At 67.3% G+C, this 43,878-nt stretch carries 41 protein-coding genes and 1 pseudogene; 12 read left to right on the top strand and 30 right to left on the bottom strand.

Annotated elements, in window-relative coordinates; translation table 11 throughout:
• The 3 genes from AB0395_RS37020 to AB0395_RS37010 all read right to left on the bottom strand — a co-directional run.
• Positions 1 to 203, bottom strand: a 203-nt coding sequence (locus AB0395_RS37020; RefSeq protein WP_366289238.1) for a hypothetical protein, incomplete at its 3' end; no start/stop codon positions are given.
• Positions 200 to 553: a hypothetical protein gene (locus tag AB0395_RS37015; protein ID WP_366289235.1), complete on the bottom strand. Its 354-nt coding sequence runs from the start codon at positions 551 to 553 to the stop codon at positions 200 to 202. The genes AB0395_RS37020 and AB0395_RS37015, both read right to left, overlap by 4 nt.
• Entirely contained in the window at positions 550 to 1,467 is a 918-nt protein-coding gene (locus tag AB0395_RS37010) for a hypothetical protein (protein WP_366289232.1), read from the bottom strand. The genes AB0395_RS37015 and AB0395_RS37010 overlap by 4 nt, the downstream gene beginning before the upstream one ends.
• A 780-nt stretch (positions 1,468 to 2,247) precedes the next feature.
• On the opposite strand from AB0395_RS37010, the gene AB0395_RS37005 reads away from it, so the two are divergent.
• Entirely contained in the window at positions 2,248 to 3,135 is an 888-nt protein-coding gene (locus AB0395_RS37005) for a transcriptional regulator (RefSeq protein WP_366289229.1), read from the top strand.
• Here the strand turns inward: AB0395_RS37005 and AB0395_RS37000 are convergent.
• The 5 genes from AB0395_RS37000 to AB0395_RS36980 all read right to left on the bottom strand — a co-directional run bounded on the left by AB0395_RS37000 (position 3,116) and on the right by AB0395_RS36980 (position 7,351).
• On the bottom strand, positions 3,116 to 3,778 hold the full coding sequence (locus AB0395_RS37000; RefSeq protein ID WP_366289226.1) for an HAD family hydrolase: 663 nt from the start codon (positions 3,776 to 3,778) through the stop codon (positions 3,116 to 3,118). The genes AB0395_RS37005 and AB0395_RS37000 overlap by 20 nt on opposite strands.
• A gap of 222 nt (positions 3,779 to 4,000) precedes the next feature.
• The gene (locus AB0395_RS36995) at positions 4,001 to 4,582 is read right to left on the bottom strand and encodes a hypothetical protein (protein ID WP_366289223.1); all 582 of its coding nucleotides are present in this window, start codon (positions 4,580 to 4,582) and stop codon (positions 4,001 to 4,003) included.
• A gap of 332 nt (positions 4,583 to 4,914) precedes the next feature.
• Complete coding sequence (locus AB0395_RS36990; RefSeq protein ID WP_366289220.1) at positions 4,915 to 5,421, bottom strand: cupin domain-containing protein; 507 nt, start codon at positions 5,419 to 5,421, stop codon at positions 4,915 to 4,917.
• Positions 5,422 to 5,858: 437 nt separating this feature from the next.
• The gene (locus tag AB0395_RS36985) at positions 5,859 to 6,761 is read right to left on the bottom strand and encodes a CU044_5270 family protein (protein WP_366289217.1); all 903 of its coding nucleotides are present in this window, start codon (positions 6,759 to 6,761) and stop codon (positions 5,859 to 5,861) included.
• Positions 6,762 to 6,793: 32 nt separating this feature from the next.
• Positions 6,794 to 7,351, bottom strand: a complete 558-nt coding sequence (locus AB0395_RS36980) for an RNA polymerase sigma factor (RefSeq protein ID WP_366289214.1) — start codon at positions 7,349 to 7,351, stop codon at positions 6,794 to 6,796.
• A 254-nt stretch (positions 7,352 to 7,605) separates the two neighbouring features.
• Here AB0395_RS36980 and AB0395_RS36975 point away from each other — a divergent pair, with 254 nt between their 5' ends.
• Positions 7,606 to 7,965: a GNAT family N-acetyltransferase gene (locus AB0395_RS36975; RefSeq protein ID WP_366289211.1), complete on the top strand. Its 360-nt coding sequence runs from the start codon at positions 7,606 to 7,608 to the stop codon at positions 7,963 to 7,965.
• 41 nt (positions 7,966 to 8,006) lie between these two features.
• Here AB0395_RS36975 and AB0395_RS36970 read toward each other — a convergent pair whose 3' ends face one another.
• Positions 8,007 to 9,008 (bottom strand): hypothetical protein, encoded by a 1,002-nt coding sequence (locus tag AB0395_RS36970; RefSeq protein WP_366289208.1) that lies wholly within the window; start codon positions 9,006 to 9,008, stop codon positions 8,007 to 8,009.
• 473 nt (positions 9,009 to 9,481) lie between these two features.
• Between AB0395_RS36970 and AB0395_RS36965 the strand changes: the two genes are divergently transcribed.
• Positions 9,482 to 10,162, top strand: a complete 681-nt coding sequence (locus tag AB0395_RS36965) for a hypothetical protein (protein ID WP_366289206.1) — start codon at positions 9,482 to 9,484, stop codon at positions 10,160 to 10,162.
• Between the two features lie 149 nt (positions 10,163 to 10,311).
• Positions 10,312 to 10,473 carry a hypothetical protein gene (locus tag AB0395_RS36960; RefSeq protein ID WP_366289203.1) on the top strand — a complete coding sequence of 54 codons (162 nt, stop codon included), beginning with the start codon at positions 10,312 to 10,314 and terminating at the stop codon, positions 10,471 to 10,473.
• Positions 10,474 to 10,570: 97 nt separating this feature from the next.
• On the opposite strand, the gene AB0395_RS36955 is transcribed toward AB0395_RS36960, so the two are convergent.
• From AB0395_RS36955 to AB0395_RS36930, 6 genes are all read right to left on the bottom strand, one after another.
• Complete coding sequence (locus AB0395_RS36955) at positions 10,571 to 12,715, bottom strand: serine protease (protein ID WP_366289200.1); 2,145 nt, start codon at positions 12,713 to 12,715, stop codon at positions 10,571 to 10,573.
• Positions 12,716 to 12,798: 83 nt separating this feature from the next.
• Complete coding sequence (locus tag AB0395_RS36950) at positions 12,799 to 13,107, bottom strand: hypothetical protein (protein ID WP_366289197.1); 309 nt, start codon at positions 13,105 to 13,107, stop codon at positions 12,799 to 12,801.
• Positions 13,108 to 13,141: 34 nt separating this feature from the next.
• Positions 13,142 to 14,254 (bottom strand): zinc metalloprotease, encoded by a 1,113-nt coding sequence (locus AB0395_RS36945; protein ID WP_366289194.1) that lies wholly within the window; start codon positions 14,252 to 14,254, stop codon positions 13,142 to 13,144.
• Between the two features lie 264 nt (positions 14,255 to 14,518).
• Positions 14,519 to 16,801 (bottom strand): NACHT domain-containing protein, encoded by a 2,283-nt coding sequence (locus AB0395_RS36940; protein ID WP_366289192.1) that lies wholly within the window; start codon positions 16,799 to 16,801, stop codon positions 14,519 to 14,521.
• 83 nt (positions 16,802 to 16,884) lie between these two features.
• Positions 16,885 to 18,153, bottom strand: a complete 1,269-nt coding sequence (locus AB0395_RS36935) for a YcaO-like family protein (RefSeq protein ID WP_366289189.1) — start codon at positions 18,151 to 18,153, stop codon at positions 16,885 to 16,887.
• A 117-nt stretch (positions 18,154 to 18,270) separates the two neighbouring features.
• Positions 18,271 to 18,405 (bottom strand): hypothetical protein, encoded by a 135-nt coding sequence (locus tag AB0395_RS36930; protein WP_366289186.1) that lies wholly within the window; start codon positions 18,403 to 18,405, stop codon positions 18,271 to 18,273.
• Positions 18,406 to 18,582: 177 nt separating this feature from the next.
• Between AB0395_RS36930 and AB0395_RS36925 the strand changes: the two genes are divergently transcribed.
• The 3 genes from AB0395_RS36925 (at position 18,583) to AB0395_RS36915 (ending at position 21,065) form a co-directional block, all read left to right on the top strand.
• Positions 18,583 to 19,458: a GNAT family N-acetyltransferase gene (locus AB0395_RS36925; RefSeq protein ID WP_366289183.1), complete on the top strand. Its 876-nt coding sequence runs from the start codon at positions 18,583 to 18,585 to the stop codon at positions 19,456 to 19,458.
• Between the two features lie 365 nt (positions 19,459 to 19,823).
• Positions 19,824 to 20,579 carry an SDR family oxidoreductase gene (locus tag AB0395_RS36920; protein WP_366289180.1) on the top strand — a complete coding sequence of 252 codons (756 nt, stop codon included), beginning with the start codon at positions 19,824 to 19,826 and terminating at the stop codon, positions 20,577 to 20,579.
• A 48-nt stretch (positions 20,580 to 20,627) separates the two neighbouring features.
• Positions 20,628 to 21,065 carry a cupin domain-containing protein gene (locus AB0395_RS36915; protein WP_366289178.1) on the top strand — a complete coding sequence of 146 codons (438 nt, stop codon included), beginning with the start codon at positions 20,628 to 20,630 and terminating at the stop codon, positions 21,063 to 21,065.
• A 145-nt stretch (positions 21,066 to 21,210) separates the two neighbouring features.
• Here the strand turns inward: AB0395_RS36915 and AB0395_RS36910 are convergent, their stop codons facing one another.
• The 5 genes from AB0395_RS36910 to AB0395_RS36890 form a co-directional block, all read right to left on the bottom strand.
• Positions 21,211 to 22,782, bottom strand: a complete 1,572-nt coding sequence (locus AB0395_RS36910; RefSeq protein WP_366289176.1) for an MDR family MFS transporter — start codon at positions 22,780 to 22,782, stop codon at positions 21,211 to 21,213.
• Positions 22,783 to 22,988: 206 nt separating this feature from the next.
• Positions 22,989 to 23,735, bottom strand: coding sequence for a DUF6461 domain-containing protein (locus AB0395_RS36905; protein WP_366289173.1), 747 nt, complete (start codon positions 23,733 to 23,735; stop codon positions 22,989 to 22,991).
• A gap of 385 nt (positions 23,736 to 24,120) precedes the next feature.
• Positions 24,121 to 24,771, bottom strand: coding sequence for a hypothetical protein (locus tag AB0395_RS36900; protein ID WP_366289172.1), 651 nt, complete (start codon positions 24,769 to 24,771; stop codon positions 24,121 to 24,123).
• Between the two features lie 221 nt (positions 24,772 to 24,992).
• Positions 24,993 to 25,448 carry a DUF6069 family protein gene (locus AB0395_RS36895; protein ID WP_366289171.1) on the bottom strand — a complete coding sequence of 152 codons (456 nt, stop codon included), beginning with the start codon at positions 25,446 to 25,448 and terminating at the stop codon, positions 24,993 to 24,995.
• A 112-nt stretch (positions 25,449 to 25,560) separates the two neighbouring features.
• Positions 25,561 to 26,574, bottom strand: coding sequence for an RNA polymerase subunit sigma-70 (locus AB0395_RS36890; protein ID WP_366289170.1), 1,014 nt, complete (start codon positions 26,572 to 26,574; stop codon positions 25,561 to 25,563).
• Between the two features lie 366 nt (positions 26,575 to 26,940).
• Between AB0395_RS36890 and AB0395_RS36885 the strand changes: the two genes are divergently transcribed.
• Positions 26,941 to 27,768, top strand: a complete 828-nt coding sequence (locus tag AB0395_RS36885; protein WP_366289169.1) for a hypothetical protein — start codon at positions 26,941 to 26,943, stop codon at positions 27,766 to 27,768.
• Positions 27,769 to 28,016: 248 nt separating this feature from the next.
• Here the strand turns inward: AB0395_RS36885 and AB0395_RS36880 are convergent, their stop codons facing one another.
• A complete protein-coding gene (locus tag AB0395_RS36880) occupies positions 28,017 to 29,057 on the bottom strand; it encodes a CHAP domain-containing protein (RefSeq protein WP_366289168.1) in 1,041 nt (346 codons plus the stop codon).
• Positions 29,058 to 29,319: 262 nt separating this feature from the next.
• Between AB0395_RS36880 and AB0395_RS36875 the strand changes: the two genes are divergently transcribed.
• On the top strand, positions 29,320 to 32,016 hold the full coding sequence (locus AB0395_RS36875; RefSeq protein ID WP_366289166.1) for a tetratricopeptide repeat protein: 2,697 nt from the start codon (positions 29,320 to 29,322) through the stop codon (positions 32,014 to 32,016).
• 223 nt (positions 32,017 to 32,239) lie between these two features.
• On the opposite strand, the gene AB0395_RS36870 is transcribed toward AB0395_RS36875, so the two are convergent.
• The 8 genes and pseudogenes from AB0395_RS36870 to AB0395_RS36835 all read right to left on the bottom strand — a co-directional run bounded on the left by AB0395_RS36870 (position 32,240) and on the right by AB0395_RS36835 (position 39,953).
• Entirely contained in the window at positions 32,240 to 33,880 is a 1,641-nt protein-coding gene (locus AB0395_RS36870; protein ID WP_366289163.1) for an alpha/beta hydrolase, read from the bottom strand.
• A 336-nt stretch (positions 33,881 to 34,216) separates the two neighbouring features.
• On the bottom strand, positions 34,217 to 34,546 hold the full coding sequence (locus AB0395_RS36865; protein WP_366289160.1) for a transcriptional regulator: 330 nt from the start codon (positions 34,544 to 34,546) through the stop codon (positions 34,217 to 34,219).
• The gene (locus tag AB0395_RS36860) at positions 34,546 to 35,019 is read right to left on the bottom strand and encodes a hypothetical protein (RefSeq protein WP_366289157.1); all 474 of its coding nucleotides are present in this window, start codon (positions 35,017 to 35,019) and stop codon (positions 34,546 to 34,548) included. The genes AB0395_RS36865 and AB0395_RS36860 overlap by 1 nt, the downstream gene beginning before the upstream one ends.
• A 403-nt stretch (positions 35,020 to 35,422) precedes the next feature.
• Positions 35,423 to 35,551 (bottom strand): hypothetical protein, encoded by a 129-nt coding sequence (locus tag AB0395_RS36855; RefSeq protein ID WP_366289155.1) that lies wholly within the window; start codon positions 35,549 to 35,551, stop codon positions 35,423 to 35,425.
• Between the two features lie 153 nt (positions 35,552 to 35,704).
• The gene (locus AB0395_RS36850) at positions 35,705 to 37,453 is read right to left on the bottom strand and encodes an RNA-binding domain-containing protein (RefSeq protein ID WP_366289152.1); all 1,749 of its coding nucleotides are present in this window, start codon (positions 37,451 to 37,453) and stop codon (positions 35,705 to 35,707) included.
• Between the two features lie 106 nt (positions 37,454 to 37,559).
• Positions 37,560 to 38,456: pseudogene (locus AB0395_RS36845) on the bottom strand (IS5 family transposase).
• A gap of 348 nt (positions 38,457 to 38,804) precedes the next feature.
• Positions 38,805 to 39,089, bottom strand: a complete 285-nt coding sequence (locus AB0395_RS36840; RefSeq protein ID WP_366289149.1) for an AQJ64_40280 family protein — start codon at positions 39,087 to 39,089, stop codon at positions 38,805 to 38,807.
• A gap of 69 nt (positions 39,090 to 39,158) precedes the next feature.
• Positions 39,159 to 39,953 carry a hypothetical protein gene (locus AB0395_RS36835; protein WP_366289147.1) on the bottom strand — a complete coding sequence of 265 codons (795 nt, stop codon included), beginning with the start codon at positions 39,951 to 39,953 and terminating at the stop codon, positions 39,159 to 39,161.
• Between the two features lie 411 nt (positions 39,954 to 40,364).
• Here AB0395_RS36835 and AB0395_RS36830 point away from each other — a divergent pair, with 411 nt between their 5' ends.
• Positions 40,365 to 40,919, top strand: coding sequence for a GNAT family N-acetyltransferase (locus AB0395_RS36830; protein WP_366289144.1), 555 nt, complete (start codon positions 40,365 to 40,367; stop codon positions 40,917 to 40,919).
• On the opposite strand, the gene AB0395_RS36825 is transcribed toward AB0395_RS36830, so the two are convergent.
• The gene (locus AB0395_RS36825; RefSeq protein ID WP_366289141.1) at positions 40,871 to 41,911 is read right to left on the bottom strand and encodes a hypothetical protein; all 1,041 of its coding nucleotides are present in this window, start codon (positions 41,909 to 41,911) and stop codon (positions 40,871 to 40,873) included. The genes AB0395_RS36830 and AB0395_RS36825 overlap by 49 nt on opposite strands.
• 1,130 nt (positions 41,912 to 43,041) lie before the next feature.
• On the opposite strand from AB0395_RS36825, the gene AB0395_RS36820 reads away from it, so the two are divergent.
• Both AB0395_RS36820 and AB0395_RS36815 read left to right on the top strand, forming a co-directional pair.
• Positions 43,042 to 43,272, top strand: a complete 231-nt coding sequence (locus AB0395_RS36820) for a hypothetical protein (protein WP_366289138.1) — start codon at positions 43,042 to 43,044, stop codon at positions 43,270 to 43,272.
• A gap of 137 nt (positions 43,273 to 43,409) precedes the next feature.
• Complete coding sequence (locus AB0395_RS36815) at positions 43,410 to 43,673, top strand: hypothetical protein (RefSeq protein ID WP_366289135.1); 264 nt, start codon at positions 43,410 to 43,412, stop codon at positions 43,671 to 43,673.
• Positions 43,674 to 43,878 lie beyond the last annotated feature (205 nt).

Raw genomic sequence — 43,878 nt, 5'->3', positions numbered from 1 at the left:
CGGGTCAGCTCTTCGTCCAGGCGCTGGGCGGAGGGTGCTTTGATCAGGAAGTCGATGCCCGCCTCTCTTTCCCGCCGGTGGGGGATCTTCCGGCGGAAGGCGCTCCAGACGTGGACGCCGGTGCCGTTGTCGTGGGAGATGTTCCAGCCGGGGTGGGCCTGCCGCAGCCCGGCGAGTTGTTCCTTGTGCTCCGGTGTCGTCATGCGGCTCTCCGGCGGGAGCGGCGGGAGGGGTAGGGGTGCTGCAGCGCGACGGCAGACGCCGGGGCGGGAACGGGCTGGGCGTTCCTGGTCATTTCCGCCTCGTACATCCGGGCCTCCAGGCCCGTGGCCGTCTCGTCCTCGACCATCACGGGCCGGGGGTTCGGCCAGGCGGCCACGGCGTAGAAGCGGCGGTTGCCCAGGCTGTAGAGCACGGTCCAGTCCGGCCACTTCCGGTCCAGCCGTTCGGCCTCGGCACGGGCCGGGCCGTCCCACACCCGCCGATGAACGGCGGTGGGCGGCTGCCCGTCACGGTGCCGACCCGGCTCGCGGGACGCGATCAGCCCGATCATGACGTCACCTGCCCGCCCTGCTCGGCCGCTCTTTCCTGGTGTTCGACCTCGCGCTGGAGCGCCTCGAAGGTGTCGGCGTCCACGGTGCGAAACGGCGGTGTGTACAGCGAGCCTTTGGTCACCGCGTCGGGGAAGGGCTCGTTGCGGGTGGCCCACAGGCGCCCGGCGTCACTGCGCATCACCCGCCAGCCGGGGATCGTCTCGGCAAGGGTGGGGGACTTACCATTCTCCATGGATCGGACCTTCTTCCGATCAAGGACCCGTTCCGACGCCGCGAACGTCGGACGGGTCCGACTTATGTGGTGGGGGAGAAGTCTCTGGGGCGCGCCGTACAGGACGGGCGGCCGGGGCACCGGCGGGGTGGCTGCCACCTCACCGGGGCCGTGGCGGCCCGAACGAACACCGGACGTGGGACGTCGGCCATCGTCACGCCGGGTCGGCCTGGTTGCGGCGGGGCGTGTGCCGGGCCAGGCAGGGCGGCGGATCCGCCGGGGCAGCGGTGGCCGGACAGGCCGTACGGCGGGCGCTGCCGGGATGGCGGGCGGAGCCTGCTCGGGGACAACGGTCGGCTCTTCGGCAGGAGTCGGCGGCTGGCCCTGCGGGGTGGGCGGCTCGGGGCGGCGCTGCGCGGGAACCAGGGGGATGACCTCGCTGGGCGCCACGCCAACCGGCGGCTCAACGGCGGGCAGACACTGCGAGCCGAGACGACGCCGGACCTCCAGGCGCGCCTTCATCAGCGCGCCATCCGGCTGCACGTACTCGTGATCGGCGGACTGGCCGGGGCAGCCGTGCGCATAGGGCGCGTGCCCGCATAAGGCACAGCCCATGGGCATGGGGACGGTGTCGGCGAAGCAGCCGCAGCCGTCGCGGATCGCCGTGTTCCGGTCGAGGACCGGAACACTAGGGTTGGTCATGGGTCAGGACCTACTTCCTGATCAAGGGCCTGCCTCGACGGCTGCAACGTCGGGCAGGTCCGCTTTACGAGGTTGGGGAGACCAGAAGCGCACTCCGCCAGCTAGGCGAGGGCCCAGGGCGTTGAGATGCGTCAGGCATCCATGCCGCTCTGCCTGATCTTCTGTGCCGAGTGCACAGAACACGTGCGGGGTCACTCATGGGCAGATCCGTCCGCGAATGGATGCCTGGATTCGTTGTTGTAATGCTGTGGTGATCAGGCGGACTTTGGAAGGCCATCTATAGGACTTCGATAGGACTTAAAGAGGACGTTTCTTGGCTTACAAGAGGTGTTCTGTCCTTTGGTCGGCCTTTTCTGTACCCTGAAGTCCTTCGATGGTTCAAGCTTGGAGGCCGCCGTGCCGCGAGAGTCTGGCAACGTCCATCTCAAGGCAGCCCGTCAGCACGCTGGATACGCTTCACAGCAGGCTCTGGTTGATGCCCTCGCTCGCAGCGGAACCGAACTCGGCGTGGGCGACACTGAGGTGAGCCTTCGGCAGGTGCGGCGGTGGGAGAGTGCCAATCCGCCGTGGCCGCACGCCATCCACCAGCGTCTACTTGAGCACACGCTCGGGCTGCCGATCGAGCAGCTCGGGTTCACCCCACCCTGGGGCGCACAGCCCGATCGTCAGGCCGCACCGGTGCGGCCTGGGGCGGCAGTCCCGCCTGTCGCGCTACCGCTGCCGCTGCCAACTCCGATGACCACGACGCAACCCGCATCGATCGCAGTGGATTACGCGTCTGTGACCAGGGCGCACAGGCGGCTGTACTGGCGTGTCCAGCCGCCCCTGATCCGTGCCGCAGCGGCGGAGCACACCCGATTTGGGACCCAGCTTCTGAGTGAGATGGGCGGCGCGCCCCGCCGTACCCTTGCGGCGGCCCTGGCCGAGTCCCTCCTGCTGGTGGGCCGCATCGAGTTCTTCGACCTGCGGCAGCCAGCTGAGGCCGACGCCAAGTTCGTTGAGGCCCTGCAAGCGGCTGGGACCGCTGACGACCAGCTGCTCGGCGCTGCCATCCTGGGACACGCCGCGTTCGTGCCCGGCTGGGCGGGAGACAGGGACAGCGCAGCCGAGCGACTCCGTGCCGCTCGTGCTTACACACGCCGCGCGGACGCCGTGCCTGCCCTGTTCACTGCGTGGCTGTACGCGGTCGAGGCCGAGTGCGAGACACGATGCGATAAGCCCCGGGAGGCGTTGCGCGTCATCGGCCGGGCAGAGGATGTTCTGGCCGAGAGTGGCGAGATGCCGCTGCCGGAGTGGTTCGACTGGTTCTCGCCAGTCCGGCTGGCCTCCTTCAAGGGCAACACTCAGCTCAAGGCCGGCCACCTACCCCAGGCCAGGCAGACGCTCCTCCAGGTGCTGGAGGAGTTGCCCGACGAGGCCAGGAAACAGCGCACCGTCGTACTCGGCGACCTGGCCGCAGTCGAAGCCGCCGAAGGAAACCCGGAAGCCGCGTGCGCTCGAGCCAGCGAGGCCCTCGATCAGCTGTCCGTCACCTGGTACGCGACGGGTATGGAACGGATCCGGGAGGTACGGCGAGCCCTGGAGAAGTGGGCCGACCTCGACTGTGTCCTTCAGCTCGACGATCACCTGTATGAGTGGCGCACGACTCTCATCGCGCTCCAGCGTTGAAGGCGCGCACCCTGTCCGGCAGCTCGGCCAGGGAATCGATGCGCAGAGAGGGCACCCGCTCGGCGTCCGGATCAGCCTGCTGGATCACTCCCCACGGGCCGCGCCGGATGAGGGCGGTGTGCATCCCTGCCGCCGAAGCTGGAAGGACGTCGTTGTCGAGGCGGTCGCCCACGTAGAGAATCTCCTCGGGCTCGAAAGGCACGGCCTCGGCGACGCGCTTGAAGAATTCGGGGTCGGGCTTGGACGCGCCCCAGTCGTCGGAAGTCCCGATCAGATCGACGTCCGCTGAGAAGAGCTCACGAAGGATGCGCCCGGCTCGGATGGTCTGGTTACCCGCGATGCCGAGCCACAGGCCGTCCGCGCGAAGGGCGGCGAGCGCTGGCCGGACGTCGTCGTACAGGTCCTCTTCGCCGAAGGTCTCCGGCTGCCCGGCGGCGGCGCGAGCCTCGCGCTGCTCGTAGAGGTCGAAGCCGGGCCGGAACACCTGGAACGTCTCCCGGTAGTCGAGCCCACGCGCGATCACCGCGCCGAAGACGGCGCTGAAGGTGTGCCGGGGAACGCCGAGCCAGTCCGCCCAGGTGCCGTACTCGCGAGTCTCGTCCACAAGGCACTCACCGACATCGAAGACAACTGCTCGAATCATGCCCGCAGCCTACGATGGCCCTGGCCGAGTCGACGTTTGCCCTTTCCGGTCGAGGGCGGACAACGAGTCCGCGGCCGGGGCCTGGACGTGTTCCGATCGCACAACTCGTTCGGCACCGGCCCCTACGGACGCAGAACAGGAACCGGCTCCGATTCCGCGTCGGAAGGGGCACTACCACCAATTGATCGTCTCGCATGTCAGAACACGAGACCGTATCTGGTTCTACATGGAGATCGGCAGTACTGAATGAGGGCTGCCTATGAGCTTCTCACCCAGGCGAACGCCGCTTTCTACCTCGATCACGGCCAGGCATGCCGCGAGGATGTCCACCTCCGCCTCTGCCTCCTCACTGTCATAGGCGCTTACGAGCAGTTCGGTGTAGGCACTCAGCGGACCTAAGTGATCTGTCCAGTGGGTGAAGGGTATGTAGCCCGGCTCGGGATGCTCAAGGTATCCTTCGGCTTCTCCATAGCGGACGTACATGGTGCTGTTGCCCTCGATGTCGAAGGCCAGGTACCAGTGCCGGAATCCGTCGCCGGCGAGCCGGTTGGTCACCTCTTGGCGGTCGGGGCTCGGGTTGGTCCAGTCCAGGGTGACGATGCCGGTGGCGGCTTGATAGAGCGAAATGCCCTCGCTGCTGTGTGGCTCGCCGGGATCTCGCACTGCGGCGGGGGTGAATCCGAGACGTAGCAATGCGTCTTCAGTCGTGAGAGTGCCTGACTCGGGAACCGTCACTGTGTACGCGAAGAAATCGGCGAGGCGATCAAGCATGTCGTCATAACGGGTGATGATCTCATCGAACAAGAGCTGATCAACCCTTCTGGACAGGATGAGTTCCCTCTTCTTCTGCGTCTATTTCCAGGACACGGCGGCTGCCGACCTCGGAGAGGTTACACCCAATGTCGTTAGCGCTCGGCGGTTCACCGCCGGTCTTTATGATCATCCAGCAGGCCGAAGTCCACGTTACCCGCCGATGGATCTCGCCAAGTCTTCAGTAATGGTCGACTACTCCATGAATGTTCATAACGTGTCCGATCGGAAGGGTACGGGCATTCCCACACCCTCTTTTCTATCGGCAGCCTAGGGGCCGGGAGGTCATGTGGTCTCCCGGCCCTTTCTTTCGATATGTCGATATGTCAATGCGTCGGCGGATCATCCATCAGCGTGTCGAGCGCATCGGGCGGTAGCTTGGCGACGAGTTCGTCGGTGAACTCCCCGTCGAGAAGAACGAACAGGATCCGGCAAGGTGCGTCCGAGCGGTTCTCCCACCGGTGGTCGGTGCCCCGCTGGATGAAGATGTCACCCGGCCGCAGCGTGCGCTCAGAGCCGGAAAGCACGAGTACGGCCTCGCCGTCGAGAACGACTCCGTAGTCGACGGTCCGGGTGCGGTGCATCGGCGAGATCGCGCCGGGCGGCGTCACGACCACCCGGACGACCGTGCCGTGCGGCCCGGGGGGAACGCTCAGCGGCCGGTCACCGGGTTCCGGTTCGTCGGGCGCGATCGGCGCCGGAGTGGCGTCGGTCGCCCAGATCTCCTGGAAGACGACGCCATCCGGCAAGGTGTGGGAGACAGGCGGCGGCCCGTCGGTCAGAAAGACCGAGTCACCGTCGAGGTTGTGGCCGGTGACGACACGGCGTGGCATGGGGGTGTCCATGGCGTCACACCGGCGGGGCGACGAAGCGCGAGGCGGGGTCGTTAAAAGCCTGTTCGGCGACGATCTCGTTCATCGGGTCGGCGGTTCCCCACTGGTCCTGGTTCATCGGATCGGTGACCTCGAATCGGGAGGGATGCGGAGGTGTGGTGCGGGGAGGCCTGCGGGCCACGGGCGACGGCGAAACCGTGATGCCAGTGATTGCTGCGCAGGAAACACATCATCTTTCCCATCCTGGGATGGAAGGCCGGGTCGGACAACCGGAATCCCGGATGCTTCTCACGGAAGGCGCGCAGCCGTTCCTGCCGGTCATCGTGAGACTGCTCCCGAGGGGATCCGGCCGGAACACGAGCCCTTGGCCGGTCCTTCCAGCCGCCGGGTACGGCGGGCGGCCCATGGCCTGACGACCGCCCGCCGCAGCCCGGAGGTCACTTCTCTCCGGGCTTGTCCACCACCTTCTTCTCCAGCTGGGCCGACAGGACGAGCACGGTGTTCGCCGGGACGTCGACCCGGCCGACGTCGTCGTACTCGAACGTCCTGTCCTTCATCGTGAACCCGTAGGTGCCCAGGTAGCGGAAGTCGGTGGGGTCGAGGATGAGGTCGTAGTGCGCCCAGTCGCCGCTGTAGCCGAAGGCGACCCCCTGCCGCCCTGCGGCGTCCCTCACATCCTGCTTGACCGTGACACCGGGGATGGACGGGAGCGCGCGAAACAGTGCCGCGCGCACCTCAGGGACCAGTGCCTGCTCCTCCATCAGCTGGAGAACGGCCCGGAAGAGCTTCTCCTCGGGAGAAGGTATCGGCCCATCGCTCAGGATGACCTTCTCCTTGACGAGAGGCGCGCGGACCTTCTCGAGCACCCCTTCCGGCGTGATCGGCTTCGCCGCCAGATCCGCACTCGAGATTCCGGGATAGGTGCCCTGGATCAGCAGTTTGCCGTTCTCCTGTCGCCAGGCCATCTTCTTGCCGTCAACGCTGGTCCACTGTTCCCGACTGGCCCGCTGGGTGAGGTCAACAGCCATGCTGGTGCCTCCCACGGGCTTGGCCTGCAGTTCCTTGATGTACAGCCACTGCCCGGCACGGGCCGGTGGTGTGGGGTCGTTCTCGGCGGCTCTGGCGGCCCGCTCACTCAACTCCTGCACGCTGGCCACCGGTGTCATGGCCGGCTCCCCCTGCCGGGTGACGATCACTCCGGTGCCGATGGTCACCACCAGCGCACCGGCGAGTGCCAGCCGCCAGACCATCCGCGGCCTCGCCCGCTTGGGCTCGGGCGTGGGCTCGCGCATCGCCGCCAGCAGCCTGGCGCGCGCCGCGTCCTCGGCCTTCTGTGTCATCGCCGGAGTGTTCCGGCGAAACTCCTTGAGCATCATTCCTCCTCCAGTACGGCACGTGCCTTCTTGCGCGCGCGATGCAGCCGGGATCGGACGGTTCCCAGCGGGATGCCCAGCGCTCGTGCGACTTCCTCGTAGCTCAGGTCCTCCCAGGCCACCAGCAGCAGCACCTCACGGTCGCCGTGGGACAGTGCCGCCAGCGCCCCCGCCAGCTCGCGCTCCCTGCCCTGCGCGGTGACCCGCCGCACGACGGTGTCCGCCATCGACTCGGGCAGCGGGTCCACTCCGGTACGGCTCAGCGCGCGCAACAGGCGTTCCTCCTGCCGTTTGTGCCTGGCCACGAGCGTGCCTGCGATGCCGTACAGCCAGGGCCTGGCCAGCGGGAACGCGTGGTCATAGGTGTTCCTGCGGCGGAAGGCCGCCAGGAACGTCTCCGCGACGATGTCGTCGGCGGCCTGGGTGCCGAGCCGTCGCGCGACGTACAGGTGGATCTGCCGGGCGTAGCGGTCGAAGAGCGCGGCGAACTGCCCGGGATCGTCAGCCGATCGCCGTATCAGCTCCGCGTCGTCGAGTTCGGCCGTCTCAACGGTCAACGGCCCTCCTTCATGGGAAATGGGTTGGTCAACAAGCTGTCTCCCGAACCCGCTTCCGGGGTTCTCGGGGAGACCTCCGAACCGCTGGCTGTTTTTTCACGAGGGGGTCCGATGCCAGACTGCGGATCATGAGTGGTGGACAGGCCCCCATCGTGATCCGGCCCTACTGAGCCGAGGACCGCGATGCCGTCGTCACGCTGGCCCCGCGTCTGACCGAGGGAGTCGCGCTCTGGCGAGATGCCGATGCCGTCGCCGTGCGCGGCTGGGTCACCGATTCCCTGGACCAGGGCGACGACGGTCACGCGGTGTTCGTGGCGGTTCGCGATGGCCGTGTCACAGGCTTTGTCACCGTGACCACCCGTCGGCACTTCACCGGCCACGTCGACGCCTGCATCGGTGAGCTCGTCGTCTCCGCCGAGGTGGAACGCATGGGTGTTGGACGCGCTCTGGTGGATGCCGCCGAGTCCTGGGCGCGCGACTGTGGTCTGCGGCGCATCACGTTGGAGACGGGCGCGGCCAATGCCCGCGCCAGGAGCTTCTACCAGGCGCTGGGGTACGTAGAGGAGGAGGTACGGCTGAGCAAGCCGGTATCGATCATGACTTCATCGCCGTGAGTGAGCCACGACAAAGGGGATCAGGAATTCGCAGTCAGCTCTCATGAAGTCGCAGACGAAAATCCTGAAATATCAAATGGATGAGGAATCTCAGGTACGTCGAAGCCGAGTGACCGCAGACTGTCCACAACCTGTGGAACAGTCATATTGGTCAGAGCCGCCCCTGTCACCACGTTCCAGATCGGCACCGCGGCCTCCTCCAACCACCAGCCACGCTTGCTCGAACGCCGGACATGCAGCGTGTCCGGGGGTGGAAGAACAGCGAGTTCGCGGCTGATGAGAATCAGATCGTTGACGTCAACGGGTCTGCCCGGCAGGGGAGGAACCGCGAACCCGAGTGTCTCCAGACGTTCGGCCGTCTCCTCCAGCGTCCGCCCCGATCGCTGGGCCGCCGTGACCAGATGTCCCAGGGGAACCGTCCGGCTCTCCAGCCAGGGCCACTCACCGGTGAGGTCACGGCTGGTGAGCACGCGGTCGCCGGGTTCCGGGGACCCCACGGCGAAGAGGGCCGGCGACACCAGGAATCCGAGCTGCGCGAGACGCCGTGCGACCTGATCGATCGAGCGGTCCAGCTTCATGGCCACGGCCACGACATGGCCAACGGGCACAGGCACCAAAAGATCATCCGCATCCCACTGAGGGAGGAAAGGTGGATTTCCTGTCAGCTCGCGGGTGACCATCAGACGGTCACCCGGCTGGGTGTCTCCCGCCTGCGAAAGCTCTTCGGAGACCCTGAACCCGAGCGTCGACAGCCGCCTGGCCACCTCCCCCACAGAACGGTTCGTCTCACCGGCGACCTTGATCACGTGATGGGAGTCCACCCGCCATTCCATGGGCAGCCAGGACGACGAACCGGCGAACTCCACGCTTACGATGGCCAGATCATCCCGTTCGGCCTCTCCTGTCGCGTCCGGCACCCGAAACCCGAGATCGCTCAGACGGCGGGCGATCTGGTCAACGCCCTGTCCCAGCCGTTCGGCGGCGCCCATCCCGGTCAACCCGGCAGGCACGAGAAATCCCAGCGCCGCCAACCGGCCGGCCACCTGCCCGATGGGACGGCCCGGTTGCGCGGCGGCCGCCACCAGGTGGCCGGCGCCGACGAGGACCGGTACGCCCCTCTCGTCACGCTCGCGAAGCCGGGGCCCGTCGCCGTTTTCCGGCGACCGCGACGGCGAGTATCAACAGGCACCGACCAAACGACGGTTTTCTCACATCACGGGCCCGCTGTCCGATCCGCCGGGAAGGGCAGACGGTGCCCCAGCCTGGCCAAGCGGTGAATTCAGGTCAAAGACCTGTGATCGTGTGAGACGGTGGTGCCGCACACCATTTCCACTGGAAATGACCCCATGGCGAGGGGACACGACACACCCCTCGAAGAACCTTCAAGACATCGGTATCGATACGGGGGAGAAGGATGAGGGAAGCCGGTGACTGAACCACCGTCGAAGATCGGTCTCACCTCCACCACCCGCTTCGATCTGGACCTGTTCCCGCCCATCGATCCGCTGGCCGATCGATGATCGACGACCCGTTCGGCATGATGGCGCACACCGGCTTCGACAGCGCGGACAGCCCCGAGATCGGCGACGGCGCCCGGGGCACCGTGATCGCCTTCGCCACCATCGTCACCTTCTTCTTCCTCGCCTTCAGCGTCTACACCTGGGTGGACTCCGGTGACCTCGCGGGCAGCCTCGCCTTCGGCGGGACCTCCCTGTTCTGCGGCGGCTTCACCATCGTCGCCGCCTTCTTCACCCTCCCCGGTCCCGCCTCCGACCGCCCCCCGCTCGCGCGGAAACCCCGCTCCTTCGCGCCGCGCGCCGACGGCCGTGCCCGGCAGCGGCGGCCCGAGAACCGGCGCGCCGCCGTCGAGGCGTCCCCTCACCTCGCCCGCGACGGCCTGGGCCACGACACCGCGCGGATGCGCCTGTACGCCCTCGGCGCGCTGCCGCTGAGGGCCGTACGCTGGGTTCTGGCCTCCAACCACCGCACCTGGTGGCCGCTCGGTTCCCTCCTGGCCCTCGCCGCGGTGAACATCCACCAGTCGCAGGGGTGGGGCTCGGCGTTCTACACCCTGCCGTCCATCGTCAGCTTCTGCGTCGGGGTGGAGTGGCTCCGCCACCGATGGGGCATCGAGGTGAAATCCAGGCGTTCCGCCCGCGACACCGGCGAGGACCAGACCGGCCCAACCGCAGAGTGAGATCACTGTCTCGGCGGCTTTGGCCTGTTCCGACCCGCGCGTCCCTCCTGGGCGGTCCGGAGATATGGCGACACCTGGGTCTGGGCTAAATCTGACATTCATGTTCTAATGCCGAGAGCAGCACATATGGTTTAGGCAGGTGACCGCAAATGTTCACCGACGAGCGACAGGCCATCAAAGTCACCCTGCGGGACGGATCTCGTCTGTTCTTCACCATCCCTCGGAAGCTGAGAGGGAAGGCCAAGGCCGAGGCGATCGAAGCAGCGGTGGAGCTGGCCGAGAAACTGGCGAGGACTCCGCATTCCGTCTGAGGACATGCGGAGCCTGCCGCGAATTACACGACCCGAATTCAAGCGAGGTCAACCCGTCCCCAGATCACCAGGGCATGGGCGGTGCAGGACGGTCGGGTCACAGGACGGAGCCCGGCCGTCCTGGCCGCCCCGGTAGATCCTGGTGCTTCCGGCCGGTGAGCACGTCACCGATCTCACTGGCGACCTCGGGGTGAGTGAGGTACTCCTCAGCGTTGTGCACCCGCTCGGCGGGATTGGTGACCGAGGTTTCGAGCAGTTCTCCGTGCCAGTCGTCACCGAGTGGGCAGCCGATGGTGACCGGGTCGGTCGGGCACCACGCGTTGAGCCAGTGGGCCACCCGCTCGGGGCGTTCTGGACCGCCGGTGAGCAATCGCCGGTAGATGCTGTCCAGGCCGAGCGGGCTTCCGACGGTGACAAGCAGTTCGACGTCCGTCTTCGGGTCGAGGCGGGTGAGCAGGTCCACCGCGACGACCGTGCCCAGGCTGTGGCTGACCAGCACCACCCGGCCGGTATGCGGCATCGTCTGCAGAACGCAGTCCAGGGTCGCCTCCCTGACCTGCCGGTCGTCGAGGTAGGCCGCGACGTCTGCGAAGATCGCGGCAATGGCCAGGCGGTCCAGATCGGTAACGGCGGCCAGCCAGCTCAGTCCCTGGTGGACGACATCTGCCAGTCCCTCCTCGGTGACCGGCCGCGCGGCGGGCATGCCCGCGCGAGTCGCGGCCTCCGTGATCATCTGCTCGTACAGCCGCCGCGTGGTGCCGGAGATCGGAGTTGCCGCCGTGGTCGGGTCAGCGACGATCTCCTTATGCGAGTGCGGAACGACTCTGGACGTCTGCATGGCTTCGGCGAGCAGGTCTCCGTAGAAGGGGAAGTAGACGTCGCCCGGTTCGATCGTGGGCAGCCCGGCACGCGTGAGCCCGCAGTTCAGCCCCGCGACCCAGTACCGGCGCAGGTGTTCGGGGGCCTTTCTCTGCTGGCCTCGGCCGTGCAGGAAGACCAGGTGCAGAGTGCCGCCAAACGCCATCGGGTTGGCGGTCAGACCGGTTCGGGCAGCGACCGCGGGGGAGAGCCCGGCTCCTGGGCGGACCGTGTTCTCATCGGATGGTCCGCGAGCCAGGCGCGTGGAGTCCCCATCGGATGAGCCGTCAACCAGACGCGTGGCGACCGGAGCCGTGACCGACTCCGCAGCGGCCGGAGCCACGACCGACTCCGCGACGGCCGGCTGCGGGCCGACGCCGTCGTGGAATCCCGACTCCGGACCCATCTCGGCCAGGAAGCCCTTGCGGGTCTCGTCGAGCGGCAGCGTGGCCAGATGCTTGAGGATGGCGCTGATACGGACGCCCTCGTTGGAGACCCAGTCGATGGCGTCGTCACCGTCACCGGACTGCCAGATCTGGCCGTCTCGCCGCAGAATCTGGCCTTGGTCGTTGGTTCTGGGTACACCGCCGTGGTGCAGTGCGGTGACCTCCCACTGGTCGTTGTACACGGGGGAGCCGGAGCTGCCCGGCTCGGTGTCGGTCTGGTACTGAAGGAAGTTGTCCAGCCGAACCTCCAGCCTGTTCTCGCGGATGGATATCTCCTTCAACCGGCCGCTGGGGTGACCGATGATGTTGACCGGTTCCCCGAGGACCAGCTTGCCGAGCTGGACACTGAGCCTGTTCCAGCCGAATGTCTCCCCCACCGGCCTGCCGGACACGTCGGCGCTCACCAGGACCAGGGCGAAGTCAAGGTCCTGGTCGGCGACGAAGAAGGCGTCCGGGTCCAGGGTGAACCGCTTGGCCAGCTCAGGCGTGTTGTCAATGGTGGTCTGGGCGTCGAACTCCACGAAGGCCTGCCGTACGGCCCCGATGCGGGGGAACACGTGGTGGTTGGTCAGCAGGAGTCTCGGCGAGACCAGGAAGCCGGTGCCGATCGGCAACTCGCGGCCGTTCTCACTCACCGAGATCCTGGCGACGGTCCGCGCCGCACGGGCTCCGCGCGGCAGGAAGCTCCATGCCTGCAGTTCCTTGGCCACCCCCAGGATGCGTTCGTGCATCGAGGGCCGATCCAGGGCCGTGGCCCGCGTGGCCTCCATCACCGCCTCGACCGGCACCCCCTGACGCTGTATGAGGCGGGCGGCGCGGGCCGCGAGCAGCTCCGGCGAGTCGGGGAAGGCCTCCCCCTGCTCCTGCCTGCGGTGCACCTCATCGCGTTCCGCGGTGCTCCGGCGATACCGTTCGGCGGCGGCCTGGGCGTTGTCCAAGACTTTTTCCTGGACTTCCTCAGATATGTTCACGTCACATCACGCTCCGAATCCCTGACACCCGCGGCAGGCCGTCCGCCCGGTCATTTCGCGATCCTGAGCACGCCGTCCGCGTAAGAGAGCTCGTACGGCGCGCGGCCTCCCTCGGGAAATGAGATGCGCACCCGGCCGTCCTCCTGACGCTGCCAGCGGCCTGTCACCTCCCGTGGGCGGTCGGCCGGGCCGGGAAGAAGTTCGACGAACGTTCCGTCCGCGCGGAACTCCAAACCTCGCCGCGGTCGCCGGGAAGGACGGAACGGGTAGTGCTGTGGGCGGTAGAACGCCGTGCTCTCGGTGTCCTCCTCGTAGGAATGGAGCCATACACCGACGATGTCCGGCGGCGTCTCGCTCACCGGCGACCTCCCTCGGATCTCCCGATGTTCCCGTTCATCCGCCCGGGTGGGCGCTGACCATGCCGAGCGCGGCGCGAATGTCGTCGAGAACCTCAGAGGTCAGCCGCTCGCTGTCGTGCAGGAGCCGCTCCACGTCGCCGTTGGAGCTGGGCTGCAGCGCTTCGGGCATCGCCGTACCGGCGGGTGCGGCCGCCGCGAGGGGCACGCGATCCGACGGCGCGACGAGGAAGGAGGCCCGCTCGCCCTCAAGGCAGGCGTTCATCCGGGTGGCCTGGCCCTGGGTGAAGAGGAACATGGCCTCGTCATCGGTGTAATCCATGTAATTCATAAACATGTCCCCGTTTGGCCCGTTATCGCATGTGGTGCGAGGGAAATTCGGGGTTCCGTGGTTCGCGTCGGCCTGGTTGGGCGTGTCGTCGACCTTGTCGTCGCTGGTGCACGCACCGTCGTCGTCGCCCCAGATGTGGTAGAGGTTCAGCCAGTGGCCGATCTCGTGGGTCGCGGTACGGCCGCCGCCGAAGGGGGGCGCCGCCGTACCGGTCGTCCCGAAGGCGGAGTGGAGGATGACGACGCCGTCGGTCTGCGGCGGCCCGCCGGGAAACTGGGCGTAGCCGAGGAGACCTCCTCGAAGCTGACAGACCCACAGGTTGAGGTACTGGTCGCTCGGCCAGGGGTCGGAACCGCCGGTGGCGCGCGCCTTCACGGCGTCGTCCCAGGTGAAGTCGCCCTCGTCGGTGGCGATCCTGATGATTCCGCTCGTCGGCCTGCCGTTCGGGTCCAGCGTGGCGAGACGGAACTCGACCTGGGCGTCCGCCACCAGCGGCTTCCACACCTCCGGCACCTTGACCACGTCGGGATTGGCCGCCCGGAAGTCCTGGTTGAGGACGACGATCTGGCTGTGAATCTGCTCCTCCCCGATGTTCTGCTCCGGGGCGGTCCGGTTGTGGACCACGTGGACGACGACCGGGATGGCGACCACCTCGGTCCGCCCGGGGGCTTGCCGTCCCCGCTCGTACTGCAGCGCCCGGTTCTCGATCACCGCACGCCGGGCGCGGTAGGTCATGCTCTCGTTGAGCAGCCTGCGGTGCACAAGCATGGTCCCGCACAGATCGCGGGTCGGAGGCCGTGGAAGGCCGAGTTCGGTCATGGCGAGTCCTTTCAGAGTCTGACCAGGCCGGCTCAACCAAGCCGCGCCCGCAAGACCCAAGGCGCTTCTGACGTCTCTACGCCTGTCGTACCATTTATGTACGCCGATAAATATCTCGTATTATGAAAATCACTCAAAGAGGAGATTTCCCGAGGGATGCCGCGAGCCGGCGATGCTCTCACCTTTTCATAAGGCAGAAATGGATTCAGCACCAAGCGGTCACATCTGCACTGAATCACATCACCGGACTCGCCCATAAGAAATCTACGCTCTCACCTCCGGTGGTTCCCTTCGGCTGTCGCAGGAGAACGATTCATCGTCGAAACCGTGCTGACCAGGGGGAGTCTTGCGCCCGTCGCCGTCGAGTTCCGCGTGACGCTGCCGGGAAAGGTGCGTCTGGAGTTCGAAGTGCCGGAACTGATAGAAAGGCCCCTCGGTTCGCAACAGGCCCAAGCGGTGCGCGTCATCCAGGAAACGCATGGCCCGCAACGGCAGTCGCCCCTTGGTGGCCAGACGGGGAATCATCAACTTGTAGGCGAGCCAGGCGTGATGCCTCCCCAGCATGAGCCCGAACACGAGTCCCAGCAGAAGCCCGCCCACGAGAGCGGTCGTCGCGCTTATTCCAGCCTTCAGGGCGATGACTCCCCCCATGAGTCCGATCACCAGACCGCTGAGTGCCCGCAGGAGGGTGAGGTTTCTGTCAGCCTGCCAGGTCGAGCGCGGCGATCGGGCCGTGGTCGTATTGGTGGGATACTCCACCCACCGGATCAGGCCGATCGTGAACACGAACGCGAGCCCGGACAACAGCCCGACCATGAGCGCGCTACTGGCCTGACCATGACTCATGAGCAAGCCCACGAGTGCGCCCAGGAGCCCGACGATCAGCCCGTCCCGCAGGGAGCGGACGAGGAACGAGAGCCTTCCACGAAACTGGAAGTCAGCGTAACCGGGCAGTTCGGTGAACCACGACCTGCTCATGATCATGACGGCGAGCGCGGTCATGAGGCCGGTCACCGCTCCGGCCACGGGCAGCCTCGTCAGGAGACCGATCGTCACCCCCACCACGAGTCCGCACGAAATGCTGACCACCAGGCGGACCGAACGTGTCGGGGTGTACCGCGCCAGACGCCACCAGGCCACATCGTGGCTGTCCCTGTCGAGCAGCTGGGACAGGTAGGTCAGCCAGTGGCGTACCTGTTCGGGATCCCAGGCATGGCGGGGCCGAAAGAGTTCGGCCGGGTCGTCGGCGGGAGGCCGCGAGCTGACGAGAGCGGGGATGAGCTGGTCGCACAGGTGATCGTTCAGGATGGCGGGATCACCCTGCCCAAGGTCCAGCAGCGGACTCGGGTCCTGCCGGGGGACGATGTAGGCGGCGCGGATCAGCCAGAGCCCGAGGGGTGTCGCCCCGACCTCGGCGAGGGCGGGAGCGGTGCCCTGCCGTAGCGCGTCCAGGACGCGAGGCCAGGTGTGGTGAGGTCGGGCGGGAAGGCACGCCTGCAGATAGTCGGCCGCCGCTCCGGTGGAAAGCGGGGAGGGCTCGATGACCGCCGCCGCGGCGAGAACGTCACCGACCGCTTCGACGGACTCCGCGAACTGGGCCGTACGGCAGGTAAGGATCAGCTGATCGCGGTCGTGCATCGATCGGTTCAGCGCCGCGAGAATGCCGGCTCTGGCCTCGCCGGGCAGCTCGTCCAGCCCGTCCAGAACGGGCAGTACCTCACCGCGGGTCGCCAGTGTTCTCGTGGCGTCCGGGCCGGTCTCCTCGGCATGCAGTGCGGGATAGTCCATGCCGAGGCATTCCGCCAGCCAGTCGTGTAATCGGGGGTGGATTTCCGTGTCCCAGCGTGCCGCGGACAGCAGCACCGGGACGGGCTCACCGGGAAGTCGCGTTCTCAGAAGTTCCATGAGCAGCTGCACGGCCAAGGTCGTCTTTCCCGTTCCAGGGCCGCCGATGATGACAAGGCGCCGAGATTGCAGTGCGCGGAAGTCGTTGGCCATGTTGGCGATGTGGTCGTTCAGGCTGGGAAAGCTCAGGACCCCCTTGGCGATCAGCCGTGGACGGTCCGTCAGTTCTTCGTGTTCGGTCGATCGCCACGGGACCGGAATGGGCTCGGGATGTCCGATCGACCACAGGACCGTTTCATCTCTCCACTGATCGGTCACCAGGCCCGCGAGGACGTCCTTGGCCTTGTCGATGTCGGCAGGGGCGGGAGCGGCCGACGGTTTGTTTGACTTTCGCCACCAGGACGACAGCTGCACCAATCCGTTCGCCACTCCTATGACGCCGGCCACCGTGGCCAGGACCTGGGCGATGTTCAGAACCTTAAGCTTTTCCTCCCATTTCGGGAGCGGCATTTCCTTCACCAGCAGGAGAAGCAAGATCGCCAAGGCCAAGAACAAGATCCCCACCGCCACCGAGGCCTTGGGGTCAGAGCTCCGTTTTCGACGGGTCCTTCCCATAGGACCATCATGCGAGCGCCCGACAGCCGAAAGGAACAAGGAAACTTTAAATAAATGCCTGATTAACCAGAAAACACGCACATTCACGTATACGCAGGTCAAACCTCCGGCATCATCAGGCAGTACGGCTCGGCGTGGCCGGACCGCCGAAGAGGGAGGCGTTGGAAAAGTCACCCCGGGAAACCGCGGTCTCCCGCGGCGGCCCATCCACGGAGGCCGGGCAGGACCAGATTGCCGTCCGTGATCAGCATGAAGCGTTCCAGGCCGGGCACGACGACGTGCACCGCGGTGATCTCCCCGGCGACCGCGGCCACCGTCCGCCGGTAAGGCGTGTAGCCGCGCGCGGCCAGGAGGGCGCACAGCTCGCGCAGTTGGCGACGGGGGTGCCCCGGCGCCCCGCGGGCCGATGGGAAGGGAACCGTGCGAGCACCTCGCAGGTGCCCGGTGAGGTCGAAGCGCCCGCATGCGTACAGCTCGGGATAGCCGGCGAGGCCGGCCGGCTCACCGCGGCGTGAGGCGTCCGACCACGGCAGGGTTTCCCCCAGGGTGCTCTGCAGGAGTTCGGTGAGCGCCCGCCAGGCGGCGTAGGCGGGGCTGAGCGAGGTGCCCACGCCACGCCGGTGCGGCCCGCGGAAGGCTGGGGCGCTGTAGGCGAGCATGGTGGGCACTCCCACGTCGCTGGCGATGTCCAGCAGATACACCCGCGAGCCGATGAGCTGCTCGGTCGCCGCGTGTACGCGCTCCAGCTCGACCGGCAGAGTCGCCGAGTCGATCACGGTGGGACAGAAGTCGGCCGTGCCCAGGAAGGCCCGCACCAGAAGCAGGGACAGCGCGTCGCGTTCGATGGTCTCGTTGAGCGCGTGCAACAGCGCCTCGTCCTCGGTGACGCCGACGGCCGAGCCGCTGTTGCAGCTGTAGCGCATCAGGTGGGCGTAGTCGCAGACGTCTCCCGCCCGCTCGCGCAGCGGGGCGGCATGGGTCTCCACATACCAGGGGGCCGACAGGAACAGCGGCACCGGTGTCCCACGTCCTCCTTCCAGGGAGCGATAACGCCGGCACGCCACACGCTCGGAGGGGGTCCGCGCCAGCGGCGTCATGCAGGCCTCGTGTCGCAGCGGCCCTGCCGCGATCTCGGCCGCCTCCACCAGCTCGACGGCTGTGGGATCGAACAGGGCCGGGCCGGTCAGATAGTGCTCAAGCGCCTCGAACAGCGCTCCCACGCGGGCCTCCTCGCGCTGTCCCTTGCCCATCCCCAGGGCCGCAGCCGGCATGTCCCCGTCGCGGGTGAGCAGACGGCACGCCCAGGCGGTCGGATCGTGGCCCCGGCCCAGGTCCGTCAGCACGGGCTCCAGGCCCAGTTCCCCCAGCGCCGCCATCACCCGCCTCGCGGCCTCCGGCAGCGGTACCACACGCTCAACCCCGGACGGCGGCCCGCTCATCCGATTTCTCTCACCTGGCGATCTCCGCATCCGGCGCCCTTTTCCTCCTCCTTGCCACTACCTGGATTGGAAAGAGATGATGGGCATGGATTGACCCCGGCCGTACGCCTTGTTGGTCTACTTCTCAGTCGCCGCCGTCCGGGCTTTTTTCGCGTCCAGAATTTCCTTCAGCCGCTCACGCTCGGCTTCGGTCAATTCCTGCTCGCTTCTGTCCAGCGATTCGGCACTTCTGTAGTCGAGACCGTGACCCATGAGGATCGCCTCCCTTCACATGTGGTCCTCGGAGTTCCCGGAAAAATATCCAATGAAAACAGCGAAAAGTACATATGCGGCAAAAGTTCAATCCCCTGCCGGATCAGACACCGGCCATCCGCGCGGGCCGGTCCGGCGAGCGAAGGATGATCGGCCGCCCTGGAAGGATGATTCGACATGACGGTTTCCATGCGGAAGTACGGCGGTGCCGACGATCTGCGGGCGATGCAGGAGCTGGCCCAGCGCGTCTGGTCCACCAGCGGCCCACATCACGTCGGGGATCTCGCCTGGGGAAGATTCATGTTCCCCGCAGCACAGGTCGACTGGCCGATCGCGCTGTGGGAGTCCGGCGGAAGGGTGGTCGCCTGGGCCTGGGCGCAGCTTCCCGACGATCTGAGGCTACAGGTCGATCCGGAGCATCCCGGACTGCTGGAGGAGGTCCTGGACTGGTTCGACGGGCTGGCCGGCAGTAGGACCCGTGAAATCAACCCGCTGGACGCGCAGGGCGATGTCCGCAAGGCGCTCCTGCGGCGCGGGTACGAGGCGTTGGACGACGAGGCGCCCTTCTTCGCCTACCACGAGCACGAGCTCGATGACCTGCAGAAGCCGGTGGTGCCGCAAGGGTTCACGGTACGGGCCGTCCGGGGATCCGAGGACCTGGATCGGCGGGTGGCGGTGCATCGGGCGGCGTGGAATCCCTCCCGGGTGACGCCGGAGTCCTACAGTTCGATCATGGCGGCGTGGCCCTACCGGACCGACCTGGACTGGGTTGTCGAAGCTCCCGATGGGCGCTTCGCCGCCAACTGCCTTGTCTGGTACGACGACGTCAATCGGGTCGGGCTCATCGAGCCGGTCGGAACCGACCCGGAATTCCGGCGGCTCGGGCTGGCGCGGGCCGTGTGCCTCGCCGCCCTGCACGCGCTGGCCGAGGCGGGCGGGGAGCGCGCGGTCGTCTGTCCGCGAGGCGACGCCGCCTATCCGATTCCGCAGGTGCTGTACCGGAGCATCGGATTTCGTCCGTACGGGCGATCCCGCACCTACCGGAAGGCCTGAACCGCCGGCCTGAATCGCCCGTCGGCACGGAGTCCGGCGAGCCCTCCTGACGGGCACACGAGGGGTGCCGGGCGGCGAGACGCCCCCGGCACCCCTCGCATTTCATGATCAACTGCAATGTTCGCGAGATTCTCGTTCTCAGAAACGAGCGATAAAGCCCCCGCGGGTTGGATGACCTGCCGGGCCGCCGACTCATCCTGTCGCAGGTCAGTGGGTACGTTCAGAGTGCAGATCCGGATCGTCGACAGTCTCGTCTGCGGCCTGGAAAAGAGTTTCGCGGCAGCTGTCACAAGTCCGGAGGCTGCCCTGTCTTAGCTGGCGACCGGCTGGCACATGGGTGCCCCGGCCGACAGGAAAGGTGTGCCATGAAGATCGTCGTAGTCGGCGGGACCGGCCTGATCGGGTCGAAGCTGGTGACGAAGCTGGGTGAACACGGTCACCAGGCGGTGGCGGCGGCGCCGAGCACCGGCGTCAACACCCTCACCGGCGAAGGGCTGGCGGAGGTGATGGTGGGCACGCAGGTGGTGATCGACGTGTCGAACTCGCCGTCGTTCGAGCCCGCCGCGGTGCTGGAGTTCTTCGAGACCTCCACCGGCAACCTGCTGGCCGCGGAGGCGGCGGCCGGCGTCGGTCACCACGTCGCGCTGTCGGTGGTGGGCACGGAGCGACTGTCCGAGAACGGCTACTTCCAGGCGAAGATAGCCCAGGAGCAGCTGATCCAGAAGTCGTCGATCCCGTTCTCGCTCGTGCACGCGACCCAGTTCTTCGAGTTCGTCCGGAGCATCGCCGACGAGGCGACGGACGGCGACACGGTGCGGATCGCGCCCGTGCTCTTCCAGCCCATCGCGGGCGACGAGGTCGCGCAGGCGGTCGGCAGGGTCGCGGTGGGCTCGCCGTTGAACGGCCGGGTCGAGGTCGCCGGACCCGAGCGGTTCCGAATGGACGAGTTCTTCCGCGACGTGCTGGCCGGTTGGGGCGATCCGCGTCAGGTGGTCACCGATCCGCACGCGCACTACTTCGGAAGCGAGCTGGGCGAGCGGACGCTGGTGCCGGGTGACGGCGCCACCCTCGGCCAGATCCGCTACCGCGACTGGTCCGACCCCACCGCCGTGGGCAGGTAGCGCACCCCGCCCCGACTCTGTCATCCCTAGGTACGAGAGGTCATTCCCATGTCAGACAACGACCCGGCAACCACTGGAGCCACGCCGAGATCGACCGCGTGGCAGACGGCGCTGACCGTGCTGCAGGAGGCCGAACCGCCCTTCATCCCGCAGGGCGTGCACGTGATGACCGTGGTGATCGAGTTCCCGCCCGGCGACCCCGGCACGCCGCCGCACCGCCACTCCGGGCCCGCGTTCGGCTACGTGCTGGAAGGCGAGATGCTGTTCGAGCTGGAAGGCGAGCCGGAGCGGGTCGTACGCGCCGGGGAGGCTTTCTGGGAATCGGGCGGCGACGTCATCCACTACCAGGACGGCAACAACCGCGACGACGTCCCACTGCGGTTCACCGTCACGATGCTGTGCGAGCCGGGCAAGCCGATGCTCACCCTGGTGGACGAGGAAGAGCTCGCCCAGCGCAGGGATCGCCGCGCCCCGCGCCCGGCCTGAGCCCGCCTACGCGTCGGCGGCTCGCCACGGTGAGCGCTCCCCCCGCCTGCTCGCCTCCGGCCGGATCACCATGACCCGCCGCGGCATCCCCGCCACCATCAATCTCGCCCCCCGAACTCGCACTTCCGCCTGTCGGCAGCCGCCGTCACACCGGTTTTACCGGCTCGGGTTCCTCCTGGACCTCGGCGACGCTCTCGACCTCACCGGCGCTGCCCGCTCGGGCCGGTAGGAGCAGGGCGGTGACGATCACGATCACGGACAGCGCCGCGCCGATGATGAAGGCCAGCCGCATGCCGTCGAGGTTGGCGAGCACCTCCGTGGCCCCCGCGGATCTCAGGGCATCGGCTCGCGCGCTCATCACGGTGATCATGAGCGCGGTGCCGATGGCCGAGGCGACCTGTTGCAGGGTGCTCAGGATCGAGCTGCCGTGAGAGTAGAGCGACGGTGGAACCGCGCCGAGCCCGAGGGTGAACACCGGGGTGAAGGTCGCGGCCAGACTCACCATCAGCAGGGCGTGCAGACCAAGGAGCTGCCAGAACGGCATGGTCATCGTGACCTGGGTGAAGCCGACGAGCGCGAGCGTGATCCCGATCGCGCCGGGGATGACCAGAAGCCGACCGCCGAACCGGTCGAACAGGCGGCCGACGGTCGGACCGAGCAGCCCCATCGCGAGGCCGCCCGGCATCACGATGAGTCCGGTCTGCAGGGCGCTGAGCCCTCGGATGTTCTGCAGGTACAGCGGCAGCAGGATCATCGAGCCGAGCATCGCCATGCAGGCCACCGACATCAGGATCAGCGCGACCGTGTAGGTGCGGTGGCGCAGGGTACGCAGGTCCATCAGCGGCGCGCCGCGCTTCTGCAACGACAGCTGGCGGACGACGAAGACGGCGATGGCCAGCAGGCCGACCGCCACGATCGCGACGGCGACGCGGACGTCACCGCCCTCGAACCGGCTGAGCCCGTAGACCAGACCGCCGAAGCCGATGGCGGCGGTCACCACGCTCAACCAGTCGATGGTGCTGAACTGGGGCTCCCCGATGTTCTCGAGCTGCTTCAGTCCGCGCCAGGTGATCACGGCGGCGATGGGGAACACCACGGCGAACAGCAGCCGCCAGGACCCGAATTGGAGGATGACCCCCGAGACCGTCGGACCCATCGCGGGCGCGACCGAGATGGCCAGCATGACGTTGCCCATCACCCGGCCCCGGCCCGCCTCGGGCACCACCTGCATCAGCGTGGTCATCAGCAGCGGCATCATCACCGCCGTCCCGGACGCCTGGATGATGCGGGCGCCCAGCAGCACCTCGAACGTCGGCGCGATGGCGGCCAACGCCGTACCGAGCAGGAACAGACCCATCGCGGTGCTGTAAGCGCGGCGGGTGGACACCCGCTGCAGGAACCATCCGGTGATCGGGATGACAGCGGCCATGGTCAGCATGAAGGCGGTCGAGAGCCACTGCGCGGTCTGCTCGGTGATGCGCAACGCGCCCATCAGCCGTGGGATCGCGTTGATCATGATCGTTTCGTTGAGGATGACAACGAACGTGGCGAGCACCAGCAGCCCGATCACGGGCGGGGTGCGCTCCGAAACGGTGGCTGCGGGCTTGGCAGGTAAGTCAAGCTGTGTGCGGGACACGGAACCTCGATCAGGGTCGTCGGACATGACGTCGTCGTTGCTGGCGTTCCAGCCGGAGGTCTCACAGGAGGTTGTGGTCACGCAAAGACTGACGGACACCACCGACAAAATTCATCGCCCAAGCCCAGCATTCCGGTAGGTGAGGCGAAATGTCACCCGATTTTCACCTGCACCGGACCACCTTCAGCTCATGCGAAGGAGCGTCCGCATCACCCCTGACCTGGGCGAACAACATGCCCCGAGAGTTGGGCCACCACGGCAGCGAGCACCACGAACCGGGACACTCCTCAGCCGTTGCGCTGATCGCGGATCACGTAGCGGGTGTGGGTCCCGTCCATCCACTCCCGGTCGATCTCCCTGCCCGTCACCCTGCCGACGAGCGCCAGGGCTGAGGTGAGGCAGGTCGCCAGGGGCGGGCTGTACCCGTTGACAGCGAGCCCGATGAAGTGCTCCCACCCGTCGGGGATGTCATCCCCGTAGTCCTCCTGCCCGTTCTCCAAACGGGCCTCCTCCCACGCGCAGTACTCCAGCCACTCCGCAGGCAGTTCCGGATCGCTCTCCCAACCGGAGTCGTTCAGGTCGAGCTGCAATCCTTGGGCGTAGGAGTCGAGCGCCCAAGGATCGCGTCCCCACCGCTTTCCGGGGACGGTGACGCTGAAGTCCGTGACGTAGTCACCGTTGACCACGTATCCAAGATCACGCGGCCCGTTGATGTCCCAGCTCATCAACAGCGCCCGGCCGCCGTATGAAAGCTCCCGTAGAGCCCGATCGCAGTCGAACCCTCGTACCTGGATGATCTGCGTCCAGTCCGCCGTCAGCCGACCGGCCCAAACGACCCCCGCATCACCGTCGGCAGGTCCCCCGCGCAGGATGTCCGTCCAGGTGCACTCAACCGCGTCGTCCACGTCGGCGACCGACGCCCCCAGACACCGGGCGGCCTCCCACACTTCCAGACCCTCCACCCACGCGGCCATGAACCATTCGCCCATGCCGTAGGACCGCACAAGGTGCCATAGACGCTCCGACTGCCGCATTCCCACTTCCTGACCGCTCAGCGCTCGTTCCTGAAGCGACTCAAGCAGACATCCCTGACAGTCCCGCGATCGACGGCACGGGAGCCGAGCCCGATCCGGCTCACCGTGAGAGAAGGCATCACAAGAGCGGTGGAAGCCATCCGGGGGCCAAGCCTGTTGGCAAGACAGCGAGACGATCAAGAAAAGCAGAAGGCACCTGAGCTGGTAATCCCTGCTCAGAGGCCTTCTTGCATCTGCGCGGCCGAGAGGGCTCGAACCCCTAACCTTCTGATCCGCAGGGAAGGGCAGATGCCTCGTCAGGGGACTTCTGCCCTGGTGAGGCGGCGGATACCCTCTTTGGCAGGCGCTCACCTGTCTCGCCTGCAGGCCGTCTTCACAGGTCAGCTCAGCCCTGCCAGGCAAGGAAGTCGTAGGCTCGTGCCAGGTCATCGGCCCAAGACACATCGTGATCGCGCTCGAACGCGCCGTACAGCCGATCTCGCACCATGCTGCGGTGCATCCAGGTGAAGACCGCGTCGGGCAGTTGTACCCCGCCGACCCACCCGATCACCAGGTCGGCGAGGTGACGGTCTGCTGCTGGGGTACGGATAGTTTCCCAAGCATGGAGGAACGGTCCCATACTGCTGGAGAACTCGCCGGCCACGCTAAGGAATCCGGCCGCGTCGCCAAACGAGCCGACCTGAGGCGGATACTCCGCCAACAGCGACCGCCAGACCGCCATAACGTAGCCGTCGACGGCCTCCCGTTCGGCCGCCGGCCAGGTCCGCCAACCCTCCCGAACCAGCATGCTCAGGACAACACTCGGGTAGAGATCATTTCCGGTGACGAGCCGCTCTAACAGTAACGGCAGCAGACTCTTCACGTCGTCGCTGGTCCCGACTGTGTTTCCCAAGCTGATCGTCAGTGAGAACAGATGATCCTCGTCCACCGGCACCGAACCGCGACAGTGCGGGCAACCCTCGAGCACTGCCCGCCGTGGGTAGCGAGCAAATGTCTCTCGAAGCCGTCCCACTGCCGCCGCCAGTTCATCTTCCACCCGCAGAGTGTCGCACCCGGTATGCGCAAGCCCGGCACGCGTAGGTGTCAGGGCTCAGCTGCGAGCACGTCCTGGCGCGACTTGAGCCCGACGTCGACCCGAGAGGGTCAGATCCCGGTTGACCAAGAAAAGGAACCTGGAATGGAGGGTGGCAGCACCGGGGGCCACGTTGGTGCGCTCGCGCACGCCCTTGCGCCGCGCGTTGTCCCGTTGCGGGATCGTCAGTCGCTCCGGGTGCGGAGGCTCCGCGTCAGGGTGGGGATCATCACCGTCGCAGGGACGAGGTGTAGCCCGAGGAGGGCGATGGTGGTGGCGGTGTTCGCCCCGGACAGGAGGGGCGGGATCAGCGAGATCGCGGTCAGCGACACCGCCGTCCACACGAATCGCTCGGCGGGGCGAGCGCTCCACCGAAGAAGAGCGAGGGCGATGACGATGCCCACGACCGAGAAGAAGCCGGTCACCACGGCGAACCCGGGCAACGGGATCGTCTCGCCACCATCGGGGACCTCGAAGTCGACGCCGACGGCCTGGGCAAGCACAGCGACGAGGGTGGTGGCCGCCATCGCCGCGAGCGTGGCGACGAAGCCGGTGCCGGCGAGCCCGCGGAGCCGGTGAGTGCGGCTGGTCCGGCCCGATGCCGGGCCTGCGACGACCCCGGTGTCGTTCATGCTGTTCATGTCATCCTCCATCATTCGGTGACTGGCGTAGGAGTGTGGTGACCGGCACGTGACGGTCCTGGCCCCGGGGGTGACGATGCGCACCCTCGCCGTGCGAGCGTCCGCACCGGGACTACTCCGTGCCGTCCGCCGGCAGGCGCTCCGGCAGCCCGAGCCGCGGGAACCGGTCGTCGTGGAACGTGACGATCTCGGTGATCGCCCCGCCGGTGACGCGCAGGACGTCGATCGCCAGCGGCAGGTAGGCGCCCTCCCGCTTGCGCCAGAGGTAGAAGGCGACGGCGGGTTGCCGGTTCACGGAGGTGAGGACGGCGCGCAGGTGCTTCATGTCCTCGAAGCCGCTCTCGACCCAGTCGTTCACCACCGTGTCGCGGCCGACGTGCAGGCCCGGCGTGGGCGGCATCGAGTATCGGACGTCGTCCCGCAGCAGTGCGGCGAGCCCGTCGACGTCCGTGGCCACGCTGGCGTCGGTATAGCGGCGCACCAGCTCGCGCGTCCCGGCGTCCTCCTCGCCGCCGGTCCAGTCCTGCCGTTCGGCGGGCAGGTGCTCCCGCATGCCGGCGCGGGCCCGCTGCAGCGCGCTGTTCACGGAGTTGACGGAATCCCCGAGGAGCTCCGCGACGTCCTTGGCCGGCCAGCCGAGCACGTCCCGCAGGATCAGCACAGCCCGCGGGCGCGGCGCGAGGTGCTGGACCGCGACCAGGTAGGCCAGCTCGATCGTCTCCCGCGCGACGGCGACGGTCTCCGGCTCGTCCGCGTCGCCCGCGGGCAGTTCGTCGAGCAGCCGGTCCGGGTAGGGCTGCAGCCACAGCACCTCACCGCCGGTCGCAGGCTCCGGGCGGCACTTGGCGAGCAGGTCCAGGCAGGCGTTGGTGGCGATCCGGTACAGCCAGGCCCGGAACGTCGAGCGCCCCTCGAAGGTCTCCCGCCGCCGCCAGGCACGAAGGAGCGTCTCCTGCACGGTGTCCTCGGCGTCCTCGAACGACCCGAGCATCCGGTAGCAGTGCACGTGCAGCTCCCGCCGGTGCCGCTCCGCCAGCCCCGAGAACGTCGGCTCGTCGACCTCGCCCAGCCCGCTCACGCCCAGACCACTCACGCCCGGTTCCTCCAGCCGCGTGTCCGCACTCATCACGTCATCCTTCCGCCCCGTCGTGTCCCGTCGCAGGTATGACGGATGCGGGCGCGACAACTCATCACCGGGGCCGGTCGGCATGGCTGATCCAGTGACGGATCCGGTGGCGGAGCACGACGCGCGGTACGGCGAGGAGGGCGCGGGCCCGCCGGAGTGACAGAGGAGGGCAGGGGCGGCTCGCGGGGTGGACCGGGCTAATCCGAAAATACGAGAGCGGACGCAAGGACTACCCCATCCGCCTTCATCGAGGGCTATACCACTTGGAATCACCGGCCTGCACAGAATTGTTATAATCCATCCCTTATCTCTCCAACACCACCCTCTTACTCTTTTCCCTGCTATATCCCCTAAACAAGGACGCTGATGAAGCTCTTCCTCACAGGCCTCGCGGCAACGGCCGCGGCCGTGTGCACGGTGGCCGTACCCGCTCAGGCGGCATCCGTCGCATCCGTGCAGGCCGCTCCGGTGGACCCGGTGAAAGCCCTGAAGGCTCAGCTGGTCACGGGCAAAGGCGTAAAGATCACCGAATCAGGCGGCATCACCCTTGATTTCACCGCCAACGACCAGGCTATGCAGGTACAGGTGAACACCCGCACGGTCGGCACCCTGGCTTTCGACAAAGGCAACGTAGCGGCTGCCGACCTCCGCGTCCGCATGTCCTCACGCCAGAAAGGGCCCAACCCTCCCTACCGGGTCATCGCTGAGGGCAGAAACGCCTACGTGACCAACGCCGGCATCGCCAAGGCGCTGCCTTCCGGTCGTTCTTGGATCCAGTCGAAGACCAGTGAGCACGAAAACACTGTCCTCAACATGGGCGTCACTCCAGCGGAACTGCAGTTCATGCTGGACAAAGCATCAGAAGTAGCGACTGGCGAATATCAGGGCACCGCCAAACTCGCTGACTTCCGGCACGACAAGTCCGCCGGGGAAGGCGACGTCGAGTTCCACCTGTACTTCGATGAACACAACCTGCTCACCCGCACGGTCGTCGACACGACGGCCTACCCGGACAGCGGCAGCACGGCCTATGACCAGATGGTCTTCCACACCGATACCAAGTATTCGGACTGGGGCGCCAAGGTGAAGATCGCCGCACCGGCGGCCAGCAAGGTCATCAGCGAGAGGAAACTTAACGCGAAGACCCGCAGGGCCGTCATAAAGGCTGGCTATCCCGAGAGCGGCCCCTTCTAACCTACGTCAAGAAGGAACCGAAACCCGTTTATATCTTTCCCATCTGAGCGGCGTCCCCTTCGGAGGGGCGGGGGAACTGATCAGGCCAGGGCGGCGGCGCCGGCGCTGATCAGCAGACCGCGGCAGGACAGGTGGTGGGCGGGGGCGGTGTCCTTGGTATCCGACATCCCGTCGGCTCCCTTCGAACGTGGTCGCGGCGTGCGGCCGCCGGAGAACGCCCGGCACCGCACGCCGCTGAGGTGACACCGTCAGATGTTGACGAAGCGGGCCGGCCTGCCACCGGGGGCCCAGCCGAGCCCCCAGCCGGACCAGGCGCCGGGCATGTGCCAGTTCTCGTAGACGTTGCCGTCCCCGCCGACGCCGTAGACCACGTTGGTGCCGCGGAAGTCGTGGAAGGCGTTCGGGGTACCGATCAGGTGGCCGCTCGGCGCGCTGCTGAGGGTGTGCCAGCCGGACCACGGGCCGTTGCCGGGCTGGGTCTGGTAGTTCTCCTGGACGTTGCCGTTCAGGTCGACGGCGTCCACCACTGTCTTGCCGTACCAGTCGGTGAAGACGCTGGGCGAGCTCTCGAAGTGAGCGCCGCCGGTCGGCGAGCCGAGGCCGAGTTCCCAGCCGGACCACGGGCCGCTGGCGGTCTTGGTCTGGTAGTTCTCGTAGATGTTTCCGTTGCCGGCGGTCGCGTAGACGACGGTCTTGCCGTTGTAGTCGACCACACTGGTGTGCAGGCCGCTGCTGAGCGGGGCGGGGGCACCGACGGGAGAGACGTAACCGAGGAAGTCGTAGCCGGGTTCGAGGCTGGCCTCGATCTGGTCGGGCGTGCCGCTGACCTCGGTGACGGCGTTGCTCTGGTTGCCGCCGATCTCGGTGAGGGTGCCGTCGGAGTGCACCGACTCGACGATGCCGATGTGCGCTCCGCCGCTGGCCTTGGTCGGGAAGCCGCTGCCGCCGAAGATCATCGCGTCGCCCGGCTGCGGGACGTAACCGGTCGGGTCGTGCCAGGTACCGTTGTTGTCTCCGTAGTTGACGAAACTGGTCACGGACCAGGTCAGCGCGGAGACGCCGACCCCGCCCTGCGACCAGGCCCACTTGGCGAACGCGGCACACCAGTTGAGGTTGCAGGGGATGCCGTCATAGGTGGAGCTGCAGCCGCCTCCCAGCCGGCCGTGGGCGGCCGAGACGATGGTGGTGCTGTTCACCGCGGCCGAGGCGGACGACACCGGGAGCAGCACTGCCGAGCTTGCCACCAGGGTGGCTGCGACCGCCCAGGCGGCGCAGTGGTCCGCTGGCATGCCCCCTGCGGCCGGGGAAGGTGGATCGGAACATGTACCGCGCTTCCTTCCATGAAAGGTGAATGCTGTTGGGGTCGGGCATCACAGGCGATTCCTGACACCTGCCAGGACGCTCGCCAGGTTGATGCGTTTGCTCGCTGAGGTGCTCCGTGGCCGGGTAATGGGGCCCGGCCGGGACCCATCCTGCGCGGGTGGAGAACGTAAGGCCCGAATCCGGGGCAACTCTGGTCAGTCAACTCTGGTCACCAGTAGGGTCTTGGCCATGCTGGGGGGAGAGTCGAAGACCTCTGAGGGCTACGACGTGCCGGATCCGGCACGAGCGGGCGACCTGCCAGAGTTCATCGCGTTGCTGGACGGGCTGCGTTTGCAGTCGGGGGAACCGTCGTATCGGACGCTGGCCCGTCGCATCGGTCCGCTGATGCGCCCGCCGCGTGAGGTGAGCCAGTCCACCGTCTGGGCGGTCTTCCAGTCCCGCAGACGGCGCTTGGACCTGGACCTGGTGATCGCAATCGTCCGGGCGCTGGGATTGGACGAGTCGGCCGTCGACGAGTGGCGCCAGGCGTACCTGCGCGTTCAGCGGGACGCGAAGGCCGGCGGCCCGACGGGAGTCTTCCGGCAGCTGCCGCCGGACCTGGCCACGTTCACCGGACGGCACAACGAGCTCGACCGGCTGACGACGGCGGCCATGGTTCCGCCGACTGGAGCGACCACAGTCCGGGTATGGGTGATCGAGGGCATGGCCGGGGTCGGCAAGACCCAGCTGGCTCTGCATGCCGCACACAAGCTGGTCGCGGCCGGCCACTACACCGATATCCAGTTGTACGCGAACCTGCGCGGGTACGACCCGGACAGACCGCCCGCCGACCCGGCGGCCGTACTGGATTCGTTTCTGCGGCAGCTGGGCGTCGCAGCCCAGCACGTCCCGCAGACGTTGGAGGAACGGGCGGCGATGTTCCGGGACCGCATGCACGGTCATGCCGCCCTGGTGGTGCTGGACAATGCCGCGGAGGCCTCTCAGGTACGGGATCTGATCCCGAGCAGCCCCACCTGCCTCGTGATGATCACGAGTCGGCGTAGCCTGACCGAGCTGCCTGAGGCGACCATGCTGATGCTCGACGTGTTCGAGCCGCAGGAATCGCTGCAACTGCTCGAACGGATCGCCGGGGCAGACCGGGTCGGCGCCGAACCGCAGGCCGCGCGGCGGATCGTCGAGTTGAGCGGTGGCCTTCCGCTGGCTGTGGCACTGGCCGCCGCCCGTCTCCGCTCCCGTCCGACCTGGAGCCTGCAAAAACTCGCCGACCGTCTGGCCAAAGGAGCAGGCGCGGAGGACGGCGTGACGGCGGTACTCGACCTGTCGTACCAGGGCCTGCCGCAGGCCGCACAACGCGTACTCCGACTGCTGGGCACCGACCCCGGGTTGGACGCCACCGTTGACTCTGTCGCAGCGCTGGCCGGCATCGACCTGGACGAGGCCGACCAACTGCTGGAGCTGTTACAGGATGAGCACCTGGTGCAACAGCAGGTGCTGGACCGGTACGAGCTCCACGACCTCGTGCGGGCCTTCGCCGCGGAGAGGTGCCGGGCCGTTGACTCGCCGGCGGACCGGAACGCCGCGTCGACCCGCTGGCTGGACTGGAATCTGCACTCTGTCTACGCGGTCACGGAGCTGGTCAACCGGAACCGGTACCGCAACGGCGACCTACCGCGTCCGCCGACGCTCCTGGTGGTCGAGCCGGCTGACGGCGAGGAAGCACGCGCCTGGCTGTCCGCCGAGCGCGCGAACCTGCTGGCGGCGACCCGGTACGCCGCCACCGAGGGCTGGCCCGGGCACGCCTGGCGCTTCGCCCAGGCGCTGTGGACGTACTACTACACATCGGGCCTCAATTCCGACTGGGCGCAGAGCCTTCGCCACGGCCTCGCCGCAGCCGAGGCAGATGGCAATGTCGCAGCGCAGGCCGAGCTCTGGCACGCCCAGGGGAACTCCGAAGTCGTGGCCGGCCGCTTCGACCGGGCGTTGCCCCATACCCGCGAGGCTCTGCGACTTCGCAAGATCGTTGGGGATCGCGCGAAAACCGCATCCACTCTCGGCAATCTGGCCTGTGTCCTGTCCGATATGGGGCAGTACAGGCAAGGCATGGAGATCTTCCACGAGGCTCTCGCCCTCATGCGGGAGACCGACAACCGCCATGGCGAAGCGACCTGCCTGCACAACATGGGCATCGGGGCCTACGCGATGGGCCGCCACCGTGAAGCCTTGGACTTGTTGGCCAAGGCCCTGATGCTGTATCGGGAGTCCGGGAGCGAGGACCACCAGACGTTCGTCCTGGTCGCCATCGGGCTGAACATGAGCTTGCTGGGCGAGCGCGACCAGGCCGCGGCCGCGGTGGCCGAGGCCGTGACGCTCGCGGAGCAAACGGGCGCGGACCGACGCCTAGCCCCGGCAATCAACGTCCTTGGCATGCTGGCCACCGAACGGGGCGACTACGAGGAAGCCGCCCGAGCCTACCGACGGGCGCAGACACTCGCTCGTGAGATCGGTGACTGGGGCGAGGAGACTGAGGCGGTGTTCGAACTCGGAGTCAACGCCCTGCAAGCCGGCAATCCAGCCGACGCGCTGGAGTTCTTCGACCAGACTGCCGCTCATCTGGCAGACCGGAAGTATCACCGGTGGATGCAGCTCCTGCCCCAGTATCGGGGGGACGCGCTGCTCGCCCTCGGCGATCCGGCCGGTGCGGCTGAGCTTTACCAACAAGTGCTCACCTGCGAGGAGAACTCGGAGACGGTTGTGAGAGCACGCGCCGCCTACGGCATGGCCCGCATCGCTCTGACCGAGAACCCGCCAGACCGCCGCATCGCCCGGACGTTGCTCCAGGAGGCACTGCGGATCCTGGACGAAGCCGAGTTCCCCTCACTGGAGAAGACCATCACCGCGACACTCGGCGAGGTTGAGCACGGGTAGGCACGACGCCGTGGACGCCCTTGACCACCCGGGTCGGCCCACGGCCCCTTCGGCTCCGAACTCACGGTTCCATCATCACGCGCACCGACACCCAGGTCGGCAACAGTCAAGGTCACGATCGTCACCCGCGAGTGACCCAGAACACGAAAAAGCCCAGCTCACCGGTAGTGAGCTGGGCTTCCGCCTTGCGCGGCCGAGAGGACTCGAACCCCAGGCAATGGCCCTACAGCGGCCCCACAGGAGATATGTACGGCGAGGGCGTGGAGCGGGCGGTGGCGTCGGCCGGTGACGGAGCCGGGCAGAAGCGGTCCCGCCCGGGCAGTGCCCCGGTGGCGAGGAAGGAGTTCATCGCCTCGTCGGCGCAGCTGCCCAGCCCGGCGACGCCGTGGCCACCCTGGTCAACCGTGATCATGGCGGCCCGCCGTCCGAGCGCGGCGCGCAGGCCGCGCGCGCTCACCAGAGACGTGGACGGGTCGCGGGTGTTCTGCAGGATCAGCACGTTGCGCGGCCCGTGACCGGTGACGGTCACCGGCGGCTCCACGGGCCGGGTCGGCCACGCCGCGCACGGCCAGAGGTTCGAGGGCATGCCGGCCGTCACCGGCCACGCCTGCCGGTCGGCCGCGACCTGCCGGGTGTGCAACGCCACGCTGCGCGGCCAGGCCGCGTCATCGCAGACCACCGCGTAGAGAGCGGCGACGCGGTTGTCCGCCGGTATCTCCGCCGTCCCGGTGCCGCCGCCGCTGGCCCCGCCGACAGAACCCAGCCGGTCCAGTCGCGTCAGGATGGCGGCGTCCGCGGTGGATCCTGAGATGGCGGCCACGACCTCCTGCCAAAACTCGGCGATGAGGGGGAAGTAGCCGTCGTAGTAGAGCCCCGACCGGGTGGTCTCACGCAGTGCGTTGCCGTCGAGTACGGGGCCGCCCGGGTTCGGCAGGGGCTGCCGGTCGAGGGCCGCGGTCAGCCGGTTGAACGTGCGCCTGACCTCGTCCGGCGTCGTGCCGAGGTGGTAGACGGCGTCCCGCTCGGCCGCGAAGGCGAGGAGGTCGGGCAAACGCACCGCGATCGCCTCGTTCCAGGTCCGCCACATGTCCCGCCATACCAGGCCCGGATCGACGGCGCTGTCCAGCACGATCCGATCGCCGCGTCCCGGGAACAACGAGATGTAGACGGCTCCCAGATAGGTGCCGTAGGAGAGGCCGAAGTAAGACAGTTTCGGCTCACCGAGCGCGGCTCGGATGCGGTCCATGTCCCGGGCCGTGTTGGCCGTGGTGATGAACGGAAGCAGATCGCCGGAGCGCTCGGCGCATGCGGCCGAGGTGTCCCGCGCGAAGGCGAGGTTGCGCTCGATGCCGCCATCCGGCGCCGGGTACGGCAGCAGCAGCGTGAACTGCCTCATGAGATCGAGGCCACAGGTGACCGGGGTGCTGTGGCCGACCCCTCGCGGATCGAAGCCGATCAGGTCGTACCGATCCAGGACCTCGCGCGGCAGTCCGGCCGCCAGCTGGCTGGGCAGGTCCAGACCGCTACCGCCCGGACCGCCCGGGTTGGACAGCAGGATCCCGCGACGTAACCCGGGTTGCGCCGTGCCGATCCGGGAGATCGCGATCTCGATGCTCCGCCCGCGCGGGGCGCGGTAGTCCAGCGGCACCCGCAACGTCGCGCACCGCTGGCGTGGGTCGCGCTGGACACCGGATTCCACCGGCGGGCACTCACCCCAGACCGGAGCCGCTCCCCCGGCTTCGGCCACCGCCGGCTCCGGCGTGCCGATCCGGGCCTCGGCCGACGTGGGCGCGCCCGCCGTCGCGGTGGCCACCGTCGCCGCGGCGACGAACAATGTCAGACTTGATCGCAGACTTAATCGCACTGATACCCCTTTTTGAAAGGAACAGATGCTTTCTCGATGACTGTGAAATCGGCACTGCCGGGTACACGAGACCCTTCGCCTCATCACGTGGAGAAACAGGGTCCGTGGTTCGTGGTGGGAGTCGAGCAGGCGGACGCCGCCCGTGACGCCCTTCGTCCAACGATCCGGAGCCCGCCCTAGATCCGGAGCCCCGCCTTAACGAGAGTCGGCCGGGAAAACGGCCGATCCATGGAATTCCCATGTGGCTGGTGGCTGGTGGCTGGTGGAGATGACGTCCGCCACCGTTCGAACGACCTGGTCGCCACCGCCACCCGTGATTCGGCCGCTCTCGGCAGGTCACCTTGCCTTGGCCTCCGGTGCCATTTGCTCCACCGGCGCGTGCGCGGCCGCGACGATCCGCTCCAGTGCCGCCGCGTGCCGCTGGAAGGCCTGGCGTCCTTCCGGAGAGAGCTGAACGTAGGTGCGCCGCGAACCCTTTTCCTGCTTCTTTCGCACCGAGACGTATCCGGCGTCGGCAAGCGCGGAGACCTGTTTGGACAGGGCCGAGTCGCTGGTCCCGATCGTGTCCCGGAGGAAGCCGAAGTCCACCCAGTCGGCCGGTGCCAGGATCGCGACGATCGACAGCCGCGCCGGGACGTGCAGGAACTCGTCGAAGGAGGGGTCCATCAGAGGCGACTGTTCTTCTGTCGCATGACCGCCTTGGCGATCCGGCGAGTCAGTGGCATTGCTGCGACGAACGTCACGGCCGTGACGGCTGCGGCGAGTGTGCCCCGCGCGGGCAGATCCAACGCTTCGGCGGCGGACTCCGAGGCGAGGAAGGCCAGCAGGGGACTGAATGCCCATCCCAGGTAGAAGACCATCTCCAGGGGGGTGGAGATGGAGCGCGGGCGGACCGAGGCCCGGCACAGCTTGGCCCTTGTGTGCACGATGATCACTCCCACGTACAGGCCGGTACCGAGCAGGAGAACGACATCGTCCCAGGGGCTTTGAAGGTCGGTCGAGGCGTATGTGATGAAGATCCCCAGCGCCATGAGGAGCATGTAGGGGAGGGCGAAGGCGTGGCGGACGAGTTCGTCGTGGGTCCTGTCCTGGAGGCGGCGAATGTCGTCGAGCGTGGACTGGGCGTCCTGAAAGGCCATGGAATCATCCTTGATCATCCGAGTACTTTCCTACAAGGAAAGTAGCATCTACTTTCCCCGCAGGAAAGTAGGTGGCCAGAACAATCTGGGGACTCCGAGCCCCACCTGTGCGCGGGCATCCTGCTGTCCGCCTCCATGGGGGCCTACGCGGTCAACGGCTGACCGCCGGACCTGCTCCTGCCGCTCGCGCCCGGACTCCTCGGTTTCGCGATGCGGCGCTATGGGCGCTCAAGCGCGGCCTGCGGATACGACCTCGGGTACGGCGGCGGGCCGGGCACGGAGATCGTCCCTGGTCGCGACGAAGGAGGTCGGGCGGCGTCGATCGTCTCAGCCCTGTCGAGGGGGATTTCGTCGATGCACAGCGGCAGCGTTCGCGGTCAGGGTGGACAGTGCTCTACCGAGCTCACGGGGTCGGCGGCTCCGGCCACCGGCACCAGTGGGTCACGCCGTCGCTGCCCTGCTCCGAGTACGTCTTGCGGACCACCCGGTCGGAATCGACGAAGCAGTCCGCGACGACCGTCCCGTCCTCCAAGTGGTGCTCCTTGGTGAAACATCGACAGGCTCACCAGGCTTTGAAACAGGACCTGGCGGCGCCCAGGTCCCGGAGGCTGAGCGCGCCGCGGCGGCCTGACGCCAGCCGCCACAGCCACGGCCGGCGTCGGCTCGCGCGTGACTGGGGCGGGCGCTAGAAAATCGTTTGGTCGTCCGGGCTGGGCTTCACTCGGCGGGGCCGCTTCCTGGGGTGGTTGCCCTTGGGGAGCTTCGGGAACTTAGGGCCGGGCCCATACCGGACTGCCGTTCCGCGTTTCTGCTCGGATGTGCGTGTCAGCAACTCCCTGCCGACGAGGTCTTTCAGAATGTCCCGTGATTGATAAACGTCCACGTCGAACAGGCGTTGAATGGTGCGGTTGTTCACCTCGCCGTAATCCTGCACGTGTTCAATGATTTTCTTGTCGATGTCGTCGACCGCGCGGCTGTGGTAGGCGACCGCGCTCCCCAGACGGGTGACCGCTTCCGCTCGCAGTCGGTACAGGGGGTAGCGGTGCTGCATGGTGGCGCGGGTGGGCTCCAGCACCTCGGCGGGGAGGACGGCCAGCCGGTGTAGCGCCGCCTGTGCCTCATCCTGTGACCGTTGCACGACGGGTGCGATCTCTGACGCGTGGACCGTGCGTTTCGTGCAGAGCATACGGATGATGAGCATCGCATCGGTGTCGTCCTGCTCTTCTTCAGGCAGCGACGCTACGAACTTCGCGATGCGCGTGTTGGGCGGCTCTCCCAGGAACAGCACGGAAACGTGATCCGCGTCTTCGGTGATCGTGGGGATGTCGCGCCCTGATTTGATCATTTCCCGGAACATCCGGTCGACGCCTTGCCCGACCTCTTCGGCCAGGCCAAGCAGTCGGAACCCGGCGGCCAACGCGGGATAGCGGGCTCTGGAACCTCTCGTCAGGATGTTGCTCGTGGTCACCCCGGACACCAAAGGCCCAGGGGAGACGATGCGCAAATACTGGGGGGAGTGCTCTATCTGGATCGGGACCTTCAACCGCCAGTCACCGTGAATGAAGGCGTTGACCAGCGCCTCACGGATCGCCGCTGACGGATAGTCCTCGATCTGAAGCTGCCGGCCGTCAGTGAGCGTCACAGGTGTGATGCCCTGCCGGGCCCTGATGGCTTGGAACACGTCGTCGAAAGCGAGCACTAGAGGGGTCCCCAGACGCAGGATCGCGTCGGCTTCACCGGACTGGGTCCGCTTGTGCTGGTAGACCGCTGCGTTGTCCTCGGCGTTCGAGGTGCTCTGGCACAGCATCAGCTCGCCCGCACGTGACAGGTTCCCGTCACTGGCGACCGCGTGCAGCGCTTTCAGCAGGTCGGCGTCGTTGAACTGCGCGTATCGCTGCCGGGTGGGGTCGGCCGAGCCGGACAGGAGTCTCCTGCAGTACCTCAGGGCGAGCGGGTCCACGTCTTCCAAGGGGCGCCCGCTCGTCGTGGCCGACCAGTCGAACCCGCGGCGTTCCTCCGACAGCCTCGTGACGTCGAGGGGACGCATCGGCATGCAGTCGGAACCTATCCGCTGATACGTGTATCCCTTAACTGTCGAATACACTTCCAAGCCTTCGGGAACGACGATTTCCAGAATTCGTTTCCCGGAGAATTCGACTTCTTTTATTTCTACGAGCAGCGACGGGGTGGTGAGCTGGTTGATTTTCGTGCGGAGAAGCGACGCGTCCAGGGAACAGCCGACGAAGGCGTCCTCACCTGGCAGGTTGTCCGCCACGCCCACCACGATCGTGCCGCCGCTGGCGTTGGCGAAGCAGACGCACGCCTCGGCGAGGTCCTGAAACGCCTCTTTGGCGTTGGGTTTCTGCTGCTTGAAGTCGAGAGTCTCGGTCTCGCACTTGGCTGCCGTGGTCCCCGCCAAGATCTTCTTGAGCACCGGCAGTGAGGACGTCTCCTTTGAGACTCCTTTGGGGTTGCTGTTGGACCAACAGTAGCCTCAAAGGAGACTCAAAGGCCAACATCGCAACACCCCTGGGCTTGTCTCAAAGCCTGGTGAGCCAGTCGTTGATGGCGGTTATGTGGATGGCGGCCTGGTAGCGGACGGCGAGTTTGTCGCACCTGGTTGCGATGGCGCGGTGGCGTTTGAGCCAGTTGATGCCGCACTTCACAGCATGGCGGGCGCGGTAGTCGCGGGCATCGAAGGTGAATGGACGTCCGCTGCGGCTGCCGCGCCGCGATGCGATCGGTCGGTCGGTCGGTCGGTCGGTCGGTCGGCTCGAGGATGGTGCACCGGATCACGCGCCTGCGCAGGTAGGCGCGGATCGCCCGGGAGGAGTAGGCCTTATCTGCGCGGATGACCTCGGGCCGGGTACGAGGTCGGCCAGGCCCGAATCGGGGGACGTAGATGCCGGCCAGGACCGCCTCAAACTGCGGGGCATTGCCCCGCTGCCCGGCGGTCAGCACCAGCGACAGCAGTCTTTTCCCCTGCTCGCAGGCCAGGTGCAGCTTGGTCGACAGGCCACCGCGTGAGCGTCCCAGCGCGTGGTCGGCCGGTTCGGCGCTCACACCGCCGGGCGGCTCGGCCTGTCTCCGCGGCCTGCGCCGCGCTCCGGTCGCGTGCTGGTGGGCCCGCACGATGGTGGAGTCCACCCGACCTGCCAGCCGATCAGTCCGGCGGCATCGGCCAAGGCCTGCAGCCGGGTGAGGATCTCCTGCCAGACATCGGCACGCTGCCAGCGGCGAAACAGCCCGTAGACCGCTTGTCAGGAGCCGTAGCACTCCGGCACGTCCCGCCAGGAAGCCCTGACCCATATCCGCCACCGGATCCCGTTGATCAGCTGCCGCTTGGTCCACTTCGACGGCCGCCCTGCTCTTCTCGGCACGGACAGCAGCGGCTCCAGCCGCGCCCACTGCGCATCGATCAGGTCAAACCGCCTCATCACCGCTACGGTGGCCACGAGGTCCCCGGTGTTCAGGTTTTTCTTGGTCGATGAACAACCCCTCCACCGGAGACCTCACTGCTTATCCGGGCACGACACACCGCCACACAGCGGACTTCGAAACAGGGCCTAGGCTCCTCGGTTTCGCGATGCGGTGCTACGGGCGCTCAAGCGCGGCCTGCGGATACGACCTCGGGTACGGCGGCGGGCCGGGCACGGAGATCGTCCCTGGTCGCGACGAAGGAGGTGTGGCCGTGGCGGCGTCGATCGTCTCAGCCCTGTCGAGGGGGATTTCGTCGATGCACAGCGGCAGCGTTCGCGGTCAGGGTGGACAGTGCTCTACCGAGCTCACGGGGTCGGCGGCTCCGGCCACCGGCACCAGTGGGTCACGCCGTCGCTGCCCTGCTCCGAGTACGTCTTGCGGACCACCCGGTCGGAATCGACGAAGCAGTCCGCGACGACCGTCCCGTCCTCCAAGTGGTGCTCCTTGGTGAAGTACATCGACAGGCTCACCCGGAACGGGGTTCCGTCAGGGTATACGCCGCGCAACGCGCCGATGATGCCCACGCCCTCGGGCGGCAGGGCATCGTCGGCATCCACCCATTCCACCTGCTGCTTGATCGTCTCAGGCATGACCCGATGATATTCGGCCGATCGATCCTGGTGCGTGAACACCTCATTTCAGCGAAGCGATCGGCTGTTTTACGAGGGGGAAGTGTCAGCCACTAACTCGGGAAGTGTCAGCTGATCGAATGACCGAGGCAGGGTAGCCAGGTGGTCCTGGAGATCGGCGTGGCGAAACTGGTAGATGGGTCCAACGGTGCGCAGCAGACCGAGCCGGTGAGCATCGTCGAGGAACACCATCAGATCGCGAGGCAGGCGTCCGCCTCTGGATAACTTCCTGATGACGATGGTGAAGACCAGCCAGGCACAACGCCCTTTGCTCAAGGGCCCGACCACGAGCCCAACCGCGATCCCAACCACAAGCCCGACCACAAGCCCGAGCAGGAGTCCGACCAAAAGCACGTCTACGAGCCCGAACACGAGGCCGATTTGGCGGGCTATTCGCCGGTGCAGGGCACGGAAGGCGGCGGCCAGTTCCGGAATTCGGCCGCTGGAAGCGGTGAAGGTCAGCGGTTCCGGCCCGATCACGTGGGGATGATCCATCAGGCCCGCCTCGTCGGTAAGCCGCCAGGAGATGGGGATCGGGTGCGGGTCACTCAGGGAGCGAATCTTCGACTCCTGACGCCACTGCTCGGCCACCAAGCGGCCCAGCGCCTTCTTGGCGGCTTGAATGGTCTCTTCGGTAGGCAAGTGCGACGAGCCAAGACCGGTACGACGGTTACCAAACGTTCCATAGACCGCCAGGGCGAGACCGGCTACACCGATGACGCGCCCAGCATGCTGGCCGTCCGATCCGCCGCTTCTGAACCGATCAGCCTGAAGCAGAGGAACATCCCGATCATGATGCCGGCGAATCCGATGATGCTCACCCATTTGAGAACACGTCCCCGCATACCTTCATCGTTACGCCATAACAAGATCGACGAGGGTGATCACAGAAGATCAGTTCGAACGTTGCCCCCTCCTCCGATGTCGCATCTGCCCCTTGCAGGTTATTCGGACAGAGGTGCCGTTCTTTGCTGCTTCCGGGATTCGGCCACCTTCCATAAGCCGATACTGGGCAAAATCACAGCTGCCAAAATAAGGTCGGCGACCTACTGTGTGTGACGCGGATTCCCTGCGGCGATGGGCGAACAAGCCGCGCGGCCGGAACACGTCCCAGGCGCCCGGCTTCGGCCTCGTCGTCCTCGTTCAGAGATGCCCGTCGCAGATACCCGCCAGGAAATCGCTCCAGCTGCCCGAGCCCTCTTTCCTCGGCCAACTGGATATGGCGAGGATGTGTCCATGAGCCAGGCAGAGATAAGCCGTCTCGGCCCCGAGGGCACCCGGGACCATTTCGAGGAGATTCAGCGGGTCTACGCCGTCGCGTTCCCAAAGTACGACCTGGGGGACCATAAGCGGCGGACTCTCCGGCAGACCGAATCGGCCGGGTTCGAGGCGGTGACGGTGCGAGAAGACGGCGCGCTGGTCGGATTCGCCTACGGCCTGCCGCTCTCGCCGCGCTCGACCTGGTGGGACGGGCTCCAGCCGCCCCAACTCGGCGACTTCACCGCCGAGACCGGGCAGCGGACGTTCGCCGTGATCGACCTGGCGGTGCTGCCGTCCCATCGCGGCAGAGGGCTCGGCAGGCGCCTCATGAACGAACTGCTCGGATCACGAGCCGAGGAGCGGGCGACGCTGGCCACTGACCCGGGCAACGGGGAAGCGCAGCGCATGTACGAGCGGTGGGGGTGGAGCAAGGTGGGGCGAACCCCGGGAGTCGAGGGCGAGACCGCTGACGCGTTCGACCTTTACGTGATCGCCCTACGGCCCACGGGGGAGGCGAGCAGCTCCCGGTAGTCGGCCACGGAAGACCCTCCCCGCTCGGCCACGGGCACCGCCTCAAGAACCTCGTCGGCCAGCCGGGTCACCATGGTGGTCCGCTGCTCGGCCGGGTAGGTCTCGTAGACGGCCTGAGCGTGCCGGACGCCCTCGGTCACGTCGCCGGAGCGTACGTGTCCCATGGCCTGGAGGAGGGCCAGCTGAACCCGGAAACGACGGCTGGGGTCAGACGGATCCAACGCCTCGTGCGTCTGGCTCACGGCCTGGTCGAGCCGATCGCGGTCGCCGAGGTAGGCGTACACCCACGCCTGCGTGTAGCCCAGCCGTGCGGCTCCCCATCCTTCGATGGACCGGGTGTTGCCCGTGACCGATCCGGGCAGCTTCTCGAACACCTCGCCGCAACGGTGCAGCTCCGCCACCGCCTCAGCGGGCATGCCGTGGTTCACGAGCACCTGCGCGCGGGCGGCCGAGATCTCGGGCACTCCCCGATATGCGGAGTCGGCGTATCCACTGAGTGCGGCGTCGGCCTGACGTAGGAGGACCGGTGTGGGACGCCGGTCGTAGAGCCCGTGAATCAGCTGCTCTCCCCTGATCCACGTGCTCAGGTTGGGGTCACCGGAAAGCTCTGCGGCGTCCAGGGCGGTCGCCCACCAGGGGCGGGCCTGCCGGGACTGCCCGAGGTTGCACAGCGTCTTGGCCATGATCAACGACAGACCGCCGGTCACCCGGCACCACGAGCGGAACAGACGGTCGCGGCTCCCGGTGCGGGACATGGCCTGCCTGACCGCGACGAGGTCGGCCGCCACCTCCTGGAGCAGCTGCTGCGGAGGAGTCAGCCGGTAGCTGTAGCCGTACTCGGAGACGGTCTCCTCCCACATCTCCACATCGAGGCGCTCGTCCCGCCCCAGGGACTGACCGACGCTGTCCCGGATCGTGTGGAGCGAGTCGAAGACCGGCGACGAGGTGATGCCGAGCGTCGCGAGTGTCTGCAGGAGCCTGCGTCGTTCCATCTCATCGTCCTCGGGTAGGGCCTTTTTCTTGGAGAATAGGACGTCTTCATCGAGGTCGAACACTCGCGCGTACGTTACTGCCCAGTCACGCGGGTAATGCTTACCTTTCTCCCAATCGCGGATCGATCGGGCCAAAGAGGCGACCATCGACGTGTCGCATCCGGCCTCTTTGAGCAGGCGGCGGGCCATTTCGTTCTTGCTCCAGCCACGCTTCTCACGCTCGGACCGCAAACGTGACGCCCATGCCGGGCATTCCGGTAGAGACACCGCTATATCACCCGCTCGCCAGTGGCCGGGGCGGAAACAAAGTCTCCGCCTTCTTCTCCGTCATTTTCCGTTACGGAGCGTGCTTTCGCTGGGGTTCACTGACAAAGCCCTAAAACGACAGCGGCCCCGGACGCGGTGATCTCACCCACCGGCCGGGGCCTTGATCAGGAAGGCACTCCTGACCCATGAACAACCCTAGTGCTCCGGTCCTCGACCGGAACACGACGATCAGAGACGGCTGCGGCTGCTTCGCCGATGCCGTGCCGATGCCGATGGGCTGCGCCCTGTGCGGGCACGCCCCCTACGCGCACGGCTGCCCCGGCCAGCCCGCCGACCATGAGTACGTGCAGCCGTCCGGCACACTGATGTCCGTACGGCTGGAGGCGCGGCGCCGTACCGGTCCGCAACCTCTGCCCGCCCTCGAGCCGCCCGGCGATGTCGCGCCCGTCGAGGCGATCCTCCTCGTTCCCGCGCAGCGCTGCCCTGCCCCGTCCGTCCGGCAGGACCTCCCGCCCGTTCCCGCTACGGACCCGCCCGGTGTGCCGGACCAAGGCCCGGCGGCCGAGCCCGCTGTCGCTCCGCCCGCGCCCGCCGTATGGCCGCCGCTGCCCACGCCGGCACGCCGCCCTCTCCCGTTTCCGCGCCAGCGCCCTCGGCCCACCGCCACCAGGCCACCCCGGCGCGGCGACAGCCGACATCCCGCGCCCGGTGGTGTCCGCGCGAACAGCCGTACGGCACCGGCCCCACGGCCCGCGCGCCCGGCGCTTGGCACGTTCCAGGGTCTTCTTTCCCCAGACATGAGGCGGACCTGCCCGGCGGTACCAGCGCCGGAACAGGTCCTTGATCGCAAAGGAGTGCGACCCGTGCACGATGGTAAGTCGTCCTCGACGAGCGCACCGGCCATTCCGGGCTGGCGGCTGATCCTCAGCGACCAAAACCGTTTCTGGGCCTTTCGCCAGAAGCCCTTCCCCATCGAGGCGCGACGCGCCGGAGCCGAACCGGCGGTGGACGCCGACACCTTCGACGAACTCCAGGCCGAGATCGCCCGGCAGGAAAAGATCGCCGAACAAGCCGCCGAACAGGCCGCCTCGTGATCGGGCTGCGCGCATCCCGCGAACCGGGACGCCACCGCGACGGGCAGTCGCCCAGCGTCGTTCACCGGCGGGTGTGGGACGGACCGGCCCGCGCCGCAGCACCCCTACCCCTCCCCCCGGTCCCACAGGAGAGCCGCATGACAACACCGGAACACAAGGAACAGCTCACCGAACTACGGCAGACGCACCTCGGCTGGTTCGTCTCCTATGACTCGGGCACCCGGGTCTGGAGCGCCTTCCGCCGCCGCGTCCCCGACAAGCGCGAGCGAGAGGCGGGCATCGACTTCCTGATCAAAGAACCCTCCGCGCAGCACCTGAACGAAGCGCTGGTCCGGCAGGCGCAGATCCTGGCCGCCCTGCCCGACCCACCCGCCGTACTTCGCACCTTCCTGAGGTCCTGAAGCCGGTACGGCAGGCGAAAGCCGTACCCATCCCACGTGCGACCCGGGAAAGAGGGCTCGGGTCGCACACCCCCTCGCGGTTCCCGGGACACCGGGGAAGGGGAACCGCTCCGCGCCGGTCACCACGCCCCTGCTGACCGGCGCCCTCGGTGCCCGGCCGGACCTGACTTCCGGCCGGGCACCGCCCCCCCCCCCCACCCCGCCG

The organism is Streptosporangium sp. NPDC051023 (assembly GCF_040689595.1).
GTDB lineage: Bacteria > Actinomycetota > Actinomycetes > Streptosporangiales > Streptosporangiaceae > Streptosporangium.
Note: the sequence above shows the minus strand (reverse complement) of the source record. Positions and strands in the feature narration are given on the sequence as shown.

Excerpts from the sequence above, each read along its gene's own strand:
- AB0395_RS37015 (WP_366289235.1), bottom strand. The coding sequence starts at position 553 with ATGATCGGGCTGATCGCGTCCCGCGAGCCGGGTCGGCACCGTGACGGG.
- AB0395_RS37010 (WP_366289232.1), bottom strand. The coding sequence starts at position 1,467 with ATGACCAACCCTAGTGTTCCGGTCCTCGACCGGAACACGGCGATCCGC.
- AB0395_RS37000 (WP_366289226.1), bottom strand. The coding sequence starts at position 3,778 with ATGATTCGAGCAGTTGTCTTCGATGTCGGTGAGTGCCTTGTGGACGAG.
- AB0395_RS36990 (WP_366289220.1), bottom strand. The coding sequence starts at position 5,421 with ATGCCACGCCGTGTCGTCACCGGCCACAACCTCGACGGTGACTCGGTC.
- AB0395_RS36985 (WP_366289217.1), bottom strand. The coding sequence starts at position 6,761 with ATGACACAGAAGGCCGAGGACGCGGCGCGCGCCAGGCTGCTGGCGGCG.
- AB0395_RS36965 (WP_366289206.1), top strand. The coding sequence starts at position 9,482 with ATGATCGACGACCCGTTCGGCATGATGGCGCACACCGGCTTCGACAGC.
- AB0395_RS36960 (WP_366289203.1), top strand. The coding sequence starts at position 10,312 with ATGTTCACCGACGAGCGACAGGCCATCAAAGTCACCCTGCGGGACGGA.
- AB0395_RS36945 (WP_366289194.1), bottom strand. The coding sequence starts at position 14,254 with ATGACCGAACTCGGCCTTCCACGGCCTCCGACCCGCGATCTGTGCGGG.
- AB0395_RS36935 (WP_366289189.1), bottom strand. The coding sequence starts at position 18,153 with ATGAGCGGGCCGCCGTCCGGGGTTGAGCGTGTGGTACCGCTGCCGGAG.
- AB0395_RS36930 (WP_366289186.1), bottom strand. The coding sequence starts at position 18,405 with ATGGGTCACGGTCTCGACTACAGAAGTGCCGAATCGCTGGACAGAAGC.
- AB0395_RS36925 (WP_366289183.1), top strand. The coding sequence starts at position 18,583 with ATGACGGTTTCCATGCGGAAGTACGGCGGTGCCGACGATCTGCGGGCG.
- AB0395_RS36920 (WP_366289180.1), top strand. The coding sequence starts at position 19,824 with ATGAAGATCGTCGTAGTCGGCGGGACCGGCCTGATCGGGTCGAAGCTG.
- AB0395_RS36915 (WP_366289178.1), top strand. The coding sequence starts at position 20,628 with ATGTCAGACAACGACCCGGCAACCACTGGAGCCACGCCGAGATCGACC.
- AB0395_RS36905 (WP_366289173.1), bottom strand. The coding sequence starts at position 23,735 with ATGCGGCAGTCGGAGCGTCTATGGCACCTTGTGCGGTCCTACGGCATG.
- AB0395_RS36895 (WP_366289171.1), bottom strand. The coding sequence starts at position 25,448 with ATGAACAGCATGAACGACACCGGGGTCGTCGCAGGCCCGGCATCGGGC.
- AB0395_RS36890 (WP_366289170.1), bottom strand. The coding sequence starts at position 26,574 with ATGAGTGCGGACACGCGGCTGGAGGAACCGGGCGTGAGTGGTCTGGGC.
- AB0395_RS36885 (WP_366289169.1), top strand. The coding sequence starts at position 26,941 with ATGAAGCTCTTCCTCACAGGCCTCGCGGCAACGGCCGCGGCCGTGTGC.
- AB0395_RS36880 (WP_366289168.1), bottom strand. The coding sequence starts at position 29,057 with ATGCCAGCGGACCACTGCGCCGCCTGGGCGGTCGCAGCCACCCTGGTG.
- AB0395_RS36875 (WP_366289166.1), top strand. The coding sequence starts at position 29,320 with ATGCTGGGGGGAGAGTCGAAGACCTCTGAGGGCTACGACGTGCCGGAT.
- AB0395_RS36865 (WP_366289160.1), bottom strand. The coding sequence starts at position 34,546 with ATGGACCCCTCCTTCGACGAGTTCCTGCACGTCCCGGCGCGGCTGTCG.
- AB0395_RS36860 (WP_366289157.1), bottom strand. The coding sequence starts at position 35,019 with ATGGCCTTTCAGGACGCCCAGTCCACGCTCGACGACATTCGCCGCCTC.
- AB0395_RS36840 (WP_366289149.1), bottom strand. The coding sequence starts at position 39,089 with ATGCCTGAGACGATCAAGCAGCAGGTGGAATGGGTGGATGCCGACGAT.
- AB0395_RS36835 (WP_366289147.1), bottom strand. The coding sequence starts at position 39,953 with ATGGGTGAGCATCATCGGATTCGCCGGCATCATGATCGGGATGTTCCT.
- AB0395_RS36830 (WP_366289144.1), top strand. The coding sequence starts at position 40,365 with ATGAGCCAGGCAGAGATAAGCCGTCTCGGCCCCGAGGGCACCCGGGAC.
- AB0395_RS36825 (WP_366289141.1), bottom strand. The coding sequence starts at position 41,911 with ATGGAACGACGCAGGCTCCTGCAGACACTCGCGACGCTCGGCATCACC.
- AB0395_RS36815 (WP_366289135.1), top strand. The coding sequence starts at position 43,410 with ATGACAACACCGGAACACAAGGAACAGCTCACCGAACTACGGCAGACG.